Genomic DNA, 51,742 nt, shown 5'->3' with positions numbered 1-51,742 from the left:
CCCGTGCACGACCCACCCGGCAGCGACCCGCTCGTACCGTTGCGCTGCCCACCCTGCTCGCCGCAGCGGTGGAGAAGAACCCGGACGGTACAGCGGTCGAGTTCGGCACCCGGTCGCTCACCTATCGGGAGATCGACTCCCGGTCGTCCAGGCTCGCCCGCCTGCTCATCGAGCGCGGGATCGGCCCAGAGGATTTCGTGGCTCTGGCGCTGACCCGCTCGATCGAATCGGTCATGGCGGTGTGGGCGGTGGCGAAGACCGGTGCGGCATTCGTGCCCATCGATCCCAACTACCCAGCCGCCCGTATCACGCACATGGTCGACGACTCCGGGGTTCGGATGGGTGTCACGGCAACACAGTTCGAGGCGACGATGCCGGCGTCGGTGTCGTGGATCTCCCTCGACTCGCCCGATACCGAGGATGCGCTTCGGGGGCTGTCGGACGATCCCGTCGTAGCCGACGACCGGAGGGCACCGATTCGCCCGTCCACACTCGCGTACGTCATCTACACCTCCGGCTCGACGGGTCTGCCGAAAGGCGTTGCCGTCTCTCACGCCGGACTGGCCCCGTTGAGTTCCACTCAGGTCGAGATCTACGGCTTGGACTCCGATTCGCGCACATTGCATTTCGCCTCACCCAGCTTCGACGCATCCGTGCTCGAGCTACTCATGGCCGTGGGCGCGGGCTCGACGATGGTCATCGCCCCGCCCGGCATCTACGGCGGCTCCGATCTGGCCGAGGTGCTACGCAGCCACCGCGTCACCCATGCGTTCATCACCCCGGCCGCGCTGGCATCGCTCGATCCGGCGGAGGTGCCGGAGATGCGCGTGCTCGCGATCGGCGGCGAGGCATACACCTCGGAGCTGATGTCGAAGTGGGCACCGGGCAGGCGTTTCCACAATGTCTACGGCCCCACCGAAGCCTCGATGGTGTGCAACATTTCCCCTCCGCTGAACGCGGGCGACGCTGTACTGCTCGGGCCGTCGACGCAGGACATGGGATACCACGTTCTCGACGACCGGCTGCGTCAGGTGCCCGCCGGGGTTGCGGGCGAGTTGTACCTGACCGGTGCCGGCCTTGCCCGAGGATACAATCGCCGATTCGCGTTGACCGCAGCGCGATTCGTTGCCAATCCGTATGCCCCCGAAGGGAACTCCGCGCAGAGCCGGCTGTACCGGACCGGCGACCTGGTGCGTTGGCGAGAGACGGCATCCGGACGCGCCATCGAATACCTGGGCCGCAACGACTTCCAGGTCCAGATACGCGGGTTCAGAATCGAGCTCGGTGAGATCGACGCCGTTCTGACGGCGCAGGACGGGGTCGATTTCGCCGTCACCCTCGGGTACCGCAGTCAGACGGGCGCAACCGTTCTCGCGGCCTACGTACTGCCGGTGCCGGGCACCGAACTCGACCTCGACCGCCTGCTCGACGCGACCGGGCGCAGTTTGCCTGCGCACATGGTGCCCTCGGTGATCACAGCAATCGAGTCGATTCCGCTGACTCCCACCGGCAAACTCGACCGAGATGCTTTGCCGGAACCGGTGTTCGAGGCCGCGGAGTTCAGGGCCCCGTCGACCCCCACCGAACGCGTCGTCGCCGAGATCTTCGTCGAGCTGCTCGGAATCGAACGAGTCGGCCTCGGCGACGACTTCTTCGCCCTCGGGGGTAACTCCCTGATCGCCACACAGCTCGCAGCTCGGTTGGGTTCGGCTCTGGGCGTACATGTTCCGGCGCGCTCGGTGTTCGAGTCCTCCACGGTCGAGGCCTTGGCACAGGCCGCCGATTCGGCCGACGGCCAGGTTCGAGCCGCGCTCGACACGTCGAGGGAGCGGCCCGCGCGTATCCCGCTGTCGTCGGCGCAGCAACGAATGTGGTTCCTCAACCGACTCGACACCGAGTCGGCCCTCAACAATGTGCCGGTCGCGCTGCTGCTCCGCGGAGCGCTCGATGTGGACGCGCTGCAGGCCGCCGTGGGGGACGTGGTCGGGCGACACGAATCCTTGCGCACCGTCTACCCCGAAATCGACGGTGTCGGGTACCAACAGGTGCGAGACGAGGCCGAGGCGCACGCCGGGATGGACGCGGTCCGCATCGCTCGCGAGGACACTCTCGCTGCGGTCACAGAGTTCTTCACCCGGGGATTCGACGTCACCATCGAGACCCCGTTTCGGGTTCGGCTGTTCCGCATCACGGACCCGGCCGGCGCAGCACCGGAGTACGTGCTGGCATTCGTGGCCCACCACATCTCGGCGGACGGGCTGTCGATGGCCCCGCTGTCCCGTGATGTCATGACGGCATACCTCGCGCGGCGCAGCGGATCGGCCCCGCACTGGGCACCTCTTCCGGTTCAGTACATCGACTACACATTGTGGCAACTCGACACGCTCGGCTCCGAGTCGGACCCGAAATCTCTCGCCAGCAAGCAGATTCGATACTGGCAGCAGGCACTCGACGGACTGCCCGATCAGTTGGACCTGCCCTCGGACCGTCCGCGCCCACGAGTGGCGTCGGGACGAGGAGCGGTGGTGTCCTTCGAGATCGATCCCGAGCTGCATGCCCGAGTGCTCGAGTGTGCCCGGGCGAACGAGGCGACCCCGTTCATGGTGGTGCACGCCGCGTTGGCCGTCTTGTTGGCGACACTGTCCGGTACGGACGATATCGCCGTGGGAGCGCCGGTCGGTGGCCGCGGCGACGCCCGGCTGGACGATCTGGTGGGGATGTTCGTCAACACGGTGGTACTGCGAACTCGTATCAGCGCGGCCGCCGAGTTCACCGAGGTTCTCGACACGGTACGCACCGGCGACCTCGAAGCCTTCGACAACATCGATGTGCCCTTCGAGCGTCTGGTCGAGGTACTCGACCCGGTGCGTTCGCAGGGACGACACCCGCTGGTGCAGGTTGCCCTGTTCTTCCAGAACTTCTCACTGGGTTCGTTCGAGTTGCCCGATCTCGAGGTCGAGGCGTTCGGCTCCGGCGTGGCATCGGCAAAATTCGACCTGCAGGTCACCTTCACCGAGCGAGGCGACGGTGCGGGTCTGGCCGTCGAGTTGATGTACGCGACGGACCTTTTCGACGAGCTGACGGTGGCGTCGTTCGGTCGACGGTTGGTGAGCGTGCTCGATGCGGTGACCGCACGACCGGATGTGGTGGTCGGTGACATCGACGTTCTCGATTCGACTGAGCGCGAACAGATTTCGTCGCGAGGTGACGGCGAGAACGTGCCTGTCGATCCGGGCGAGGTGTTGCTGGACGGCTTCGATCGCGTGGTGGCCGAAACGCCCGACGCGGTGGCGCTGGTGTTCGGCGAGCAATCGTTGACGTATCGGGAGTTCTCGGACCGGGTGGATGCGACTGCGTCGTTGCTGCAGGAGCACGGTGCCGGGCCCGGTGTTCTGGTGGGGCTCGCGATGCGGAGGTCCGTCGAGTTGGTGGTCGGCATGTATGCCGTGCTGCGAGCCGGTGCGGCGTACGTCCCGGTGGATCCGGATCAGCCGATCGAGCGTAACGACTACATTCTCGGCACGGCGTCGCCGGTTGTCGTCCTGTCGACGGCGCGTGATGAATTCGTCACGGAGACAGTGATTCCGGTTGTCGACATCACCGACCCGCCGGAGCCGTCGGGGTCGGTGCTGTTTCCGCGTGCCTCCGGGGACGACCTGGCGTACGTGTTGTTCACCTCCGGCTCGACCGGTCGGCCGAAGGGTGTGGCGATCGAACATCGGGCGATCGTCAACCAGATGGTCTGGATGGCGCAGGAATACGGTCTCGATGCCTCGGATGTGTACCTGCAGAAGACGGCGACGACGTTCGATGTCTCGCTGTGGGGTTTCTTCCTGCCGCTGCGCACCGGGGGTCGGTTGATCGTGGCGGCCCCGGGCGCGCAGCGAGACGTCGAGGCCGTTGCGGCCGATATCGCCCGTCATGGTGTGACCGTGACGGATTTCGTGCCGTCGATGTTGACGGTGTTTGCCGAATCCGTTGCCGCGCAGTCCGTTTCCATGCTTCGGCATGTCTTCGTGATCGGAGAGGCCCTGCCTGCGCGGACCGTGGGGCTGTGCCGGGCGGTGTCGGATGCGCGGATACACAACCTGTACGGCCCCACGGAGGCCGCAGTGAGCATCACCTACCGCGATGTCACCGAGGACGCCGCGGCCGAGGGCTCGGTGTCCATCGGTGTGCCGGAGTGGAACAGCTCCGTCTACGTTCTGGACTCGCGATTGCATCCGGTACCGGCCGGCGTCCCGGGTGAGCTCTACCTCGCCGGGGCTCAGTTGGCGCGGGGATACGTCGCCCGGCCCGATCTGTCGTCCGAGCGTTTCCTCGCGAACCCCTTCGGTGACGAGGGTTCCCGGATGTACCGGACCGGCGATCTGGTGCGGTGGTCGATGGATCTCGGGCGGCTCGAGTACATCGGTCGCACCGACTTCCAGGTGAAGTTCCGCGGGCAGCGAATCGAGTTGGGGGAGATCGAGACGGCGTTGACGGCGTTGTCGTCGGTGAGTCAGGCCGTTGTGGTGGTCGCGCCGCTGTCGGTGGGGGAGTCGTTGGCGGCGTACCTGGTTCCAGCCGGCGGAGCCGATATCGATGTCGAGACGGTGCGGGCGGAGTTGGGGACGGCGCTGCCGTCGTACATGGTGCCGTCCGCCTTCGTGGTGCTCGATGCGCTACCGCTCAATCCGGCGGGAAAGCTCGATCGTCGTGCGCTACCGGCCCCGGAATTCCAGGCCCGTGAGTTCAGGGCTCCGCAGACACCGGTAGAGGAATCGGTCGCGGCGGTGTTCGCGGACGTGTTGGGCGTCGACCGGGTCGGGCTGGACGACGACTTCTTCGCGTTGGGCGGCAACTCGTTGCTGGCGGTGAAGTTGGTTTCCGAACTCGAGACCGCAGTCGGTGGTGGGGCGATTCCGCTGAACTGGTTGTTCGTCGACGCATCCGTGGCCTCACTCGCCGCGCGGATCGCGGCAGCGACAACGTCTCCGGTCGAGGGCGGCGAATCCAGCGGACTGGAGACGCTGATTCCTCTTCGGATCGGTGGCTCCTCGTCGCCGCTGTTCTGCATCCACCCCATCGTGGGGCTGTCCTGGGCCTTCGGCGGACTGTCGGCATACCTCGGCGAGGATCGTCCGATCTACGGCCTGCAGTCACCCGCCCTCTCCGGTGCCGAACCCCTGCCGGAATCCATCGAGCAGTGGGCTGCGCTGTTCGTGGACAGGATTCGCACCGTGCAGCCCTCCGGCCCCTACCATCTGCTCGGATGGTCGATGGGCGGACTGATCGCGCACGCCATGGCCGTGCAACTGCACCGTGATGGTGAGTCGGTATCGACACTGGCCATGATGGATTCGTTCGTCGCGGGCAACACCGATCACCGCGTGGACCGTCCCGTATCGGCCGGAGAGATGCTCGGCGGCCTGGGCCTCGGAGCAGACTCCGATATCGCCATCGGAGAGCTCACGGTCGATTCCGTGGCCGAACTGTTGGCCTCCATGCCGGCACCGTTCGACGCGATATCGCGCGAACGGGTTGCCGGGATACTCGAGGGGATCACTCGCTCGGCCGAGCTGATCGACTCGTATGTGCCCCAGCCGTTCGTCGGGCCGTCGATTCTCTTCGCGTCTGTCGTCGACGATCCGACGGGAGCCGTTGCAGCGTCATCGTGGAAGGACGCGGTCGACGGGGGCGTCACCGTGGTTCCAGTGCACTCGACGCACTGGCAGATGGCCTCGCAGTCCGCCCTCGCCGAGATCGGGCCCGTGTTGCAGACCGAGTTGGAGCGCTGACCCCTTCGAAGACCACCGGGGCCTGAGGACGCGATGTCCTCAGGCCCCGGTGGCTACCGAAAGCGCATTGTCAGCAGGGTGCCGGTGTTGTCGCCGCGTAATCGGGATCGAGCGCGGACTTGACCATGTACAGCGGCACGGGGTCCATGACCAGACCGATATGCGATGTCGTGGCGGACGGGCACACATCCTGAACCCACACGTTGTGCACCATCGACGGGTCACCGGACCGGAGGAAGGTGTTTCCGGGCGGAGTGGAGACAGTGTCGTTACGCGTCGCGATGACGGTGTACTCCACTCCTGGTTGGACATCTCCGCCGTCGTTGAGGCTCGCCAGCGTGGTGGAGCCGACCAACTGCTGTGCACCGGCCATGTTGTAGGTCAGTGGGGTGAGCGCGTCACCGGGCAGGCCGAGTGAGGTGAGCAGTTCGGAGAGCTGCTGCAATCCTCCGAAGGTGGTTCCGTGGTTGGTGGCACCGAGGGTCACCAGAGTGTGGACCTTGTTGCGAGTGGGATCCTCCGGATCGGTGCCGCCATCGAATTTCATGTACTGGCGCGAGGACGTACCGCCCTGCGAATGACCGACGAGATCGACCTGAGTGGCTCCGGTAGCCGCCAGGACCTCGTCGACGAATCGGCCGATCTGACGTCCCGATTCGGCGATATCGCCCGAACCCCAGATCGTGGTGGCGGGATCGAGCAGAAGCGAGACCCCGCCGTAGTTCGGCGCGAAGACGCAGTACCCTTCGCTCTTCAACTGCGGTGCCAGAATCTTCCACTCGGACGCATCCATCTTGGTTCCGTGCACGAGCACGACCGGGCGGGGGTGTGCGGCGCTGGGTACGCAACCGAAATCGTTGGCACCCTCGAGGGCCGGCGTATCGGAGATGGAGGTGCCGGTGGGCGAGGGTGCAGCTACCGCTGTACCCGCCCCGGTGAAGGACAGGGCACCGGCCACGGCGACGACAACCGCCATGGGCAATACTCTCGTGAACTTCTTCGGCATGGCCTCGTTCTCTTCCGGGGCGTCGGGTACGCCACTCTCGCCTGCATCTGTGCGACTCCGACCGTAACAGTCGGATACACAGCCGTAACAGGCGTGCTGGTCTCGAGTGCCGGTCGAGCAGGGGGTCGACCGGTAAGTGTGGCGGACATCACCAACCGAATGCGCCGTACCTGATACCTGCACGAAGCTCGCCGGCTCGGATGGCGACCGCACGCAGCCAATGCCCCCGCGACATCCCCGTCAGAGACGTCGGCAGCGCGGGATTACGCAGCAGCAATGCCATCCACCAGGAGGCGACCCGTCGCATCCCGAGAGCAGGGCACCCGCGCTGCCGATAGATGCCGCGAAGCTTGGCGAAGCCGTACCCGAGACGAAAGGACTGACGCAGTAGTGGGCGCAACTCCGCTCGAAGCCGATACGCCACCACCGCCTCGGCGCTGAATCCCAGGCTGTAGCCCGCTAGTTGCGCGCGCCAACCGAACTCCACGTCCTGGCTCGCCCTGAAGCGGTTGTCCATCCCGCCGAGATCGCGGTACACCGATGCCCAGCACGCCATGCTCGCGCCGATCGCGAACGGCAGGAAATTGGTGCGGCCCTGCTTCTCCGGCGGCACCGTCGGTGTCCACGACAGCTGCTGTGCACTGTTGAGCGTCTCGGTTTCCACGGCAGTGCCGACGACATCGAAGGACGGGGCCATGTCCAGGAGTGTCCTGAGCCAGTTCGGGTGCACCACGTCGTCGGCGTCGCAGAACGCCAACAGCTCGCCCGACGCCTCGCGCGCTCCGCAGTTGCGTGCATGACCGGCCCCGACGTCGCCCGAAGCATCGATCGATCTGAGCTGCAGCCGTTGCCGTAACGGGTGGTCGAGAACGTACGAGCCGAGGTGTTGGGCTCCTGTGTTGTCAGCCAGCAGTACGTCGAACGGACAATCGGTATCTTGATCGGCCAGCGCCTGCAATTGTGCGTCCAAGTACGGTTCGAGGCCACCGACGGGAATCACCACCGACACAGACGGATGCTCGGGCCGAGCCAGGTCGACCACGAGAACCTCCGATGCAGAAGACGGCCACCGACCATCGTGGGATCAGCCGGACGACGAAGCTTTCTTGTACCCGCGGATTGCGGGGATCAGAAATACCACTGCCATGCCGAGCGACCACGCAAGGGTGTGCAACACCGGCGTCAGAACCGGCCCGCCCATCGCCAGGTTGCGCATCGCGTTGACCGCGACCGACATCGGCTGGGCAGCGACGACCGGTTGGAGCCACGTCGGGTACGCGAGGACGGGTACGAAACCGGCGTTGAAGAACATGAGCAGCGTGGCGAAGATCGACACGACCTCGACCAGCGGTGCGTCCCCGGCGACGGTGGCCAGGAACGTGATCATCACCGCGAACCCGATGCCGAAAACGACCGGAATCACGATCAACAGGATGCCTGCCGAAATCCCCTGGGTGAATCTGAATCCCAACGCCACACCCGCGCAGGTGATGACGATGGTGGTGACGAGTACTCGAACCGCTTCGGCGATCATTCTGCCCAGCAGACCGGCGGCACGGTGCGTGGGAGTGGTCCAGAACCGAGACAACAAACCCGATTTCCGTTCGCCCTTGAGGCCGACCGCACTGACGATGGACCCGAACATGGCCCCGACCAGAGCGATCATCGGGACCTGGCCGTAGATCGCGGGGGATCCGGTGGCTGCGGAAATCGAGTTTCCGAGCACGACTCGGAACATGACCAGCATCAGCGCGGGGTACAGCAACGCTTGAATCATCGTCGACGGATCGCGCATCCATCGCATCAGAAGTCGCTTGGCCTGGATCATGCTGTGAAGCCCGAGCGCACGGATGGAGCCTTCGCGCAGAGCCATGTTCGGTTCGGGAAAGGTCAAGTTGGATACGCGGGGCGTGTTCACCGACGCTTCTGCCATCGTCATCTCGGGCTCGTCATTCCGGTCTCGAGCTCGCCCAGATGGCGAGCGGGACGAAGAACAGGATCAAGCCGGCCACCCAGGCGAGGGACGGCCACAACACCTGGAAGCTGACTCCGCCTTCGGCCATGTCTCGCATCGCGAAGGAGAACTGCGAGATCGGTTGATTGCGGACGAACGGTCGGATGAGTTCTGGAAATCCGCTTTCCGGAACGAACCCGCACGAGGCCATACCGAGAATGAGCTGGGGGAGGGTCAGCACCTGGCTGGTCGCCTCCGGACTCTTCGACAGTGTCCCGATCGCGTCGGCACCGATCGACAACGTGGTGCTGATCAGCATGGCGAGGGTGCAGAACAACACGGCCTGACCGAATCCTGCAGTGAAGCGGAAACCGATGACGTAGCCGAATCCGAGGGCCGATACGAGCGAGACCAGTGAGCGGACGACACCGCTCGAGATTCGCGCCACCAACGGGACACCGCGCACGACGGGCATCGTCTTCAAACGGGAATTCAGCCCGCTCATCGCCTCCGTCGATGCCCGCTGCGCCGCGGAGATAGCGGTGAACGCCATCGCCTGCAACACGATGATCGGCATAAGGAACTGTGCGTAATTGATGCCTTGCAGGCCCATCACGAACTTGAGGGGAAGGTAGAAACCGATGGTGAAGATCAGCGGAGCGATGACCGCGATCAGCAACTCGCCCTTGGTGAGCATCGTCCACAGTGCACGGCCGGTGAGGGCCTGCCACTGGACGAAGCCGGAGGGCCGTGTTCGAGAGCGCCGCTTGGGCTGCTGCTGCGTCGTCGACCCGGTCGCGGCTCGCGGTGCCGTGACGGCGTGCGACTTCGATACCCCTCGCGTCGTGGCCGTCATGAGCTCGAACTCGTCTGCGAATGCCCGGTGAGGGTGAGGAACACGTCGTCGAGCGAGGGCCGACGCAGTGCGATGTCGGCCAGTACGATTCCCGCTGCGTCGACCCGGCGCAGGATCTCGGACAAAGTGGCGGCACCATCGGGAGCCGGAACCGACAGTCGGTCCGACGACGCGGTGATCTCGGCGTGGACGGCCGCGGGAACCATCTCGCCCAGCGCGTCGGCGGCCGCGCGCAGCTGACCGGGATCGAGCGGTACCACCTCGCAGTAGCTGCCGCCGGTCATGGCCTTGAGTTGATCCGACGTGCCCTCCGCGATGACGGTGCCCTTGTCGATGACGATGATGTTGTCGCTGAGGACATCGGCTTCTTCGAGGTACTGCGTCGTCAACAGCACCGTGATGCCCTGCGATTTCAGTGCCTCGACCAACGACCACACCCCTTGCCTGCTGCGAGGGTCGAGACCGGTGGTCGGTTCGTCCAAGAACACCACCTCCGGCCGAACGACCAATCCGCAGGCGATGTCGATGCGGCGACGCATTCCGCCCGAGTAGCCGCGCACCGGACGCTTGCCGGTGTCGGCCAGGTCGAACTCGTCGAGCAGCGCCTTGGCGCGGGACTTGGCGGCCTTCTTGTCCAGACCCATCAGGCGGCCGAACAGTTCGATGTTCTCGCGGCCCGAGAGCGTGTCGTCGAGCGCCGCGTACTGCCCGGTCATCATGATCGAGCGGCGTACTGCCGCCGCCTCGGCGGCGACATCGTGGCCGGCGACGAAGGCGCGGCCGCTGTCGGGTGCGATCAGAGTGGACAGGACCTTCACCGTCGTCGTCTTACCGGCGCCGTTCGGGCCGAGGATGCCCAGAACGGTGCCCCGCTCGGCGGAGAAGCTGATGCCGCGCAGCGCATGCACATCGCCGAAGGACTTGTGTACGTCCTCCACGTGTACTGCTGCGTGCTGAGCTGACGACATCGAATCTCCGAGCTGTTGGGACGAATGGTGGGACCGGACCCCGAGGATCGATGGCCACTACTTGATACCGCAATTCCGCGGAAATGTTACCTGTGAGGCATGGCCGAGTGAGCTCCGCAGTCACCCCCAGTCGATATCGATACTGTCTTCGACATCGAGCTTTCGGCACAGTGAGCGCAATCCGCTGTAGTCCTGCACCAGAGCACGGCGACTGCTGTCCTGCTCTACATCGGCCAGCATCTGTTCGGCTCCGCGCACGCCCTCGAGTTCGAGAATGCGTCCCCAGGTGGAGAAATCGCTGCTCGAGAACGCATCCATGCCGTCGACGAGTCCGTCGAGAAACTTCTGTCGGTCGTTCGATCCGAGGCGTTCGAAGACGATCGCGGCCATGTCGTCGGCGATCGAGGCGTGGCAGTACTCATCGCGGTTGTGCAACTTCACCGTTGCGCGATTGATGGGCTGAATGACGTCGTCGTCCTCGATCAGGTCCAAATAGGATGTGATGGAGATCTCCGCCACTGTCATGAACGCCAGCGAGCTGATCGCAGCCGACCAGGGGTCCTCGCTGGTTGCCTGCGCCGTGCGTTGCCGACGCACAGTGGAGCTGAAGGGCAGGGCGCGCTCCGACAGGGCCCAACCGCGCCCCCGACGGGTAGCCGCGCTCGCGTTGAGGTGCATCAGAGTGTGGTACTGCTCGTCGACCATCGCCTGGGTCACCGCCACGGCGAGGGTATCGCCCATGCCGGTCTCGAAGGCGTCCTGCGCAAGAAGTGCGAAGCCGGGATGTACGACGTGCTGCTCGACGTCCATCACGTTCTTGTTGAAGGCGATCCACCCCCACGCGCGCAGGCGATCCTGTTGCTCGGGGCTGGCACCGGTGAAGGTGTCGTGCTCACCGAAGGGAATCAACGCATCGGGAAAATCCTGTTTCGAGGTATCGAACAGATCGTCCAGCTCGGGCTCGGGCTTCTTCACCGTTGCGCGTTGCGCCCAATTCTTGGCCAATCGTGCGACGACCGCGCTCTCCACGACATCGTCGGAGTCGAACTCCGGCAACGACGGCTGTTCCAACATCGAGTGCCTCGCCTCCGTGTTGTGTCGACCGAGTGTTGTGTCGACCGAGTGTTGTGTCGACCGAGTGTTGTGTCGACCGAGTGTTGTGTCGACCGAGTGTTGTGTCGACCGAGTGTTGTGTCGACCGAGTGCTTTGTCGACCGAGTGCTTTGTCGACCGAGCGTGTGTCGACCGAGTGGGTTTCGGACGAGCGGGGTCACCTGCGAGCGTTGATCTGCTTCGCGTTCGTGTGATTCCTGGTCATCGAACACCACCGCTGCCTCGAACGATACCGAACATCTCCGCGCACACGGCTCGATACCGATCGCCGCTTCCGCCGAGAGCAACCTCTGCCTCGCTCACCAGACGAGCGAACTCCTCCTCGGAGCCGGATTCGACGGTCTCGGTCAGTGCGCGTGCCGATCGGGCCAGAGCGGCTCTGGCCTCGGCGGCATACGGATTGCCTGCCTGAACATCCCAGTAGACCTCGGGTTCGCCGCCTGTGATTCGAGCGAGAACCGCCAGGAGAGTCGTGTGCGGGGGAGGTGCGACGGCATCGATGTCCACGAACGGCAGATCGAGTTCGGCCAGAGCGAGGCCGAACGCGAGGACGCTGGCGTGTGTCAGCGCCTGCGTCGCCGCCGCGAGACGATCGTGGCGTTCTGCGTCCAGCAGGACCACCCGGCCACCCCACCGCGCGATGCTGTCGAGAAAGTCCTGCACCGAGGGGCCGTCGCGATGGACGACTGCGGCCACCGGCCTGCCGGCCATCCCCAGCGACGGTGCGAACATGGGATTGATACCTACTACGTTGCCGCTCCGATTCCTCTCGCCCAGGTGGCGCGCGAAACCGGACTTGACCGACAAGGTCTCCACCAGCAGTGCGTCGGCGCGTACCGCAGACAGGTCCGCAGCGAGCGCAACGGACTCGGGAACTGCCAGAATCACCGTCGCGGCGCGCTGCAGTACCGCTTCCGTCTGCTCGTTCGGTGCAGTGATGTCGCCGATGGTCGCAGCGGAGGTGCCTTCCGGCGAACCGTCGTGTACGTCGACGACCGTCACGGGGATACCGTCCGCACGCACCAGGTCGACCAGTAGGCGGCCCACGGCTCCGGTCCCGCCGACCACCACTACCGAGTCACCGGAATCCGATTGCATCTGCGCGTTCATCGTTCGAGTATGTCAACGGGATGCAGCAGAGACCCAGATCGTGATGTCCGCATGGACCACCTCGACGCCGGCGGTGTCGCGGATCGAGACCGGGACGACGATGTCGAACCCCTCGGTGACGGATTCGAAAACGGGAACCGCGTCGAGTTCGGCCACCGCGCGCAGGGACGTGGTGGCCTTGGTCAGGTAGCGGACGTTCATCGACTTGGGAATCCAACGGTGCGTCGTCGGTACCGTGGCCTCGGCGAGCATGCCCATTGCTACTTCGGCCAGATTGCAGGCAGCGATGGCGTGGAACGTGCCGAGGTGGTTCCGAACTCCGAACCATTTGGGGGCGGTCACTTCGCAGCGACCAGGTTCGAGCGCCACCACCCGCGGAAGCACGGAAGAGAAGTAGGGAACTCGAAGGCACATCCCGACCGAGAACACGATGGAGCCTATTGTGTTGTTCGGTAGCTTCGACCAGGCGCGATAGGTGGCACCGGTGGTGTTCTCGAGAGCAGTCATGGCGCTACCTTACTGCTCGGTAAGATAATGCGAGGGACATCGTCGGACCCCGAGTTGATCTGTCGGGCAGACTGCGGCATACTGGTCGGGTTGCCTGGACACAGGGCGCACTTGCGTGCGGCCTGAAACAGGTGAGTCGGTCGCCAGGCCGACTGAGCACGAACATGAGACCAGCGTTCCACGTGAGCGCGTCCGGTACACCAGCTCGATCGGTGCGGATTTCGATCCATTCGGAAGTGGTTGAAGCGAAAGTTTCAACGCAGAAGAATGAGCGGAATCACGACACGCCCGACCGCGTGGACCGGAGAACCATGACAGATGAAGAGCGGCAACGGATGCAGGCCACGCCTGGGTCGTCAACGTTTTTCACTGTCGTGTGTGCACGAAGACAGTTCGAGTCGGTGGACTTTCACGGCTCGGGGACTGTGCAGACGAGGTGGAGCAGGCCGAACGGCCCGTTCTACGACCAAGCGGCAAGAAAAGGACACTAAGCGTGGCGGGACAAAAGATCCGCATCAGGCTCAAGGCCTACGACCATGAGGCGATCGACGCGTCAGCGCGCAAGATCGTCGAAACGGTCACCCGTACGGGTGCCCGTGTCGTCGGACCGGTGCCGTTGCCGACAGAAAAGAACGTGTACTGCGTCATCCGTTCGCCGCACAAGTACAAGGACTCGCGCGAACATTTCGAGATGCGTACTCACAAGCGGCTCATTGACATCCTCGACCCGACACCGAAGACGGTGGACGCGCTGATGCGCATCGACCTCCCGGCCAGTGTCGACGTCAACATCCAGTGAGCGCGGAGACAACGATGACTGATAACAAGAATCGGCCTGCGACAGGAATTCTGGGCACCAAGCTCGGAATGACCCAGGTCTTCGACGAGAACAACCGCGTCGTTCCCGTGACCGTGATCAAGGCCGGCCCCAACGTGGTCACCCAGATCCGCACCCAGGAACGTGACGGCTACAGCGCCGTCCAGGTCGCATTCGGTGCGATCGACCCGCGCAAGGTGAACAAGCCCACCACCGGCCAGTTCGAGAAGGCAGGTGTCACGCCGCGTCGCCACATCGTGGAGATCCGTGTTGCCGACGCCTCGCAGTTCGAGGTCGGCCAGGAGCTGACCGCTGCAGTGTTCGAGGACGGCGCATACGTCGACGTCACCGGCACCAGCAAGGGCAAGGGCTTCGCCGGAACCATGAAGCGTCACGGCTTCAAGGGTCAGGGTGCGAGCCACGGTGCACAGGCCGTGCACCGTCGTCCCGGATCCATCGGTGGCTGCGCAACCCCCGGTCGCGTGTTCAAGGGAATGCGCATGTCCGGACGTATGGGTGGCGACCGCATCACGACGCAGAACCTCTCGGTCCACAAGGTGGACAGCGAGAACGGTCTGCTGCTGATCAAGGGAGCGATCCCGGGCCGTCGCGGCAACGTCGTGATCGTCAAGTCTGCATTGAAGGGTGGTGCACGGGCATGACCAGCCTCGAGAAGAACACCGAGACCAAGCTGACGCTCGATGTCAAGGAAGCCGGCGGCAAGACCAACGGCACCGTCGATCTCCCCGCGGAGATCTTCGACGCACCGGCGAACATCGCGCTGCTGCACCAGGTCGTCATCGCACAGCTGGCAGCTGCCCGTCAGGGAACCCACGCCACGAAGACTCGTGGCGAGGTCCGCGGCGGCGGCAAGAAGCCGTACCGGCAGAAGGGCACCGGCCGCGCCCGTCAGGGCTCGACCCGCGCTCCTCAGTTCGTCGGCGGTGGCACGGTTCACGGACCGCAGCCGCGCGACTACAGCCAGCGGACCCCCAAGAAGATGAAGGCCGCCGCACTGCGCGGAGCCCTCTCCGACCGGACCCGCAGCGAGCGCTTGCACGTCATCACCGAATTGGTTGCGGGACAGGTTCCGTCCACCAAGGGTGCGAAGACATTCCTCGCCGAGCTCTCGGGCCGCAAGAAGGTCCTGCTCGTCGTCGGCCGCGAGGACATCGCAGCCTGGAAGAGCGTGCAGAACCTGGACGGCGTGCACCCCATCGCACCCGACCAGCTCAACACCTACGACGTGCTCAATGCCGATGATGTCGTCTTCAGCGTGGAAGCGCTGAACACCTTTATCGCTGGGCCTGCAAAGAACGAGGAGGCAAGCAAGTGACCACGATCGCCGATCCCCGCGACATCTTGCTGGCACCGGTCATCTCCGAGAAGTCCTACGGACTGATCGAAGACGGCACCTACACGTTCCTGGTGCACCCGGACTCGAACAAGACGCAGATCAAGATTGCCGTCGAGAAAATCTTCGGCGTCACCGTGACCAGCGTCAACACGATGAACCGTCAGGGCAAGCGTAAGCGGACCCGGTTCGGTTACGGCAAGCGCAAGGACACCAAGCGCGCACTCGTAACGCTCTCCGCCGACAGCAAGCCCATCGAGATCTTCGGAGGTCCGGTCGCGTAAGCGGCTGGGACTCTTCGGATATAGAGGACGAGAAGACTCATGGCAATCCGTAAATACAAGCCGACAACCCCGGGCCGTCGTGGCTCCAGCGTGTCCGATTTCGCTGAGATCACGCGTTCGACCCCAGAGAAGTCGCTGATCCGCCCGCTGCACGGCCGCGGTGGACGTAACGCACACGGTCGTATCACCACCCGGCACAAGGGTGGCGGTCACAAGCGTGCGTACCGTCTCATCGATTTCCGTCGCAACGACAAGGACGGCGTGCCGGCCAAGGTCGCTCACATCGAGTACGACCCCAACCGCACCGCGAACATCGCTCTGCTGCACTTCGCAGACGGCGAGAAGCGCTACATCGTCGCACCCAAGGGCGTCTCCCAGGGTTCGCCGATCGAGCAGGGTGCCAATGCCGACATCAAGCCCGGCAACAACCTGCCCCTGCGCAACATCCCGACGGGTACGACCATCCACGCGGTCGAACTCCGCCCGGGCGGTGGCGCAAAGATGGCCCGCTCCGCTGGAGCGAGCATTCAGCTGCTCGGTAAGGAAGGCCCCTACGCCACGTTGCGTATGCCGTCCGGTGAAATCCGTCGCGTCGACGTGCGCTGCCGCGCAACCGTCGGCGAGGTCGGCAACGCCGAGCAGTCGAACATCAACTGGGGCAAGGCCGGCCGTATGCGCTGGAAGGGCAAGCGCCCGACCGTGCGTGGCGTCGTGATGAACCCGGTCGACCACCCGCACGGTGGCGGCGAGGGCAAGACCTCCGGTGGACGCCACCCGGTCAGCCCCTGGGGACAGCCGGAAGGCCGTACCCGCAAGAACAAGGCGAGCGACAAGCTGATCGTCCGTCGTCGTCGTACCGGCAAGAACAAGCGCTAGGAGGGAGTTCAGAATGCCACGCAGCCTGAAGAAAGGCCCGTTCGTAGACGATCACCTCCTCGCGAAGGTTGACGTCCAGAACGACAAGGGAACCAAGCAGGTCATCAAGACCTGGTCCCGTCGATCGACAATCCTCCCCGACTTCATCGGTCACACTTTCGCCGTCCACGACGGCCGCAAGCATGTGCCGGTGTTCGTGTCCGACTCGATGGTCGGCCACAAGCTCGGAGAGTTCGCACCGACCCGCACGTTCAAGGGTCACATCAAAGACGACCGGAAGGCGAAGAGGCGATGACCAACTTCACCCCCACCGCCAATCCAACTGCCAAGGCCGTAGCGAAGCACGTTCGCGTCACGCCGATGAAGGCACGTCGAGTCGTGGATCTGGTTCGCGGGCGCTCCGTCGAGGACGCGCTCAACATCCTCAAGTTCGCGCCGCAGGCAGCAAGCGAGCCGGTCGCCAAGGTGATCGCCTCCGCAGCGGCCAACGCCGAGAACAACCTGGATCTCGATCCCAGCACGCTGATCGTCGCGACGGCATTCGTCGACGAGGGTGCAACCCTCAAGCGATTCCAGCCGCGTGCTCAGGGCCGGGCATTCCGGATCCGCAAGCGCACCAGCCACATCACGGTGATCGTCGAAAGCCTGCCCAAGACCGGCGGAACGTCTCGTAACCGCCGTAAGGGCCAGGCGTCCAAGGAAGGGGCTCAGTAGTGGGTCAGAAAATCAACCCGCACGGCTTCCGCTTGGGTATCACCACTGACTGGAAGTCGCGTTGGTACGCAGACAAGCAGTACTCGGAGTACGTCAAAGAAGACGTCGCGATCCGCAAGCTCCTCGCCACCGGCATGGAGCGCGCGGGCATCGCGAAGGTCGAGATCGAGCGCACCCGTGACCGTGTTCGCGTGGACATCCACACGGCACGTCCCGGCATCGTCATCGGTCGTCGTGGCGCCGAGGCCGACCGCATTCGCGGCGCTCTCGAGAAGCTGACCGGCAAGCAGGTCCAGCTCAACATCCTCGAGGTCAAGAACGCCGAGTCCGAGGCTCAGCTCGTCGCCCAGGGTGTTGCCGAGCAGCTCAGCAACCGCGTCGCATTCCGTCGCGCGATGCGTAAGGCCATCCAGTCGGCGATGCGTCAGCCGAACGTCAAGGGCATCCGTGTCCAGTGCTCCGGCCGTCTCGGTGGCGCGGAGATGTCTCGCTCGGAGTTCTACCGCGAGGGACGCGTTCCCCTGCACACGCTCCGTGCCGACATCGACTACGGGCTGTACGAGGCCAAGACCACCTTCGGCCGCATCGGTGTGAAGGTATGGATCTACAAGGGCGACATCGTCGGTGGACGGCGTGAACTCGCCGCTGCTGCAGCTCCGGCTGCCGGTGCCGATCGCCCGCGTCGCGAGCGTCCCACGCGCCCGCGTCGTTCCGGTGCTTCGGGCACCACCGCGACCAGCACCGAAGCAGGTCGCGCGGCATCCGCAACCGAGGCTCCTGCCTCGACCGAGCCGAATCAGGAGGGCTGACGCATGTTGATCCCCCGCCGGGTCAAGCACCGCAAGCAGCACCACCCGAAGCGTTCGGGTACCGCCAAGGGCGGAACTCAGGTGACCTTCGGTGACTACGGCATTCAGGCTCTCGAGCCCGCCTACATCACCAACCGTCAGATCGAGTCCGCTCGTATCGCGATCACTCGCCACATCAAGCGTGGCGGCAAGGTCTGGATCAACATCTTCCCGGACCGCCCGCTCACCAAGAAGCCTGCCGAGACCCGCATGGGTTCCGGTAAGGGTTCGCCCGAGTGGTGGATCGCGAACGTCAAGCCGGGTCGCGTGCTCTTCGAGCTGTCGTACCCCGACGAGACCATCGCGCGTGAGGCACTCACTCGCGCAATCCACAAGTTGCCCATCAAGGCACGCATCATCACCAGGGAGGAGCAGTTCTGATGGCTACCGGAACCCCAGCCGCAGAGCTCCGCGAGCTCACCGGTGAAGAGCTGGTCACCAAGCTGCGTGAGTCGAAGGAAGAGCTGTTCAACCTTCGGTTCCAGATGGCTACCGGCCAGTTGGACAACAACCGTCGACTGCGCGTTGTGCGCCACGAAATTGCGCGTGTGTACACGGTGCTCCGTGAACGTGAGCTCGGCTTGGCCTCTGGTCCCTCCGAGGACACAGCAGGTGACGCAGCATGAGCGAGGAAAAAACTGTGACAGAAGAGCGCAACAACCGCAAGGTTCGGATCGGCTACGTCGTATCCGACAAGATGGAGAAGACGATCGTGGTCGAGCTGGAGGACAGGGTCAAGCACCCCCTCTACAGCAAGGTCATTCGTCGCACCACCAAGGTCAAGGCACATGACGAGAAGGGCGACGCCGGCGTAGGCGATCGCGTTCAGCTCATGGAGACCCGTCCGCTGTCCGCCACGAAGCACTGGCGTCTGGTCGAGGTCCTCGAAAAGGCCAAGTAAGCACTCTGTGCTCGAAAACCCACCTCCGGCAACGGGGGTGGGTTTTTCGTCGTGCCCGGTTCTTCGTCGTATCCGGTTCTACGTAGGGGAGTGCAGTCGATGTCCGTGGGACGACCGGCAAGCGTCAGCGTCGTCATCCCCGTCCTGAATGCAGTGCCTACCTTGGGAGCCCAACTCGACGCACTGGAAGGCCAAGACCACGGTGCCGGCTTCGAGGTGATCGTCAGCGACAGCGGATCAACCGATCGACTGCAGGAGTTCCTGCGTGCGCGGACGGCCGCCGGTGGGATTCGCGTGCGATATGTCGATGCGTCCGACTCCGCCGGCGTATCTCACGCACGCAATGTAGGCGCAGCTGCTGCGCACGGCGAGTTCTTGGCATTCTGCGACGCGGACGACATCGTCCGGCCCCAGTGGTTGAGCGCGCTGGTGGCAGCGGCTCCGACCAGCGATCTCGTCAGTGGCTCGTTGGACACATCGCTGGTGAACTCGGCCGCTGCCTACCGTCGACGGCCGATGAATCCGTCGTCGAAGAGTCTCGAGAGCGACTTTCTTCCGTATGCTCCCGGCTGCAACTTCGCGGTGTGGGCGTCGGTGTTCCACGCGGTGCACGGTTTCGACGAGACCCTGATGGCAACAGGTGAGGACCTGGACTTCTCCTGGCGCGTCCAGTTGGCGGGATTTCGATTCGCTCACGCCGAATCGGCCGTCGTCGACTACCGGCTCAGACCTACGTTGCGCGAGTACTGGTCTCAGGTTCGTCGATACGCGGTCGGCGACGTCGAGCTGTACCTCGGCTATCGCGAGTATGGTTTCCGGCGGGCCTCGGTCCGTGCGTTCCTTGCGCATGTGCTGAGGCTGATGGTAACCAATCCTATTGTGCCGCAGAAGCTCTCACGTACCCCATGCGAGCGGTGGTGCGGGGCCGCGGCCGTGGTGGCCGGCCATCTGCAAGGGTCGATCCGGCACCGGACGTTGTTCCTCTGACGGGGGAGTTCACCTGCCCAGCAGGCCCCCCAGTGCGCCGCCGACTCCGGCCTGCTCGCCGCTGCCGCTTCCGCCGACGAGTCCGCCCGGCGGTTGCTCCGAAGGCTGCACGACGACAAATCCTCGGCCGATGAACTCGAGTGTGAAGCGCTCACCGGTGGTGCGACCGATGAGGGTGCCGAGACCGAAGGAATCGTTCTTCTTCACCCGTGTCTGCAGCGAGGACGACCACGCGACCGCAGCCTGCGGGTCTGCGAACGTCGGTTGGTCGACGTCGAGTACGACAGGGATTCCGTCCGTGGTGATGGCAATCCGCCCGCTACCGGAGAACACGCAGTTGAAGAAGCCCGCGTTACCGCCCGCCGCAGCCCCCTGTACTCGTTTGACGTCATAGCTCAGCGAGGACTCGAAGGCCAGGACGTTGGCACCGTTGATCGTCAATCCGTCGGTGCCGTCCAGGTCTATCAGGTGGACGTCCTGCGCCGCATTGGCGAGGAAGAGGTCACCCCTGCCGGACACCTTCATCAGCGGCACACCCTCTCCGGACAGTGCCTGCTTGATCGCTCGGCCGATTCCACCGGAGCCCTGGGCCGCGAACTGAAGGTCGCCCTGGTACGCGACCATCGAACCCGCACGGGCCATGATCTCGCCGCTCAATCCGATTCGGCACATCTTGCTGCCCTGCTTCTGAATCCCCGAGCCGGGCACCTCGGCGTGGGCGGGGGCGAACAGTTCGCTTCTCATGGCCAGAGCTCCTTGGTGCGCAGGTGAATTCACGGTCGAGTCGGTGACGTGCGAGGACGGCGTAGTGGGCGCAGCGGGTTCGTCCGCGTCGATGCTGATTCCGAATGCGGTGGCCAACCCCGCCAATCCGCCCACATACCCCTGCCCGACGGCGCGGATCTTCCATCGATCACCGCGGCGGTAGACCTCGATGCACACGAGCGCCGACTCGTCGCCGAGGCCGTCTGCCGAGTACGAGACCTGAGGCGATGACGCGTCGGAGACGGTGACCGACACCGGTCCCGCAGCTGCGAAGGTCGTCGGTCCGGTGCCGTCGAGGGAGGCAGCGATGACGACGGTGTCGATATCGGGTGGAACGGCCGCCGGGTCCACGCGAACGAGATGACCGGAGGACGCGGGCCGGTAGTCGACGCCTGCACCCTCGGGCTGATTCCAGAAGACCATATCCGCGTCGGATCGGACGCGGCCGTTCGAGGCCAGCAACAGCGCCGAGACATCGACGTGCGTCGAACTGGTCAGTGCGACCGTCAGTGGTCCGGTGGGTGCGGGGCAGTTCTCCCCGCGTGCGAGGGCCTTCACAGAGCACCAGTGTGCCAGGCGTGCCTGCTCGACGAGAATCTGCCGAGCCGTCGAGGTGGGGTTTGAAGGTGTGCGTCAAGGGGTAGTACAGGAACCCAAGCGGGTGATCCTCGGGCTCATTCACTCCTTCTCGAGAAAGGGTGCTCACTATGCAGTGGTGGGGTTGGGTCATTGTGGCCCTCGTGTTGATAATTGCGATCGTGGCAGCAGTGTTGCTGGTTCAATCCCGGCGTCGATCCGGTGGCGTGATCATCGCTACTCGTCGGAGCAACCCGGACCCACACACGAAGTCATGAGCGAACAACTGATGCGGTCGAGTGAGATCGCCAAGCTGCCCGTTGTCACCTTCGCGGGCGAGGACGTCGCTCAGGTCAAGGACATCGTGTACGCCCCGGACGGCGGGGCCGTAGCAGGGTTCACTCTTGCCGGCCGTGGCCTGTTCTCGGGGCCGAAGAAAGAGGTCATGCCGTGGCGGTCGGTGGCCGCGCTCGGATCGGATGCAGTGATGATCCTCAGCGAGGACGCCCTCACCCCACCCGATCAGATGTTCACCTCGACCGAGCAGGACGGCGAGGATGCCGAGCCCGCACCGGAGCGTCGCGGAGATATCCTGGGTTCGACGGTTCTGACGGACACGGGAACGGACCTGGGCACTGTCGTCGACGTGATCATCGAGGTGAGCGGGCGGAACGGCGGACAATGCGATGTGGTCGGCTACGAAATCAAGTCCTCCGAGTCGATGAAGAACAAGGGGGCAACCGTGCTCATCCCGTTGCCGGACACCCTCGCGGCCTCGGGCGAACATCTCATGGTTCCGGCCAGTGCCACCGATTTCGTGCGTGACGACCTGGCAGGGTTCGGCGCGGCCGTCGATGCCTTCCGGGCGCAGCTGAAGGGAACTCGCTGATGTTGTTCTCCGAATCCATCGGTCGCAAGGTAGTGAGCACCTCCACCGCCGATACTGTCGGTGCAGTGGGGGAATTCCTCGTCGATCCGCGAAGTCGCACCGTCGCCGGTGTGCAGATCAAGAAGTGCAAGACCGGTGACGCGCTGACATGGTCCGGTATCTCCTCCTTCGGATCCGACGCAGTGACAGTCGAGTCGGTGGACACCATCGTCGAGATCGACACCGAGGACTCACTGTCCGGACTGCACGGTAAAGCTCACCGCGTGATCGGCAAACGCGCGCTCAGTACTGCCGGAGTCGATCTCGGCACAGTGGACGACGTGGAGTTCGACCCGGAGACAGGTGCGGTCACGTCGGTGATCGTCGATACCGTATCCATCGACGGACACACCCTCACCGGAGTCGGGTCGTACGCCGTCGTCCTCGATCATCGGGATCGCTGACCTACTCACCCATCACCCGTGGTCGGTTGATGCCCGGCGATGAACTCGCCGGGCATCCGGTCACGAACGCGCCAGCGTGATGACCTCTTCCTCGGTGGGTGGACTCTTCGGATGGTAGGACAGGCACAGCGGAGTGGCGGTGCGGCGGAACTCCGCGCCTTCGACCGCTGCATAGAACTGACCGGCAGGTAGTCGCCCGACGTCGGGAACCGACCCGCCCTTGACTCGCGCCATTTCCTGCGCGGCCTCGACCTGGGACGGGCTGTTGAGCAGTCCGTAGAACTGTGTCGAGGCATTTCCTGCGATTCGGTTGTGCAGGCCCTTGGGGGCTTGGGTGGCGAACACCAGGCCCAAACCGTACTTTCGTGCCTGCGACGCCAGAGCGAGCGTGCTGTGCGTCGCTGCGGTCGTCCGGTCCGAGGGCGCGAAGTTCTGCGCTTCGTCCATGACGAACAGCCCACCCAGTGGTCGATCGCCGGCGGGGTTCTTCTTGATCCAGGCGAACAACCCCATCTGAAGTTGATTGACGAAGCTCTGTTTCTGCTCGTCTGTGGTCAGGCCGGCCAGGTTGATCACCGAAACGCGGGCTTTCTTACCGTCGGCAGGGGTCAGCAGGACGGCCGGGTCCACCGGAGTGCCCGCACCGGCGAACATCGGGTCGTTCGCGGCAGCAGCCTTGAGGTTCTCGGCGAGACCTGCGGCGATGCGGACGGCGTCGCGCATCTCACTGGCATCGTCGGGGAACTCCTCGAGCAGATCGACGAAGTCGGCCAAATCGCCGCCCTGAGGCCGTCGACCGAACAGGTCGAGTGCCGATTTCAACACTGCCCGGCCGTGTTTGGCCTTCTGCGACGTACCGAGAACGCCGGCTGCGGGTTCGAGTGAGGCCAGCGCGGACTCGACCGAGGCCTCGAACTCGTCGGCGTCACCGAGCACGCTGACGAAATCGGGAAGCGGCTGAAAGCTGAGTGGGCGACCGGAGGATTTACGCGGCGTCCACACCACGACGTCGGTATCGCGCAGGTATGCGGCAGCTTTGGCTTCGTCGCCCGGCGGCCAGGTCCGCTCGTCCTCGGGCCACGCAGTGCCAAGCCGGGCGAGGTCGTTGTTCACGTCGAGGACGATCGCCGAAACACCTTGCAGTGCACATTCTTCCACCAGTCTGCGGATCAGTACCGTCTTGCCCGAGCCGGATCCTGCGAAGATGGCAGTGTGCTTACGCAGTGCCTCGAGCGGCACTGCGACGTCCGCGCCGGTACTGAGCTCCGAGCCCACCACGATGGCGGGCCTGCGCGGCTGCATCTGCGACGCGGCCGCGCTGGTGGTCTCGGGCTCGATCAGGGCAGTGTCATCGTCGACGACACTCACTGCAGGCAGCACTTCCCCGAACAGTGTCACCTCGTGCGCGGGCTTGCGCGCCAGCAGCCAGGACGTGAGCGCTGGGGAGTTCTCGGTCAGCAGGATCGACAGGGCCGCAAGCGCCCTGCGGTCCTCGTCGGAAAAGGGCACCACCACGCCACCGGCGCGCCGCAACGCAGCAATCGTCTGCTCGGTCTTCGCTCCGTTGGGCCACGGATCGTTTCTGATCAGGATCAGCCGTCGTCGAGGCATGTCGATGTGCAGGCCCGCCGTGGTCACTGCACGCTCGACCCGCGCCAGGGCCGCTCGGGCATTACCCGAGGTCACCGCACGAAAGCACCAGTGCTCTTCGTCGTCGGTATCGGTATCGACAGTGTGACGCAGCCGCGCGTGCAGCGCAGGCTTGCCGCTCGGCGGCGGGTCCTGGGCGAGGCTGTCATCGGAGGATTGATGCTCGTGAATCCACGCCGTCAGACCTGCGGACAGTAGTGCGGGGAAGATCGAGTCCTCGCTGTCCGGTCGCAGCGGAACCGACACATCGACCTGTTCGCGAAGCTGCTTGTAGCGCTCGTCGAGCGCGTCGAGCTCACTGACTCTGGCCGTGGGAAGCTCGGGAGTATCCGCCGGACCGGACTTGTCCGTGAAACTTTCCAGCTCCGACGCGACCCCGGTGTCCAGGCAATGCCGGATGTGCCGGTCGACGGCGATGAGAAGCTGACGCGGAGTGAAGTCCGGGGCCTGCTCGAACGCCTCGGGTGCCACCGGCCACGTCGGGTGCGGCGGAGTGAACCCGGCTTCGAGGAAGCACGCGGCCAGGCGGCGTCCGAGCAGCAGGCGGCCTATGTCCGAGGACGGGATCGGTTTGAGCGTCTGTGTGACTCGGAAGCGGTCCCGCATGGGAGCCACGCCGCGTGCCGCGATCAGCTCCCACGCACTCGACAATGCCGACAGCACCGACGCGGTGCGGGGGAGTGTCTCGCGCAGCGACATCAGGCCGTGGGCGAGCTGCTCGACGACCTTGTCCTCTTGTGCGTCGGCGAACTCCTGATCGGATCCGGTGCGCGACTGAGCGACCAGGGTGTCGATCTGGTCTATCGCAAGAATCGTCGGGCCGGTGATCGCGAGCAGGCGAGAGATGTTCTCGGCGATGCCTTGATGCCCGAGCTCGGCGCGGCGGATGCCCCACGCCGAGAACTCCTCGGGATCGACGTCGTCGATCGATTGCAGATACGCATCGCCCAGGTCCTGCACGACCGCATCCGGGGCGATGGACAGTACCAAGGCGCGCAGCGTGTGCTGTGAGGTCCGGCGGTGTCGCGGGTGGACCTTGTACACCGCGGTGACGAAAGCGTCGAGTGTCTCGGCGTCGATCATCTCCTCGCCCATGATCCGCGCGCGCTGCTCCTCCGACACGTCACCGATCTCGCACAGGCGTCGGAGCAACAGACCGAGCTGACTGTCGGATCCTCGACCGGACGGGCGCATCAAGTCGTCGAGCATCCCCATCAGTGTCGAGCGCCAGAATCCGGCCGCGTCGAGGAGCCGGATCAGGAAGAAGTACCCGCCCTTGCCCTGTACTTCCTCACGCACCTGGCCCAGCAGGTGTGTCTTGCCCGAGCCGGCGGGCCCGCGCACGACCACACCGAGCGGGCTGGCGTCGTCGGACGCATCGGCGTCGTCGTAAGCATTCATGACCTCGTGGAACACCCGCTCGTGCATCCCCGGCACGTGCACGTTCGACTGGGAACGCCATACGTCGTCGGGGGTCGGTGCCCAGCTCAGCCGCACCGATTCGAGAGCATGGATCTGCTCGTTGTCCGTCATCGTCGACTCAACGCCCATCATGATTCGATCGAGAGAAGGTGGTTGTGCTGATTTCCAACGAAGACCGCGGCAGCGCGTTCCTCTTCGGTCAGCGTTTTCTGGTTTTCTTCCGGGATCAGCGAGACGTCCTCGCAGCGCCGCAGTCGCGCGAGGGCGTCGTCGAGTTCGGTCCTGGGGATCTCCGGCAACTGACTTCGTAGCCGGGACAGTCGAACCGTCGAACCGGGTTCGCGAGCGAGCCGCGCGTAGGCAGCGCGAATTGCTGCCTCGATGTCGACGGTCGCGTCGATACCGTCGGTGGGTGCAGCCGAGTTCGCTCGGGGGAAGAACACATCGGCCGGACGAGTGTCGGTGCGATCGAACCACCGGCGCACACCGGCCAACACGGTGAACAGGGCCTTCCCGGCACCAGTCGATCGAGCTGGTGGTTCACCCCCGATGAGTTCGCCGCAGACCCGCCAGCCCTTGTCGGTCAGTTCGAGGGTCATCGGACGCACCGAGGTATTCACCTCGATCAGACCAGCGTTGGTCAACTTGTCGCGAGAAGACTTGGGCAGCTCGGGGCCGAGGGTTCTGAGTGCGGAATTCTTGACCGGACTCGCCTCGGCCATCAGAACCAGCAGTACCGCTGCCTCGGTTCCGTTCAGGTCTTCGGTGGTCATCGAGGATCCCCCTTCGATCGTCTTCTCGATACTGCCTCGCGGATGGTAGCGACCGCGCGGTGCGGGTCGTCGATCACCTGAGCGTTGGTGAACCGCAACACCATGTACCCCTCGGTCTGCAGTCGGTTGTCGCGAACGCGGTCCTCGGCGAAACGCTCGGCGGCACGGTGCTCGTTGCCGTCGATCTCCACGATCACTCTCTCGGTGCGCCACAGTACGTCCACAGTGAACGGCCGGCCGAGCTCGCCGAGTCTGATCGATCGATTGTGCTCTCGCCCGGCGGCCCACTCGTGCACGTCGAGTGCTCGGTACAGCCGCTTCTCCGGATCGCTGGCCGGGTGTGGGTGCCCCGCGATCGGCGGGTAGCTCAGCGGCCGGAAGCGTTCCAGAACGGTATCGACACCTTGTGGAACGGCGGGTGCGCGCACCCGTACCGAGGGGAATCTGTCCATCCCCGACGCCCCGGCTCCCGTCGGCCACACCGCCATCTCGCCGTGGCTGCACAGCCACTCGGCGGCAGTCCCCGCTACCGCGACGTCGACGTCTGTGGGCAACACCAACACCAGCGCGGTTGTGGTGCGCTGCGAGGCCGCGGCCAGTACGCGCGCCGATCCGGCGGCCCGGGTTTCCACGGTGAATGCGTCCCGGCGCACCGGACGCTGCGCAATGCACGACTCGGCGAGAGAACCGACATAGGGGCCGAAGTGGGCAGTGTCTGCGGCGAGCCGAACCGCGGCCGCGCGGGCAGCGCGCCTGTCCAGAGTCGATGCGCCGCCGTGATGATCGAACTCGGTGAGCCAGAGCGGAACCGAGGCCACTGCCGCACTCTCGAGTTCGGCGACTATCGCCTCGACGAGGTCTACGGTCCGGGTGGCGGATGCGGGATCGACTGTGTAGAAGTTGATCGCCGGAGCATCGGCAGGCAGGGGATCGACGGAATCGGCGAGCTCGCGGGCGGACGCCCCGTGTATTCGGGCGACTCGATCCAGGGGCAGCCCGGACCACCATCGGTCGACATCGGTCGTCGTCGACGTCGACGGCACGCCTTGCTGATCCGAAGGATGATCCATCCCTGAAACCGTACCGAGAGTTCGGGGCTGGACGGCAACAGCGCAGCTCGGGCCGATCGCGATTTGGATCCGCATGACCCGTTCCCCTACACTTGACCGGTTGCCTGTGGCAGCGGTGTGTCTTCGTGCGCCCGTGCCCGGCAGCCGACCGCGCGTGTCGGGACGGAAATCCGGCACGTACGTACATCCAGGTCAAGGAGAAGTGAGTGATTCAGCAGGAGTCGCGAGTACGCGTCGCTGATAACACGGGCGCGAAGGAAATCCTTTGCATCCGCGTTCTCGGTGGCTCGTCACGTCGCTACGCCGGAATCGGCGACATCATCGTAGCTACGGTGAAGGACGCCATCCCCGGTGGAAACATCAAGAAGGGTGAGGTCGTCAAGGCCGTCATCGTCCGCACCGTCAAGGAGCGTCGTCGTCCGGATGGCTCGTACATCCGCTTCGACGAGAACGCTGCGGTGCTGATCAAGCCGGACAACGATCCCCGTGGAACCCGCATCTTCGGCCCGGTCGGCCGTGAGCTGCGTGAGAAGAAGTTCATGAAGATCGTCTCGCTCGCCCCGGAGGTGCTGTAAATGAAGGTGCACAAGGGCGACACCGTTCTCGTGATCGCAGGCAAGGACAAGGGTGCCAAGGGCAAGGTCATTCAGGCCTACCCCGCTGACTCCAAGGTTCTGGTCGAGGGTGTGAACCGCATCAAGAAGCACACCGCGGTCTCCGCCAACCAGCGCGGCGCATCCTCGGGCGGCATCGTCACCCAGGAAGCCCCGATCCACGTATCGAACGTCGCAGTGGTCGACTCGGACGGAAACCCCACTCGCGTGGGCTACCGGACCGACGAGGAAACCGGCAAGCGCGTTCGTGTTTCCCGGAAGAACGGGAAGGACATCTGAGATGACTACCACCGAAAACATCGCGGGCGCACAGCCCCGCCTCAAGGCGCGCTACCGCGCCGAGATCAAAGACGCCCTGAACACCGAATTTGCATACGAGAACGTCATGCAGATCCCCGGTGTCGTCAAGGTCGTCGTCAACATGGGTGTCGGCGACGCCGCCCGTGACGCCAAGCTGATCAACGGTGCAGTTGCCGACCTCGCTGCCATCACCGGCCAGAAGCCGGAGATCCGCAAGGCCCGCAAGTCCATCGCGCAGTTCAAGCTGCGCGAGGGAATGCCCATCGGCGCACGCGTCACCCTCCGTGGCGACCGCATGTGGGAGTTCCTCGACCGTCTGGTCTCCATTGCCCTTCCCCGAATCAGGGACTTCCGCGGCCTCTCGGGCACGCAGTTCGACGGCAACGGAAACTACACGTTCGGCCTCAACGAGCAGTCGATGTTCCACGAGATCGATGTGGACAAGATCGACCGTCCGCGCGGCATGGACATCACCGTAGTAACCACCGCAACCAACAACGAAGAAGGCCGCGCGCTGCTCAAGCACCTCGGCTTCCCGTTCAAGGAGAACTGAGTCCATGGCGAAGAAGGCACTGGTCAACAAGGCCAACAAGAAGCCGAAGTTCGCGGTGCGCGCATACACTCGCTGCAACCGCTGCGGCCGTCCCCATTCCGTGTTCCGCAAGTTCGGCCTCTGCCGTATCTGCGTGCGCGAGATGGCACACGCCGGAGAGCTTCCCGGAGTTCACAAGAGCTCCTGGTGATCTGAAGCCTGCGGGCTTCACCACACCATGAACAATGGGCGTGGGTTCCTTTCGAGGAGCCCACGCCCATTTTTCGTCGTTGTCTCGCTCGCGAGTCTCACACGGACCACGACCGGCTTCGTAGATTCAGCGAGCACACCAGATGCTCCGCCGCATGCTGATCGCCGCTGTTCACCATCAGCAGCAGGCCCCGCTCGGACATCGCCGCCGCAAGCGCGGCAACGGGAACGGTTCGACAGCCCGGCGGCATCGTACGGCTACCCAGTTCCCGATAGGTATCGCCGATCGCGGCCGTGTCCTCGGCCGCGTCGAAACCCCAGATGGTCACGAAATGACCTACGTTCCAATCGAATTCGGTCAGTCCGCCGGTGTGAACGTTGGCCAGCACACCGAAGCGGAATCGCGCGTCGGCGAGGCGGGTCAGCAGCAGTGACACCTCCGATGCACCCGGCTGCGCGATCGAAACGACGAGGACGCGGTTCCCGGTCGCAGCTTCGATGCCCGCCGCCAGACCCGCTGCGCTCGTCCCCGCCGCTTCGATGGACTCTGACGTCGACAGCGCATCCCACCCATCGGTGATCCTCGGAGAACCGGGAGGGCGAGCGGCGTGGAACTCACCCGGCCAGATCGTCGAGCCCGACGCGACCGCGATGGCCGTGATGTCGGGAATGTCGTCGTCGAGAACGGCCGCCAGCGCGACCGAAGCCGAGAACGGTCCACAGAGTTGATCCGGTTGTGGCAGGGCATGCTCGAGGGCAGACAGCAGTGCTGTTGCTCCGGTGAAGCGGTGCAGCATGTCAGTAGATCCAGCGCAGCGATTCGAGCAGTTCGTCCTCGGTGTGACCGGCCGCCCACGCGGCGTCGGCGTCGCGGCAGGCGACGAACGCGCCGAGAAGGTCCGAGCCCAACACGTCCGCGACCAGTGCGGAGGACAACAGGTTCTCGCGCTGCTGGTCGTGGGTGGTGGCCAACGGGGAGATACCGGCGGCCTCGCGACGCGCATCGTCCCAACCGCCCACGTCCTCCTGGACGGGTCGCGGCAACGGTGCCGCATCTGCCACCCCCGACAGGCCGGCCGCGATCGTCACCGCCAGCGCCAGATACGGGTTCGCGGACGCATCGCAGGCCTTCAACTCGACATTGGTGTGCTCCGAGCCGAGAAGAGGGGTGGCCGGCACCAGTCGTACCGCTGCCTCGCGGTTTTCGACGCCCCAGAACCCGAAGGCCCCCGCCCAGTAGCCGGGTCGACGACGCAGCAGCGAGCCCGAACTCGGTGCCGTGACGGCGACCAGACCGGGCAGCTCGCGCACCAGACCGGCAATGTACGACCGCCCGGTCTCGGACAAGCCGTGTTCTCCGTCGCCGGTGAGGGCGTTGTGACCGTCGCGAACGAGCGAGGTGTGCAGGTGCCAACCATTGCCGGCATTGCTCGACGACGGTAGGGGAGCGAAGCTGGCCCGCAATCCCCGTGCTCGTGCCGCTGCGTGGATGGTTTGCCTGGCCAGCACCTGTGCATCGGCTGCGGCAAGGGGATCGAGCGGGCTGAGCGCGATCTCGAGCTGGGAACCGCCGTACTCGGCATGGATCTGACCGATACCGAGACCGTTCCGGGACAGGTCTCGGAGCAGTTGCACAACGAATTCGTCGACATCGCGCATCGCGTTGGCGGAGTACGCCGGCCCTCGATGAGCGGGCAGCCCGTCGGATTCGCGGGTGAGCGCACATTCGATCTCGAATCCGGCCCGCACCTCGAAGCCCGCGTCGGCTGCGCGCCTCACCTGACGCTCGAGTACGGCTCGCTGATCGTAGGGCCACGCCGAGCCGTCGGCCGAGACTTGCCGGCCGTGCGCCCAGGCCAAACCGGGCTGCCCGGCGAGGGGGACCACACTCGACGTGGTGTCGATCACCGGGATCAACCGCACATCGCCGGACGGCGTCGCGAGTCCACCGTGGGCGAAGGTGATCCCGTCGTGCGAATCGAACACCGCGAACACCGAGGTGATGCCGACCCCGCGACGTGCGGCGGCGGCCAGTTCTGCGGTCGGCACGGTGCGGGAACGCACGACGCCGTTGTTGTCGACCCAGCCGATGGTCACCCCGACGATGTTGTCGTCCCGCAGAGTGTGAGTCAGGTGTGCGAGATCAACTGGCTGCGAGTCCGTCATGAGCCGACGTTAGCGAAGAAGTGACTCTCGGGGTGTCCGACTGGACCAGAGCTACCGCACAATGGTAGGGCGATTTGGTCTTCGGGTGCGCGATGCCTACACTAGAGCGGTTGCCCGGGCTTCGTCGTGCCTGCACGCGAGTCCTTGCAATACACAATGCAACCTCGAGTACTCCGTACGTCAGCATTGAACATGCGGAAGCTCGTAACACCTGGCAGTGCAGCGATGCACTGCTTGGAGCGCAACCCCTGACCGGCAACAGTCGGTCAGGACATGTTCACTTCGCTGTAGGCCCACGATGTGACGAGCCAGGCCCGTTGGTTTCCACGAAACTCACAGGCACCAGCCCGCGCGTGCTGCATGGGAACCGCTGCGAGAAAGGTGCACAGGTCACACCATGACGATGACCGATCCAATTGCAGACTTCTTGACCCGTCTGCGCAACGCCAACTCGGCGTACCACGACGAGGTGAAGCTTCCCCACTCGAAGCTCAAGGCGAACATCGCCGAGATCCTCAAGCGCGAGGGCTACATCTCCGATTACCGCACGGAAGACGCCGAGGTGGGCAAGACCCTCATCGTCGATCTGAAGTACGGCCCGAGCCGTGAGCGCAGCCTCGCCGGCGTGCGACGCGTCTCCAAGCCCGGTCTCCGGGTCTACGCAAAATCCACCAATCTGCCCAAGGTTCTCGGCGGCCTGGGCGTGGCGATCATCTCCACGTCCACCGGTTTGCTCACGGAGCGTCAGGCGGCCAAGCAGGGTGTGGGCGGAGAAGTCCTCGCCTACGTCTGGTAGGGAGGCCACCACCATGTCACGTATTGGAAAGCTGCCAGTAGCAGTTCCCGCTGGCGTCGATATCACCATCGACGGCCAGAACGTTGCGGTCAAGGGCCCCAAGGGTGCCCTGAGCCTGACGGTTGCCGAGCCCATCCAGATCGCGCGCGCCGACGACGGCTCCATTGCCGTCACCCGGCCCGACGACGAGCGTAAGAGCCGCTCGCTGCACGGTCTCTCGCGCACTCTCGTCGCGAACCTCATCACCGGTGTCACCAACGGTTACACCACCAAGATGGAGATTCACGGTGTCGGTTACCGCGTCGTACTCAAGGGCAAGGACCTCGAGTTCGCACTCGGTTACAGCCATCCCGTGCTGATCGAAGCACCGGAAGGCATCACGTTCACGGTCGAGTCGCCCACGCGATTCACCGTTGTCGGCATCGACAAGCAGAAGGTCGGTCAGATCTCGGCCAACATTCGTCGTCTGCGGCGTCCCGACCCGTACAAGGGCAAGGGCATCCGCTACGAGGGTGAAGTGATCCGCCGCAAGGTCGGAAAGACGGGTAAGTGATATGAGCCAGCAAACAGCAGACAAGGCGAACGTCGTCAAGCGCACTCCGCGTGGCACCGACGTCTCGACGAAGCGTCGCCTGTCGAAGGCACGTCGCCACTTCCGCCTTCGCAAGAAGATCTCCGGTACCCCCGAGCGTCCCCGTTTGGTCGTCAACCGGTCCTCGCGTCACATCCACGTCCAGTTGATCGACGATCTCGCGGGCCACACGCTTGCCAGCGCGTCGAGCATCGAGGCAGACGTGCGTGCACTCGACGGAGACAAGAAGGCCGTCAGCACGAAGGTCGGCGAGCTCATCGCTGCCCGTGCCAAGGCTGCCGGTATCGAAGCGGTCGTGTTCGACCGTGGCGGAAACAGCTACAGCGGCCGCATCGCGGCTCTGGCAGACGCGGCTCGCGAAGGCGGGTTGACGTTCTGATGATGACAATGACTGACAACGGAAGGACAGCCTGATGCCGGGACGTCAACGGCGTGACGGCGGAAGCGGCCCCGCCGGACAGAACAGTGGCCCCAACGCAGGTGGCGACAACAACCAGCGCGGCGACAACCGCGGTGGCGGTCGTGACCGTCGTGACAACGGCCGTGGCGGCAACGCTGCGGACAAGTCGAACTTCATCGAGAAGGTCGTCACGATCAACCGTGTCTCCAAGGTGGTCAAGGGTGGTCGACGCTTCAGCTTCACCGCCCTCGTCATCGTCGGTGACGGCAACGGATTGGTCGGCGTCGGCTACGGCAAGGCCAAGGAAGTTCCCGCGGCCATCCAGAAGGGTGTCGAGGAGGCTCGCAAGAGCTTCTTCCGCGTCCCGATGATCGCCGGCACCATCACGCACCCCGTCCAGGGCGAGGCCGCTGCAGGCGTCGTCATGTTGCGTCCGGCCAGTGCCGGTACCGGTGTGATCGCCGGTGGCGCGGTGCGCGCGGTGCTCGAATGCGCCGGTGTCCACGACGTGCTGTCGAAGTCGCTCGGTAGCGACAACGCCATCAACGTCGTGCACGCAACCGTCGCAGCCCTCAAGGGTCTGCAGCGTCCCGAGGAAGTTGCGGCTCGCCGCGGCCTGACCCTCGAAGAGGTTGCACCCGCCGGAATGCTGCGCGCACGCGCACAGGCAGGAGCGGTGAAGTAATGGCTCAGCTGAAGGTCACCCAGATCAAGAGCACCATCGGCCAGAAGGCGAACCAGCGTGACAGCCTGCGTACTCTCGGGCTCAAGGGCATCCGCCAGACGGTCGTCCGCGAGGACAACCCGCAGAACCGCGGACTGGTCAACACGGTGCGCCACCTCGTAACTGTTGAGGAGGTCTAACCATGACCATCAAACTGCACCACCTGCGCCCCGCAGCCGGATCCAAGTCGTCGAAGATTCGCGTCGGCCGCGGTGAAGGTGGCAAGCGTGGCAAGACCGCAGGTCGCGGTACCAAGGGAACCGGCGCACGCAAGAACGTGCCGGCCCGCTTCGAGGGTGGACAGATGCCGCTCCAGATGCGGCTCCCGAAGCTCAAGGGCTTCACCAACCGCAACCGTGTCGTGTTCCAGGTCGTGAACCTGCGCGATATCGAGCGTCTGTTCCCCGAGGGTGGTCAGATCGGTATCCCCGAGCTGGTCGCCAAGGGAGCTGTTCGCAAGAACGAGCTCGTCAAGGTTCTCGGAGACGGAAACCTCACCGTGAAGGTCGATATCTCGGCCAACAAGTTCACGGGCTCCGCCAAGGAAAAGATCGCCGCTGCCGGCGGTTCTGCTACCGAGGTATGAGCACCGCTTCGGTGCACTGATCGGTAGTGCGCCGGACATCCGTTCGTGACGATGGCCGCAGCCACAGCTCTCGCAGCTGAGCTGCGGCCATCGTTGCCTACGCGGTGCGCCCCGCAGCGCGACCGAACGGGCAGGGGCCAACACTGACCGTCGGGTGGTTCGCGGCGCACTGTTAGAGTTCTAGAGTTCACAGAAGTTCGTATCGATGCGGGCGATGAATGTCGCCAGCAGTCCATGCTCGTGAGGCTCATGGGAGTACACGCTCCCTGCGAAGCGCTCGCGGCGTCAACGCAGTCGTGCCAGGAGGATCTTTGCTTTCCGCCTTCGTGTCGGCCCTCAGGACTCCTGACCTGAGACGGAAGATCCTCTTCACGCTCGGTCTGGTGGCCCTGTATCGCTTCGGTGCCACCTTGCCGTCGCCGGGTGTCGATTACGCCAATGTCCGAGCATGCATCGACCAGGTCTCCGGTGGAGATTCGGCAGGCATCTACTCGTTGATCAACCTGTTCTCCGGTGGAGCGCTCCTTCAGCTGTCGGTGTTCGCGATCGGCATCATGCCGTACATCACCGCCAGCATCATCGTGCAGCTGCTCACCGTCGTCATCCCGAAGTTCGAGGAACTCCGCAAGGAGGGACAGTCGGGACAGGCCAAGATGACGCAGTACACGCGCTATCTGTCGATCGCGCTGGCCATCCTGCAGGCGACCGGCCTGGTGGCCCTCGCTTCGCGCGGACAGCTTCTGCAGGGATGCCAACAGGACATCATTGCCGACCAATCCATCTTCGGTCTCGTCATCATCGTCCTGGTCATGACAGCAGGCGCAGCGATCGTCATGTGGTTCGGCGAGGTCATCACCGAACGCGGTGTCGGCAACGGAATGTCGCTGCTGATCTTCGCCGGAATCGCCTCGCGCATTCCGTCCGAGGGCAACTCGATCCTCGAGAGCCGTGGTGGCCTGGTGTTCGGGTTCGTCTGCTTCGCAGCGTTCCTCATCATCACCGGCGTCGTGTTCGTCGAGCAGGGCCAGCGCAGAATTCCCGTCCAGTACGCAAAGCGCATGGTCGGTCGAAAGATGTACGGCGGCTCCTCGACGTACCTGCCGCTCAAGGTCAACCAGGCGGGCGTCATCCCGGTGATCTTCGCGTCCTCACTGCTGTACCTGCCGAATCTGATCGCGCAGCTCACCTCGGCCAATACAGCCGCAAATCCGAGTTGGTGGCAGCGCATCATCAACGAGTATCTGGTGAACCCCGCCAACCCGGTGTACATCGCCATCTTCTTCGGTCTGATCGTCTTCTTCACGTACTTCTACGTGGCGATCACGTTCAATCCCGAAGAGCGGGCCGACGAGATGAAGAAATTCGGCGGGTTCATCCCCGGGATTCGTCCCGGCAAGCCGACTGCGGATTACCTCAACTACGTCCTCAGTCGCATCACGCTCCCCGGCTCGATCTACCTGGGCACGATTGCCGTGCTCCCGAACCTGTTCCTCGACATCGGCAGTTCGGGTGGCGGCGGGAATCTTCCGTTCGGTGGTACGGCCGTGCTGATCATGGTCAGTGTCGGACTCGATACCGTGAAGCAGATCGAAAGCCAGCTCATGCAGCGCAACTACGAAGGGTTCCTCAAGTGAGACTTGTCCTGCTCGGTCCCCCCGGTGCCGGCAAAGGCACCCAGGCAGTGCTCCTGTCCGAGAAGCTGGGCGTGCCCCACATCTCCACCGGAGATCTGTTTCGTGCGAATATCGGCGAGAAGACCCCGCTCGGATTGGAAGCGAAGAAATACCTCGATGCCGGCGATCTGGTGCCGAGCGAGCTGACCGTCGATATGGTCCGCAGTCGTCTCGCCGAGCCCGACGCCGTCAACGGCTTTCTGCTCGACGGGTTTCCGCGTTCGGTCGGCCAGGCCGAGGCGCTGGTGGGCATCCTGTCCGATCTGAACACCAAGCTCGACGCCGTGCTCTCGTTCGTCGTGGACGAGGACGTCGTTGTCGACCGCATGCTCGCGCGCGGACGTGAGGACGACAAAGAGGACGTCATTCGCAACCGGCTCAAGGTGTACCGAGACGAGACCGCTCCGCTGCTCGACTACTACGCCGGGCAGCTCGTCACGGTCGACGCCATCGGCGAGGTGGAAGAAGTCAACGCACGCGCGCTCGAAGCCATCGAGAACCACGGTAAGTAAATGGCATTCGGCCGTAAACGCAAGGTCGTACCGTTCCGCAGTGCAGGCGAGCTCGATGCCATGGCCGCGGCCGGTGCGGTCGTCGGTGCTGCGCTGGTGGCCGTTCGAGAAGCCGCTGTTCCCGGGGTATCGACGCTCGAACTCGACCGGGTGGCCGAGGCGGTCATTCGGGACGCCGGCGCCGTGCCCTCGTTCCTGGGCTACCACGGCTTCACCGGCAGCATCTGCTCCTCGGTCAACGATCGTGTAGTGCACGGCATCCCGTCGGCCGACGAGTTGTTGGTGGCCGGAGATCTGGTGTCCATCGATTGTGGAGCAGTGCTCGACGGTTGGCACGGCGACTCCGCGTGGACCTTCGGCGTCGGCGACATCATCGAGGCCGATTCGATGCTGAGCGAGGCCACGAGGCTGTCGATGGAAGCAGGCATCGCCGCGATGCTTCCCGGCAACCGCCTCACGGACGTCTCGCACGCCATCGAAACCGGAACACACGCGGCGGAGCAGGCGCACGGCCGCAAGTACGGAATCGTCGACGGTTACGGCGGTCATGGCATCGGTCGGGAAATGCACATGGAACCGTTCCTGGCGAACGAGGGTGCACCGGGCAAGGGCCCGGAGTTGGTGGTCGGGTCGACACTGGCGATCGAACCGATGCTGACGCTCGGCACCTACGAGACCGACACCCTCGACGACGGCTGGACCGTGGTGACCACGGACGGGTCGAGATCCGCGCACTGGGAACACACGGTCGCCGTGACCGAAGACGGTCCCCGAATCCTGACTCTTCGCCCTCGCTAGCGCTACCAGGCGCTCGCCAGAGCTACCAGGTCAACGAGCCGTACCGGTGGCCACCACGGATGATGCCGAGGTGGGCTGCCGTCGAACGTAGCCACAGTCGCGTCGGCATCTTCGTCAGCGCGGTCGGCAGCAGCGGATTGCGGAGTCCCAGTACGAGCAGTGCGAGTGCGCTGGTGCGGATGCGGAACGGCGGGCATCCGGCACCTCGGTACATGCCGCGAACATGGGCCGATCCGTATCCCAGTGCTCCTGCTTGCCGCCAGTTGTCCCGGTAGCCGGTACGCAGCCGGTAGTGCACCAACGGCTCGGCTATGAAGTGCAGTCGCAGGCCCGCTTGTTGTGCGCGCCAGGAGAATTCCATGTCCTCGCCGGCGTGAACGAATTCCAGCATCCCGCCGAGATCTCGGTAGGTCGATGCACGGCACGCCATACTCGCCCCGATCACGAACGGCCGAAAGGCAGACTTTCCCTGCTGCGACGGTGGCGCGAACGGAACTGCGGCGCGCGCGGTGTCGGAATTGAGTGCTTCGGTGCTCAGGCCGGTCCCCGCGAGATCGCACAGCTCGAGCTCGGCAGTCAGACGCCGCAGCCACGTCGGGTGTACGACGTCGTCGGCGTCGCAGAAGGCCAGAATGGGAGCGTCGGCGGCATCGGCCCCACGATTGCGAGCGAACGACGCCCCGATGTGTTGGGAGGCGTCGACGTACGTCAGGTCGAGGGCGGTACGAAGCGGATGGCTCTCGATATGTGCTCGAAGTCCGTCCGTCGATCCGTTGTCGCTGATGATGACGGTGAACCGGTGCAGATAGTCCTGCGCCGCGAGGGCTCGCAGTTGGTGGTCGAGTACGGCTTTCGAGTTGTGTACCGGGATGATCACCGACACGGTCGCAGTGTCGTCGGGCAAGTTCGAGCTCAAGAAGTACCTCGTGGCGTCGGACATCACAGAGCGCACGCCGACTGTGAAGCTTGTGAAGAAGCTGCGCTCACCGTAGCGCGAAGACCTGAACCCACGAAATTGCGGCCGCGCCGAGAACCACGCACAGCGCATTTGGCCTGGTGTGCATTTGCCGGTAACATAGATCGACGGTGCGCCCTGCGCGCCGGATGTTCGCGTGCCTCGAGGGGCCCGCGAGTTCTTCCGGTGTCACCCGGCCCGAGAATTCGGATCGGTGGGTGCGCATCACGGTAACGGAAACAGATGCAATCAACCAGGTGTGAGAGCCAGGATCGCGGAGGATATGGCCAAGAAAGACGGTGCTATCGAGGTCGAGGGCCGAGTTGTCGAACCGCTGCCCAATGCGATGTTCCGCATTGAGCTCGAAAACGGCCACAAGGTACTCGCTCACATCAGCGGAAAGATGCGTCAGCACTACATCCGCATCCTTCCCGAGGATCGCGTCGTCGTGGAGCTCTCGCCCTACGACCTCACGCGTGGACGCATCGTTTACCGCTACAAGTAAGAGCTTCCCCGGCCACGTCCGGTCGGGGGGAACCATGCTGGGAACCACTGCACGCAGTGGTGCCGAGCTACACACAGGAGATCAACGACGTGAAGGTTCAGCCGAGCGTCAAGAAGATCTGCGAAAAGTGCAAGGTGATTCGTCGTAACGGACGCGTCATGGTGATCTGCGACAACCTGCGTCACAAGCAGCGTCAGGGATAACCACCGAGCATTTCGCACGTCGGCTTGGCAACAGCTAGAAGATGACCTCCCAGCACCAACCGCGACAGACGCGTTGCGGCAGACCCCCGGCACGGAGGCCGGGGCCCCACTGAGTTTGTTGAAAGACGCTTCACGCCCCAGTGGCGAGAAGGACACAGGGGACGGACTGGGAGCAGACCTCCGGACAAGAAAAGGAAATGCCACATGGCACGTCTCGCAGGTGTGGATCTGCCGCGCGAAAAGCGCATGGAGATCGCACTGACTTACATCTACGGCGTCGGCCGTACCCGCTCCAAGGAAATCCTCGCAGCAACGGGCGTCAGCCCCGACCTGCGGAGCAAGGATCTCGGCGACGACGATCTGCGCAAGCTCAGCGATTACATCAACGAGTCCCTCAAGGTCGAGGGCGACCTGCGCCGCGAGGTTCAGGCCGACATCCGCCGCAAGATCGAAATCGGCTGCTACCAGGGTCTTCGCCACCGTCGTGGTCTGCCCGTTCGTGGGCAGCGCACCAAGACCAATGCGCGTACCCGTAAGGGACCCAAGCGCACCATTGCCGGCAAGAAGAAGGCGAAGTAATGCCCCCCAAAGCACGCGGTACCGGTCCGAAGAAGGCGCAGAAGACGCGTCGCAGGGACAAGAAGAACGTCCCGCACGGATCTGCGCACATCAAGAGCACATTCAACAACACGATCGTGTCGATCACCGACCCCGCCGGAAACGTCATCTCGTGGGCTTCCTCGGGACACGTGGGCTTCAAGGGCTCGCGCAAGTCGACTCCGTTCGCCGCACAGCTTGCAGCCGAGAACGCTGCACGCAAGGCACAGGAGCACGGCGTCAAGAAGGTCGACGTGTTCGTCAAGGGTCCCGGCTCCGGCCGTGAGACCGCTATCCGCTCGCTTCAGGCTGCTGGCCTCGAGGTCGGCACCATCTCCGATGTCACCCCTCAGCCGCACAACGGCTGCCGTCCGCCCAAGCGGCGTCGGGTCTAGCGGGAAGGAAAGGTTTAGAAAATGGCACGTTATACCGGTCCTATCACCCGCAAGTCGCGTCGTCTGCGCGTCGACCTCGTCGGAGGCGACCAGGCGTTCGAGCGTCGTCCGTACCCGCCCGGCCAGCACGGTCGCGCGCGGATCAAGGAGAGCGAGTACCTGCTCCAGCTGCAGGAGAAGCAGAAGGCTCGCTTCACCTACGGCGTCATGGAGAAGCAGTTCCGTCTGTACTACAAGGAAGCCAACAAGACCGTCGGCAAGACCGGCGAGAACTTGCTGACGATCCTCGAGAGCCGCCTCGACAACGTCATCTACCGTGCCGGACTGGCACGCACGCGTCGTCAGGCCCGTCAGCTGGTCACGCACGGTCACTTCCTGGTGAACAACAAGCGCGTGGACATCCCCAGCTACCGCGTCTCGCAGTACGACATCATCGACGTCCGCGAGAAGTCCGCGCAGACACTGCCGATCCAGATCGCCCGCGAGAGCTACGGCGACCGCCCCGTCGCCCCGTGGCTGCAGGTCGTTCCCAACCGTCTTCGCATCCTGGTGCACAGGTTGCCGGAGCGCGCACAGATCGACGTGCCGCTCCAGGAGCAGCTCATCGTCGAGTACTACTCGAAGTAAGGCGCGGTACGCAGGTGGGTCTCCCCGCGAGACTCACCTGCGTCTTCGCCTCCACACGTGGGCGTCAAATAGCGGACGCCCGTACAGGAGGAACACAGAATGCTCATTTCACAGCGCCCGACGCTGACCGAAGAGGTCATCGCCGACAACCGCTCGAAATTCGTCATCGAGCCGCTCGAGCCCGGCTTCGGTTACACACTCGGCAACTCGCTCCGCCGCACCCTGCTGTCGTCGATTCCCGGCGCTGCTGTCACCAGCATCCGCATCGACGGCGTCCTCCACGAATTCACCACCGTTCCGGGAGTCAAGGAAGATGTCACCGACATCATCCTGAACCTCAAGGGCCTCGTGGTCAGTTCCGAAGAGGACGAACCGGTCACCATGTACGTCCGCAAGCAGGGCCCCGGCGCTGTCACCGCAGGCGACATCGTTCCCCCGGCCGGCGTGACGGTGAACAACCCTGATCTGCACATCGCGACCCTGAACGACAAGGGCAAGTTGGAGATCGAGCTCGTCGTCGAGCGCGGTCGCGGCTACGTCCCCGCCGTTCAGAACAAGGCCTCGGGTGCCGAGATCGGCCGTATCCCGGTCGACTCGATCTACTCGCCCGTGCTCAAGGTCACGTACAAGGTGGAGGCCACCCGCGTCGAACAGCGCACCGACTTCGATCGGCTCGTTCTCGACGTGGAGACCAAGAATTCCATCACCGCGCGGGACGCGCTCGCTTCGGCGGGCAAGACCCTGGTTGAGCTCTTCGGCCTCGCCCGTGAGCTGAACGTCGAAGCAGAAGGCATCGAGATCGGACCCTCGCCCGCCGAGGCCGATCACATCGCTTCCTTCGGACTCCCCATCGAGGATCTGGACCTCACCGTCCGGTCCTACAACTGCCTCAAGCGCGAGGGTGTTCACACCGTCGGCGAGCTGGTTGGTCGTACCGAGTCCGATCTGCTCGACATCCGTAACTTCGGGCAGAAGTCCATCGACGAGGTGAAGGTCAAGCTGCATTCGCTCGGCCTCTCCCTCAAGGACAGCCCCGCGTCGTTCGATCCGAGCACCGTGCCTGGCTACGATGCCACCACGGGCACGTGGAGTGACACCGACGCCGGCTCCTTCGGCGACACCGAAGGTGCCGAGCAGGACTACGCCGAGACAGAACAGCTGTAATCAGCTCGCTGGAGCTCTTACTAGGAGATTCATCATGCCCAAGCCCACCAAGGGCCGCCGTCTCGGCGGGTCGGCGTCGCACCAGAAGGCCATCCTGGCCAACCTGGCGACGTCACTCTTCGAGCACGGCCGCATCACCACCACCGAGTCGAAGGCCAAGCGCCTCCGTCCGCACGCCGAGAAGCTCGTCACCCACGCCAAAAAGGGTGATCTGGCGCATCGTCGTGAGGTTCTCAAGACCATCAACAACAAAGATGTCGTGCACAAGCTCTTCGCCGAGATCGGGCCTTTCTTCGCCGATCGCGACGGTGGCTACACGCGCATCATCAAGACCGTCCCCCGCAAGGGTGACAACTCGCCGATGGCCATCATCGAGCTCGTCAACGAGCAGACGGTGTCCAACGAAGCCGATCGCGCACGCCGCGTGAAGGCTTCGAAGGCTGCTCCCGCCGCAACCGAGGCTCCGGCCGAGGATGCGTCCGACGAGAACGTCGTCGAGGCTGTCGAAGCCGACGCGGCCGACTCCGAGGTAGCCAACGCCGACGCAGTCATCGATGGCATCGAGGACAACGACGCACACGCGTCGGACGCGCCCGAGGCCGAGGAAGCAAAGAAGGACTAGTCCTTTTGTCTTCCGCGCACGATCGAAGCGGGCCCGCCATTCCCCCCGGGGAAGGCGGGCCCGCTTTGTCGGTACCCACCCGGTACCGCCTCGACATCTCCTACGACGGCACCCACTTCTCCGGATGGGCTCGCCAGCCGGGAATCCGTACCGTCTGCGGCGTACTCGAGGAAGCCTTCTCGACCGTGCTGCGGCAACCGATCGAGCTGACGGTCGCAGGCCGAACCGACGCAGGAGTGCATGCAACAGGTCAGGTTGCCCACTTCGATGCCGTCGAGGTTCCCGCCGATCATCAGCGACTCGTCCGGCGCATGGCCCGCTTTCTGCCGACCGATGTTCGCGTGCGGGCGATCAGCGCCGTCTCCCGCGATTTCGATGCACGGTTCTCGGCGTTCCGCAGACATTACGAGTATCGATTCAGCACAGCGCTCTACGGGGTGGACCCGCTCGACGTTGCCGGAGTCGTTTCCTGGCCCAGGCCCATCGATCTGGACGCAGTGCGGGAGGCATCGGCCGCCCTGATCGGACTGCACGATTTCGCGGCGTTCTGCAAGAGGCGAGACGGTGCCACCACCGTACGAGAACTGCAGCGGTTCGACTGGGAGCGCGACGGTGATCGTGTCACCGCGTTCGTCAGTGCCGACGCATTCTGTTGGTCGATGGTGCGCAGCCTCGTCGGTGCCATGCAGGCAGTCGGTGAGGGCCGACGGACACCCGAATGGGCGCGGTCGCTTCTGACGCGGCGAGAACGATCCAGCGAGGTGACGGTGGCCCCTGCACACGGATTGGCGCTGGTTGGAGTGGACTATCCACCGGCCGAGATGCTCGCAGCGCGAAATGCCGCCACGAGAGAGATGCGCTCGGCGATCGCGGGCGACGGGTGCTGCGGGGGAGAGGGCTGATCATCCGACACCGACTAGTGTCGAACGATGCAGCCGATACAGCTTGCGGTCGTCGTCGGTAGTGTCCGCGCCGGCCGCGTCGGACCGATCGTCGCGGAGTGGGTTCGCGGCATCGCCGCCGAGCGGAACACCCTCGAGGTGGTCGAGGTGGACCTGGCCGAGTTCGAGTTGCCGAACACGCTGATCCCGAGCGACGACACCGAGAGATTCACGCGGGCAATCGGTGCCTGCGACGCCTTCGTATTCGTCACACCCGAGTACAACCACGGCGTTCCTGGATCGCTGAAGACCGCACTGGACACGGTGAAATTCGAATGGCGAGCAAAGCCGGTGGGGTTCGTCTCCTACGGAGGACTCGGCGGCGGAGTCCGCGCTACCGAACAGCTGCGCCAGATCACCGCCGAGCTGCACATGGTCTCGGTTCGAGACAGCGTGTCGCTGCACAGGGTGCGCAAGAGGTTCGATTCGGCAGGCGGGATCGATGACGCAGCAGCGGTCGATGCACTGGGGCGTTTGCTGGACCAGATCGAATGGTGGGCCGATGCAGTGACCGGAGCTCGACAGCACGCCGAGTACCCGGGCTGAGAGCACCGATCAGGCACGCACCGCAGGCCGCAGACTCCGCGGACGACCGATGAACGCTGTCTCCTGGGGGATCGTCACCAGAGTCAGTTCGATGTCGATCGGCCCCGAGCGGACCTGAATTCGATCACCCGAGGCGTGCGGCTGGACGATCGACAGATCTGCCTCCTGGCGCTGCCGGCCACGCTCGGACCGGTCCGATCCGGGCTCGTGCTCGGCCAACGACATCCGGGTCACCCCGGAACCGCGTTGTGGCTCGAGCGGCATCGACCCGTGCGCGAAGTCGTCCAGGATCACGTCGAACGATCCGCGAGGCGGTGTCGCGTCGGTGTGCACCGACAAGCGGTCGGGGGCATTGATCGCGTCGACGAGCGATCGCCATGCGTGCGGGCGATCGGTTCGAACGACAACCCTCGCCCCGATGGCGATGGCACGAAAGAGTATTTGCTGGGCGAGATAGAGCTCCCCGGCGATCCGAACCCGAGAGACACCGGAACCGAACACGCGCACCGCCACACCGTGCCCACCGGCATCGGATCCCAGCAGCTGGCCGCAGCCACTGACCGGCAGCCTCAGCTCGTCGAGCACAGCGGTCTCGACGGTTCGCGTGGGCGAGAGCGACGTCAGCGACGGAACCGCGAGCGGTAGTTGCGCGAAGATGCCGTCGCGCTGGCTTCCGCCCATCGATGTCACTCCGCGGATCCTGGGTTTTGCAACCGGCTCACGGGCTGCAAACCGGCACGACGCACGGACGCGGAGCTCGCCGTCGGCGCGTCCGGGTTCGAGATGAAACGCGATGCCGGTGCCGAGGGACGGCGTCGCCCACAGGGTGGCAATCTCCTCGGCAGTGATTGCGCTGCAATCGATTCCGAAACCGACACTGGAGACTCCCGGCAAAGGTGCCGCGGACCATGTCTGAGTGAGGTCGCTGATACCTACCCCCCGGCACAGGTGCGCCACGGCCGCGTGGAGTTCGGAGCTCGTGGACAGTCGTGAGGACACGCCGTGGGTCTGGAGGGCACGGCGGACGCGTGTGGTCGCGACGACGGCTGTTCGCGCTGCCCCTGCCCGGCCGTGTCCCCGGCGCGCGATTGCTCGGGCGTTCGCCCGCAGGTCCACTGTGACCGAGATCCAGACCCTCCGCAGCGCCACAGCAGGGAGGGGACCGATGAGTTCCTCGTACACCTGGGTGGCTGCCGAGCCCGACTCGCTACGAAAGCCGAGAGCGAGGACGTCGATGGAACACACCTCGATATCGTGCTGATGCATGCTCGACGCGAGTGCGTCGACGGGCAGTGTGTACTGCGTATCGGCACTCGACCTACCCAAGACAGTGCTCGAATGTCGAGGCGGACTGATTTCGAGGGTGCAGGTGACCGTGTTGCGGTGCCAATGGACACCGACCGGGGCACCGTTCGTGTCGGTGTACTCGGTGGTGACGCCCACCTCGGGACTGCGATTCGTGAGGAACCGCCGCCAGACTCGACACCAGTCGAAGACCGGTTTACGGCGAACGGTCACGAACGGCAGGAGCGCCACCACGATAGCGCCGAGCAGCGCCCACACGGGCCGCACCGATGCTGCAAGCAACGCAAGACCTGTTGCCACGGCAGCGATCTCGGCCGCGAGCACGCGACGTACCGTCGGCGCTACGAAAGGCACGGCCTCTCGCCCACCCGCCACCGAATACGAACGTGCCATCGAACCCTCCCCCCGAAGGTCGCACTACCCATCGACCGTCTCCGACGCGGTCGCCTGGGTATGCGGACGAACTGTACTGTGTCGCGTGACCCGAATGGGGATCGGGTCTGCACAATCCTGGGGAGGAACTGTGGCGTCCACGCCGACAACGAAGTGGCAGGTTGGCGGGTACCGCTTTCTCGTTCGCCGAATGGAACACGCGCTGATCCGGCGCGATGCGCGCATGCTGCACGATCCGATGAGATCGCAGTCGAGGGCACTATTGGTGGGCGTCGTCATCGCATGCATCGGTTTGGCGGGGTGCGCCGCACTGGCCCTGTTTCGACCCCAGGACAAGATCGGCGACGCAGCTATCGTGGTCGGCAAGGATTCGGCCGCGATGTTCGTGAAGGTGGACGAGGTTTTCCACCCGGTGCTCAATCTCGCGTCGGCCCGGCTGGTGGTCGGTGCACCCGACAATCCGGTGACGGTCGACGACTCGGAGATCGCGTCGCGGCCGCGCGGGGCGCTGGTGGGTATTCCCGGAGCCCCGTCGGCACTCGCGTACGACGGCAACGGTCGAGCCCAACCGTGGACCGTATGCGACACCGTCGATCCGATCGCCGGTGTGACCTCGACGACAGTCGTGGCAGGTAGTCCTCATTACGGTGACGGTGCCGCTCCGCTGACCGAATCCGAAGCCTTGCTGTGGACATCGAACGACACGGCGTACCTGGTGCACGAGGGCACCAAATCGCCCGTCGATCTGGCCGACAGGGCAGTGGTGCGCGCACTCGGACTCGAGGACGCCGTCCCGTCCCCGGTGAGTGCCGGACTGCTCAATGCGGTGCCCACGGCACCTGCTGTCGCGGCACCGTTCATTGCCCGAGCCGGTGAGATTCCGCCGTTCCCCTTCGAAGGTCGAACAATAGGTTCGGTCGTCCAGGTCGCCGGGCGCGACGTGCAGTACTACGTCGTACTCGAAGACGGTATCCAGGCGATCAACGAAACTGCGGCGCTGCTCATCAAGTTCACCGATTCACAGGGCAGTCCGGATATCGCAGCGGTCAATCCCGACGTTCTCCGGGCTGCACCCAAGACCTCGGCCGGGGTTGCGGTGTCGACTTTCCCGGCCACCACCCCCGTCATCGTGGACACCGGCGAGCGTCCCGTCTCGTGCCTGACCTGGGAGCCGCTCGAGGTCGCCGACGGCGGACCGTCCGCTCGACTCGTCGAGTCCGCGGGGCGCGGGCTACCGCTCGAACCCGGCGCACACCCGGTCGTGCTGGCTCAAGCCGATGGGGGCGCAGACGCCGTGGATCAGGTCTATCTGCCGCCCGGGAGCGGCGGGTACGTCCGCAGCACCGGAATCTCCACGTCGAGCACTCGCCAGGACAGCCTCTTCTTCGTCGCCGATACCGGGGTCCGATACGGAGTCGACAACACAGAGGCGGCGTCGGCACTGGGATTCGGACCACCCGCACCAGCGCCGTGGCAGATACTCCGACTGCTCGGTAGCGGCCCCACCCTCGGTCGAGGCCAAGCCCTCACGATGCACGACGGAGTCGCACCCGACCCGCAGGCCGCGTCCCTCCCGCCGAAGTAGCGTGGCTCAGTCGCGCACGGCCCGCCTGCGCAACGGTATCGACAGCGCAAGGCCGAGCGCCAAAGCGACCGCCACCAGCACCGAACCGGTCACCGCCACAGTTCGAGGGCGATGATCCGGCGCAGGCGGTGGCAACGGCGGACTCATGGCAACACTGTCCGTGACTGCCGGTGGGGGAGCAGAACTCACGAGATCGGTCACCGCAGCGAGCGGATCGACGATCCCGTGACCGACGAGCGGGTTCCATCCTTCGGCAGGTGCGTGCGCCGTTCGTTCGATCCGGTCCACCACCTCGAGCGCCGACAGATCCGGGCGACGGGCCCGAACGAGGGCCGCGACTGCAGCCACCAGCGGTGCCGCAAAACTCGTCCCGGTCAACGGGATCACGCCGTCGCGACCCCGAGTACCGTTCGCGAACCCGTTGCCCGAGGACGACAACGAGATCATGTTCGACCCCGGAGCGGCGACATCGACCCACGGACCGGCCAAGCTGAACGAGGACGGGGTGCCGTCGGCTTCCACCGAGCCGACCGTCAGCACATCGTCGAACCATGCCGGGGTCGCGATGGTCGCGAACGCAGCCCATGGGTCCGCATCGGGCCGGAGGGGATCGACCATCGGGTTCTGGGTCTGACAGGCGGCGCTGCCGAGATTGCCGGCAGCGGCGACTACGACGACGTTCTTTTCGCGAACCGCATAGTGCACCGCAGCACCGAGTGGGCCGTCGGCCACACCGTTGCCCGCGGGCACGCAGGCCACCTCGGAGATGTTGATCACCGATGCCCCCGCATCGACCGCGGTCCTGATCGCCATGGCCATGGTACGAACGTTGCCGTACCCCGCAGCGTTCTCCGGCTCGGCTTCCTTCTCTTCCTCGCTCCGGTTGTCCACGATCTGAAAAACATTGCTGGACTGCCGAATCGAAAGAATGCGGGCATCGGGCGCGCCACCGGCGAATCCGCTGCCCGGTACGGTCTGGGCGGCGATCAGACCAGCGACCATGGTGCCGTGCGCATCACAGTCGAACGACCCGTCCCCGTCACTGACATAGTCGCCACCAGGGATCAGACCCGGAAGACGCGGATGAGCTGTGACTCCGGTATCGATGACGGCAACCACCTGACCGGCCCCGCGAGTGATCGGCCAGACCGACGCGAAGTCCAGTGCCTTCGATGCAGTCGGTACTTCCGGCGAGTCGGTTGTCTCCGCAGGAAGCGCGCATGCATTCCTCTGCTCCGTCGGCTCGAGTGGGGCGGGCGCGCTCGCGGCAGGCAACTGGGCAGGATCGACCAGTGGACGTTCGGCATGTGCAGGCGAGATGGAGAAAGCGGCATCGACGAACAGCGCACATGCAGTGAGCGCCGCAACGGCGAGCGATCGCTGCCGACGCGGAGTCACAGACCGCGGACGGCGCTGTACAGGCCGCACACCCACACGGCAATCGGAATGACCATGGCGATGACGGCGTACTCGAGCAACTCGGCAGATCTTCGCATCACCGGCGAGTACGTGCGGGTAGGGACGAACGCTCCGAAGACCGAGGCCGTCACCGCTCCGGCCACTGCTGCGCCGAAGAATGCGAGAGTGTGCTGAGGCAGTGCAAGCATGGCACCGACAAGCAGCGACAGCAGGATCGTCGTACCGCCCGCGACAAGCGGAACAGCTTGTGCCACAACAGCATATGTCCGTCCGCGAAGGAGTAGAACGAGCGCACACAGCGCCGCCAGAGCAACTGCGGGCCACCGAACGCCGCCGTCGATACCGGTCGCCGCGGCGACGAGAACTCCTGCCACAACCGCGACGGTGAACGACACCAGAAGTCCGGTCAGGTAACTACGTGCCCTGGCCGCCGCCCCCTGCAGATCGTCGAACGAGATCGCGTCGAGCTCGGCCTCTTCGACGGTATCCAACGGCGCACCAGCGGTGGGAACCGGTGGAAGCGGCAACTTCGCCTGCATCATCGACACACGTGCGGACATCGCGATGCCGGCGAGACCACACAGAGCCGCAACAGCGCCGATCGAGGCCGGAGACACCGTGGTGAACAACGTGGCGACCGCGGCGAGGAACGTCGCAAGTGCCAGCACGATCGCGGCCGTGAACAGCGCGAAACCCGTCCCCCCGATACGCAGCGACAACAGGGCGACAGCACCGGCCATCGCCGAACCCAGCATCAACTGCGCCGCACCGAACTGCCCAGGCACCAGCAGCGTTCCACCGGTGAACACCAGCACCACCGCACATCCACCGAACAGCACCGAGACGGCATCCTGTCGATACACCCGCGCCAGAATCATCCCCGCTATCGCGAACAGAATCGACACGGTGACAGCCGCGACACCTTCGACGAGATTGCCGAGATTGTCGGCCCCGGCGCGGATCGGCCCACGCAGGACGATCCCGCAGGCCAGTGCCACCATCGCGCCGGTGACGACCGAACCCACAGTGCGGGCCGTGTGCGCAGTCCAGTGCGGAACATCGTCACTACCCGCCCTGGCAACGGAATACATCAGGTCGTCGAACAGTGGAGCCGGCGCAGGCCGCTCGGCGATACCCAACACGAGCAACTCACCATCTCGCACGGACGACTCGGCCAAGGTCGCAGTCGGCGCCAGTGGGGGAAACCCGATCCGGGCAAGCGTCCACGCGACCGGTAGCCCTGCCTGATCGGAATTCACCCCGGACGAGTCGCCCGGTGGTTCCGCGGGCTCCACAGTCCCCCCGGGTCGTTCCGCTGCTCTGCTGGGTCGTTCCGCAGGCTCCACAGCTCCTCGGGGTCGTTCCGCAGGCTCCACTCCGGCCAGCATGTCGACGATTCCGGGAACCAGGAGCGAGACCGGAACGTCCACGGGAAGCGCGATGTCCACCTGGGTGGACCTGGCCAACACCGTCACCCGACAGACCTCCTGCGCGAAGATCGCGTGCGTGCCCTGCGCGCGGCGGTTGGCGTCTGCTGCGATGGTCGACGGCGCAATGCCGGCCGATGGACGGCTCTCGGCGCGTGTCATCAAAGATCCCCCCGGATGCGTGCTGTTCGCGTGCGATGCCCGCCCCAATGGGCATCTGCGTGCACACCTTACGACATCCTCAGGACACGCAATCGTCCGTCACGCGCACCTCCGCCCGCACGCGCTCAGGCCGGAACCAAGTCGCTCACCTGTGCCAGCAGCTCGAAAGATCGCAGCCATGCCGCGCGGTCGGAGACTCCGGACGCCACGATCAGCTCGTCGGCACCAGTGCGCTCGGCAAAGCGATCGAGATACTCCTTCACCATGTCCGGTGTACCGACGGCGGAGTACTTGGTCATGTTCGCGATCTGCTGGCCCGCCGGCGCTTGAAGGACCATGTCGGCTTCCTCGTCGGTGAACGTGCGGCCGCGTCCGAGCAGCAAGCTCACCCGGCTGCGTTTGGTGCGCAGGAACTGCGCCTGTGCCTCGGCAACCGAGTCGGCGGCGATCACGTTGACCCCCACGATCAGATGAGGCTCCGCCAGTTGCGCCGACGGTCGAAAGTCACGACGGTAGATCTCGACGGCCTGTTCGAGGGCATCCGGCGCGAAATGCGAGGCGAAGGCGTACGGCAACCCGAGCGCAGCGGCGAGTTGAGCGCCGAACAACGACGACCCCAGGATGTAGAGCGGCACCTCGGTACCGGCCCCGGGCGTTGCACTCACCCCCGGTACCAGCGATTCCGACGACAGGTAGCCCTGCAACTCCTGCACGTCCTGCGGAAAGCGGTCCGCGGATGTGGGGTCGCGGCGCATTGCCCGCATCGTCACCTGGTCGCTTCCGGGGGCGCGACCCAAACCCAGATCGATCCGTCCCGGGTGCAGCGTCGCCAACGTGCCGAACTGCTCCGCGATCGTCAGGGGCGCGTGGTTGGGCAGCATGACGCCGCCGGACCCCAACCGGATTTTCTCGGTATGGGCAGCTACGTGCGCAATCAGCACCGACGTGGCAGACGACGCGATCGTCTTCATGTTGTGGTGCTCGGCGTACCAGATTCGGCGGTAGCCCCAGTTCTCTGCGTGCTGAGCGAGTGCGACGCTCGCGTCGAAGCTGTCGCGGACTGTTTCGCCCTCGCCCACGTGAGCGAGATCGAGGATGGACAGGGGTACAGGCACGGTGGGGGCCAACCTTTCGTTCGACGAGCACGCGGCCGAGGAGCCACATTCCTGTGCAACGGCGCCGGCGGGTGTTCTATTTCTCGTCGACGAGCGCGTGCGCAACCGGACCGAGCGCGCCCGAGGAGATGTATGGACCACTCGGTCTCCGATGCGTTAGCCTGTCGTCCACGTGGCCTCGGGGGGAGGTCGCCGCGAGGCAGTTGTGGGGGCGC

The 51,742-nt window shown here is 64.7% G+C and carries 58 protein-coding genes; 39 read left to right on the top strand and 19 right to left on the bottom strand.

Translation table 11 applies throughout. The annotated features are described in order from the left end of the window. Positions 1-68: 68 nt before the first annotated feature. On the top strand, positions 69-5,780 hold the full coding sequence (locus J1M87_RS21850; RefSeq protein ID WP_307830899.1) for a non-ribosomal peptide synthetase: 5,712 nt from the start codon (positions 69-71) through the stop codon (positions 5,778-5,780). Positions 5,781-5,850: 70 nt separating this feature from the next. Here the strand turns inward: J1M87_RS21850 and J1M87_RS21845 are convergent, their stop codons facing one another. From J1M87_RS21845 to J1M87_RS21810, 8 genes are all read right to left on the bottom strand, one after another. Then, entirely contained in the window at positions 5,851-6,756 is a 906-nt protein-coding gene (locus J1M87_RS21845) for a triacylglycerol lipase (RefSeq protein ID WP_241257313.1), read from the bottom strand. Between the two features lie 178 nt (positions 6,757-6,934). Continuing rightward, positions 6,935-7,828, bottom strand: coding sequence for a glycosyltransferase family 2 protein (locus J1M87_RS21840; protein WP_206491883.1), 894 nt, complete (start codon positions 7,826-7,828; stop codon positions 6,935-6,937). 42 nt (positions 7,829-7,870) lie between these two features. Further along, complete coding sequence (locus tag J1M87_RS21835) at positions 7,871-8,725, bottom strand: ABC transporter permease (RefSeq protein WP_206491882.1); 855 nt, start codon at positions 8,723-8,725, stop codon at positions 7,871-7,873. A 10-nt stretch (positions 8,726-8,735) separates the two neighbouring features. Beyond that, on the bottom strand, positions 8,736-9,596 hold the full coding sequence (locus J1M87_RS21830) for an ABC transporter permease (protein WP_206491881.1): 861 nt from the start codon (positions 9,594-9,596) through the stop codon (positions 8,736-8,738). Continuing rightward, positions 9,593-10,564: an ATP-binding cassette domain-containing protein gene (locus J1M87_RS21825; protein WP_206491880.1), complete on the bottom strand. Its 972-nt coding sequence runs from the start codon at positions 10,562-10,564 to the stop codon at positions 9,593-9,595. The genes J1M87_RS21830 and J1M87_RS21825 overlap by 4 nt, the downstream gene beginning before the upstream one ends. A gap of 120 nt (positions 10,565-10,684) precedes the next feature. After that, entirely contained in the window at positions 10,685-11,638 is a 954-nt protein-coding gene (locus J1M87_RS21820) for a diiron oxygenase (RefSeq protein ID WP_206491879.1), read from the bottom strand. Between the two features lie 240 nt (positions 11,639-11,878). Continuing rightward, positions 11,879-12,787, bottom strand: coding sequence for a prephenate dehydrogenase dimerization domain-containing protein (locus tag J1M87_RS21815; protein WP_241257312.1), 909 nt, complete (start codon positions 12,785-12,787; stop codon positions 11,879-11,881). A 12-nt stretch (positions 12,788-12,799) separates the two neighbouring features. Beyond that, positions 12,800-13,294, bottom strand: a complete 495-nt coding sequence (locus tag J1M87_RS21810; protein ID WP_206491878.1) for a hotdog fold domain-containing protein — start codon at positions 13,292-13,294, stop codon at positions 12,800-12,802. A 493-nt stretch (positions 13,295-13,787) separates the two neighbouring features. On the opposite strand from J1M87_RS21810, the gene rpsJ reads away from it, so the two are divergent. The 12 genes from rpsJ to J1M87_RS21750 all read left to right on the top strand — a co-directional run bounded on the left by rpsJ (position 13,788) and on the right by J1M87_RS21750 (position 20,075). After that, a complete protein-coding gene (gene rpsJ / locus J1M87_RS21805; protein WP_003938093.1) occupies positions 13,788-14,093 on the top strand; it encodes a 30S ribosomal protein S10 in 306 nt (101 codons plus the stop codon). Positions 14,094-14,107: 14 nt separating this feature from the next. Next, on the top strand, positions 14,108-14,773 hold the full coding sequence (rplC, locus tag J1M87_RS21800) for a 50S ribosomal protein L3 (RefSeq protein WP_206491877.1): 666 nt from the start codon (positions 14,108-14,110) through the stop codon (positions 14,771-14,773). Then, a complete protein-coding gene (gene rplD, locus J1M87_RS21795; protein ID WP_206491876.1) occupies positions 14,770-15,447 on the top strand; it encodes a 50S ribosomal protein L4 in 678 nt (225 codons plus the stop codon). The genes rplC and rplD overlap by 4 nt, the downstream gene beginning before the upstream one ends. Continuing rightward, a complete protein-coding gene (gene rplW / locus J1M87_RS21790) occupies positions 15,444-15,749 on the top strand; it encodes a 50S ribosomal protein L23 (protein ID WP_206491875.1) in 306 nt (101 codons plus the stop codon). The genes rplD and rplW overlap by 4 nt, the downstream gene beginning before the upstream one ends. 39 nt (positions 15,750-15,788) lie before the next feature. Further along, positions 15,789-16,625: a 50S ribosomal protein L2 gene (rplB, locus tag J1M87_RS21785; protein ID WP_206491874.1), complete on the top strand. Its 837-nt coding sequence runs from the start codon at positions 15,789-15,791 to the stop codon at positions 16,623-16,625. Between the two features lie 13 nt (positions 16,626-16,638). Then, positions 16,639-16,920 (top strand): 30S ribosomal protein S19, encoded by a 282-nt coding sequence (rpsS, locus tag J1M87_RS21780; RefSeq protein ID WP_008718309.1) that lies wholly within the window; start codon positions 16,639-16,641, stop codon positions 16,918-16,920. After that, positions 16,917-17,339 (top strand): 50S ribosomal protein L22, encoded by a 423-nt coding sequence (rplV, locus tag J1M87_RS21775; protein WP_037188319.1) that lies wholly within the window; start codon positions 16,917-16,919, stop codon positions 17,337-17,339. Before rpsS ends, rplV begins: the two co-directional genes overlap by 4 nt. Continuing rightward, complete coding sequence (gene rpsC / locus J1M87_RS21770; protein WP_206491873.1) at positions 17,339-18,148, top strand: 30S ribosomal protein S3; 810 nt, start codon at positions 17,339-17,341, stop codon at positions 18,146-18,148. The genes rplV and rpsC overlap by 1 nt, the downstream gene beginning before the upstream one ends. 3 nt (positions 18,149-18,151) lie before the next feature. Continuing rightward, positions 18,152-18,568: a 50S ribosomal protein L16 gene (gene rplP / locus J1M87_RS21765; protein WP_206491872.1), complete on the top strand. Its 417-nt coding sequence runs from the start codon at positions 18,152-18,154 to the stop codon at positions 18,566-18,568. After that, complete coding sequence (rpmC, locus tag J1M87_RS21760) at positions 18,568-18,813, top strand: 50S ribosomal protein L29 (RefSeq protein ID WP_008718301.1); 246 nt, start codon at positions 18,568-18,570, stop codon at positions 18,811-18,813. Before rplP ends, rpmC begins: the two co-directional genes overlap by 1 nt. After that, entirely contained in the window at positions 18,810-19,088 is a 279-nt protein-coding gene (gene rpsQ / locus J1M87_RS21755; protein WP_068380845.1) for a 30S ribosomal protein S17, read from the top strand. Before rpmC ends, rpsQ begins: the two co-directional genes overlap by 4 nt. 99 nt (positions 19,089-19,187) lie before the next feature. Continuing rightward, entirely contained in the window at positions 19,188-20,075 is an 888-nt protein-coding gene (locus J1M87_RS21750) for a glycosyltransferase family 2 protein (RefSeq protein ID WP_206491871.1), read from the top strand. Positions 20,076-20,084: 9 nt separating this feature from the next. Here the strand turns inward: J1M87_RS21750 and J1M87_RS21745 are convergent, their stop codons facing one another. After that, the gene (locus J1M87_RS21745) at positions 20,085-21,398 is read right to left on the bottom strand and encodes an AIM24 family protein (RefSeq protein ID WP_206491870.1); all 1,314 of its coding nucleotides are present in this window, start codon (positions 21,396-21,398) and stop codon (positions 20,085-20,087) included. A 292-nt stretch (positions 21,399-21,690) separates the two neighbouring features. Between J1M87_RS21745 and J1M87_RS21740 the strand changes: the two genes are divergently transcribed. Further along, the gene (locus tag J1M87_RS21740) at positions 21,691-22,305 is read left to right on the top strand and encodes a PRC-barrel domain-containing protein (protein ID WP_206491869.1); all 615 of its coding nucleotides are present in this window, start codon (positions 21,691-21,693) and stop codon (positions 22,303-22,305) included. After that, the gene (locus J1M87_RS21735) at positions 22,305-22,748 is read left to right on the top strand and encodes a PRC-barrel domain-containing protein (protein ID WP_206491868.1); all 444 of its coding nucleotides are present in this window, start codon (positions 22,305-22,307) and stop codon (positions 22,746-22,748) included. The genes J1M87_RS21740 and J1M87_RS21735 overlap by 1 nt, the downstream gene beginning before the upstream one ends. A 60-nt stretch (positions 22,749-22,808) precedes the next feature. On the opposite strand, the gene J1M87_RS21730 is transcribed toward J1M87_RS21735, so the two are convergent. The 3 genes from J1M87_RS21730 to J1M87_RS21720 are packed head-to-tail and all read right to left on the bottom strand — an operon-like array spanning position 22,809 to position 27,663. Beyond that, complete coding sequence (locus J1M87_RS21730) at positions 22,809-25,931, bottom strand: ATP-binding protein (protein ID WP_206491867.1); 3,123 nt, start codon at positions 25,929-25,931, stop codon at positions 22,809-22,811. A 17-nt stretch (positions 25,932-25,948) separates the two neighbouring features. Then, positions 25,949-26,593 carry a hypothetical protein gene (locus J1M87_RS21725; protein WP_206491866.1) on the bottom strand — a complete coding sequence of 215 codons (645 nt, stop codon included), beginning with the start codon at positions 26,591-26,593 and terminating at the stop codon, positions 25,949-25,951. Then, complete coding sequence (locus J1M87_RS21720) at positions 26,590-27,663, bottom strand: endonuclease domain-containing protein (RefSeq protein ID WP_206491865.1); 1,074 nt, start codon at positions 27,661-27,663, stop codon at positions 26,590-26,592. The genes J1M87_RS21725 and J1M87_RS21720 overlap by 4 nt, the downstream gene beginning before the upstream one ends. Positions 27,664-27,869: 206 nt before the next feature. On the opposite strand from J1M87_RS21720, the gene rplN reads away from it, so the two are divergent. From rplN to J1M87_RS21700, 4 genes are read left to right on the top strand one after another with little or no spacing between them, the layout of a single operon-like run. Continuing rightward, complete coding sequence (gene rplN / locus J1M87_RS21715) at positions 27,870-28,238, top strand: 50S ribosomal protein L14 (protein ID WP_008718280.1); 369 nt, start codon at positions 27,870-27,872, stop codon at positions 28,236-28,238. Next, positions 28,239-28,556: a 50S ribosomal protein L24 gene (gene rplX, locus J1M87_RS21710; protein ID WP_032397537.1), complete on the top strand. Its 318-nt coding sequence runs from the start codon at positions 28,239-28,241 to the stop codon at positions 28,554-28,556. 1 nt (position 28,557) lies between these two features. Next, the gene (gene rplE / locus J1M87_RS21705) at positions 28,558-29,130 is read left to right on the top strand and encodes a 50S ribosomal protein L5 (RefSeq protein ID WP_206491864.1); all 573 of its coding nucleotides are present in this window, start codon (positions 28,558-28,560) and stop codon (positions 29,128-29,130) included. A gap of 4 nt (positions 29,131-29,134) precedes the next feature. Beyond that, positions 29,135-29,320, top strand: a complete 186-nt coding sequence (locus J1M87_RS21700) for a type Z 30S ribosomal protein S14 (protein WP_206491863.1) — start codon at positions 29,135-29,137, stop codon at positions 29,318-29,320. A 97-nt stretch (positions 29,321-29,417) separates the two neighbouring features. Here the strand turns inward: J1M87_RS21700 and J1M87_RS21695 are convergent, their stop codons facing one another. Further along, a complete protein-coding gene (locus J1M87_RS21695; RefSeq protein ID WP_206491862.1) occupies positions 29,418-30,116 on the bottom strand; it encodes a hypothetical protein in 699 nt (232 codons plus the stop codon). Between the two features lies 1 nt (position 30,117). After that, the gene (locus J1M87_RS21690; protein ID WP_206491861.1) at positions 30,118-31,485 is read right to left on the bottom strand and encodes a glutamine synthetase family protein; all 1,368 of its coding nucleotides are present in this window, start codon (positions 31,483-31,485) and stop codon (positions 30,118-30,120) included. A gap of 397 nt (positions 31,486-31,882) precedes the next feature. Between J1M87_RS21690 and rpsH the strand changes: the two genes are divergently transcribed. The 9 genes from rpsH (at position 31,883) to map (ending at position 37,566) form a co-directional block, all read left to right on the top strand. Continuing rightward, complete coding sequence (gene rpsH, locus J1M87_RS21685) at positions 31,883-32,281, top strand: 30S ribosomal protein S8 (RefSeq protein WP_008718266.1); 399 nt, start codon at positions 31,883-31,885, stop codon at positions 32,279-32,281. A gap of 13 nt (positions 32,282-32,294) precedes the next feature. After that, a complete protein-coding gene (rplF, locus tag J1M87_RS21680) occupies positions 32,295-32,834 on the top strand; it encodes a 50S ribosomal protein L6 (protein WP_206491860.1) in 540 nt (179 codons plus the stop codon). A gap of 1 nt (position 32,835) precedes the next feature. Continuing rightward, positions 32,836-33,252: a 50S ribosomal protein L18 gene (gene rplR / locus J1M87_RS21675; RefSeq protein WP_241257311.1), complete on the top strand. Its 417-nt coding sequence runs from the start codon at positions 32,836-32,838 to the stop codon at positions 33,250-33,252. A gap of 34 nt (positions 33,253-33,286) precedes the next feature. Continuing rightward, positions 33,287-33,958, top strand: coding sequence for a 30S ribosomal protein S5 (gene rpsE / locus J1M87_RS21670; RefSeq protein WP_206491859.1), 672 nt, complete (start codon positions 33,287-33,289; stop codon positions 33,956-33,958). Then, on the top strand, positions 33,958-34,137 hold the full coding sequence (gene rpmD, locus J1M87_RS21665) for a 50S ribosomal protein L30 (RefSeq protein ID WP_008718256.1): 180 nt from the start codon (positions 33,958-33,960) through the stop codon (positions 34,135-34,137). Before rpsE ends, rpmD begins: the two co-directional genes overlap by 1 nt. 2 nt (positions 34,138-34,139) lie before the next feature. Then, a complete protein-coding gene (rplO, locus tag J1M87_RS21660) occupies positions 34,140-34,583 on the top strand; it encodes a 50S ribosomal protein L15 (protein ID WP_206491858.1) in 444 nt (147 codons plus the stop codon). Positions 34,584-34,894: 311 nt separating this feature from the next. Then, positions 34,895-36,217: a preprotein translocase subunit SecY gene (gene secY, locus J1M87_RS21655; RefSeq protein WP_206491857.1), complete on the top strand. Its 1,323-nt coding sequence runs from the start codon at positions 34,895-34,897 to the stop codon at positions 36,215-36,217. Further along, complete coding sequence (locus J1M87_RS21650) at positions 36,214-36,768, top strand: adenylate kinase (RefSeq protein WP_206491856.1); 555 nt, start codon at positions 36,214-36,216, stop codon at positions 36,766-36,768. The genes secY and J1M87_RS21650 overlap by 4 nt, the downstream gene beginning before the upstream one ends. Then, positions 36,769-37,566: a type I methionyl aminopeptidase gene (gene map, locus J1M87_RS21645; protein ID WP_206491855.1), complete on the top strand. Its 798-nt coding sequence runs from the start codon at positions 36,769-36,771 to the stop codon at positions 37,564-37,566. 22 nt (positions 37,567-37,588) lie between these two features. On the opposite strand, the gene J1M87_RS21640 is transcribed toward map, so the two are convergent. After that, on the bottom strand, positions 37,589-38,449 hold the full coding sequence (locus J1M87_RS21640; RefSeq protein ID WP_206491854.1) for a glycosyltransferase family 2 protein: 861 nt from the start codon (positions 38,447-38,449) through the stop codon (positions 37,589-37,591). On the opposite strand from J1M87_RS21640, the gene J1M87_RS29095 reads away from it, so the two are divergent. From J1M87_RS29095 to J1M87_RS21595, 10 genes are all read left to right on the top strand, one after another. Then, positions 38,436-38,558 (top strand): hypothetical protein, encoded by a 123-nt coding sequence (locus J1M87_RS29095; protein WP_274611043.1) that lies wholly within the window; start codon positions 38,436-38,438, stop codon positions 38,556-38,558. The two genes, J1M87_RS21640 and J1M87_RS29095, sit on opposite strands and share 14 nt — an antisense overlap. A 246-nt stretch (positions 38,559-38,804) precedes the next feature. Further along, entirely contained in the window at positions 38,805-39,026 is a 222-nt protein-coding gene (infA, locus tag J1M87_RS21635; protein WP_005140011.1) for a translation initiation factor IF-1, read from the top strand. A gap of 89 nt (positions 39,027-39,115) precedes the next feature. Then, entirely contained in the window at positions 39,116-39,229 is a 114-nt protein-coding gene (gene rpmJ / locus J1M87_RS21630; RefSeq protein ID WP_025347279.1) for a 50S ribosomal protein L36, read from the top strand. A 204-nt stretch (positions 39,230-39,433) separates the two neighbouring features. Beyond that, complete coding sequence (gene rpsM, locus J1M87_RS21625) at positions 39,434-39,808, top strand: 30S ribosomal protein S13 (protein WP_027496330.1); 375 nt, start codon at positions 39,434-39,436, stop codon at positions 39,806-39,808. Next, the gene (gene rpsK, locus J1M87_RS21620; RefSeq protein WP_027496331.1) at positions 39,808-40,221 is read left to right on the top strand and encodes a 30S ribosomal protein S11; all 414 of its coding nucleotides are present in this window, start codon (positions 39,808-39,810) and stop codon (positions 40,219-40,221) included. Before rpsM ends, rpsK begins: the two co-directional genes overlap by 1 nt. A 21-nt stretch (positions 40,222-40,242) precedes the next feature. After that, positions 40,243-40,848 (top strand): 30S ribosomal protein S4, encoded by a 606-nt coding sequence (gene rpsD / locus J1M87_RS21615; RefSeq protein WP_206491853.1) that lies wholly within the window; start codon positions 40,243-40,245, stop codon positions 40,846-40,848. Positions 40,849-40,947: 99 nt separating this feature from the next. Further along, positions 40,948-42,012, top strand: a complete 1,065-nt coding sequence (locus tag J1M87_RS21610; RefSeq protein ID WP_027496332.1) for a DNA-directed RNA polymerase subunit alpha — start codon at positions 40,948-40,950, stop codon at positions 42,010-42,012. 34 nt (positions 42,013-42,046) lie between these two features. Continuing rightward, the gene (gene rplQ, locus J1M87_RS21605; protein WP_206491852.1) at positions 42,047-42,634 is read left to right on the top strand and encodes a 50S ribosomal protein L17; all 588 of its coding nucleotides are present in this window, start codon (positions 42,047-42,049) and stop codon (positions 42,632-42,634) included. Positions 42,635-42,639: 5 nt separating this feature from the next. Further along, entirely contained in the window at positions 42,640-43,536 is an 897-nt protein-coding gene (gene truA, locus J1M87_RS21600; protein WP_206491851.1) for a tRNA pseudouridine(38-40) synthase TruA, read from the top strand. A 27-nt stretch (positions 43,537-43,563) separates the two neighbouring features. Further along, on the top strand, positions 43,564-44,121 hold the full coding sequence (locus J1M87_RS21595; protein ID WP_206491850.1) for an NADPH-dependent FMN reductase: 558 nt from the start codon (positions 43,564-43,566) through the stop codon (positions 44,119-44,121). A 9-nt stretch (positions 44,122-44,130) separates the two neighbouring features. Here J1M87_RS21595 and eccE read toward each other — a convergent pair whose 3' ends face one another. Further along, positions 44,131-45,819 (bottom strand): type VII secretion protein EccE, encoded by a 1,689-nt coding sequence (eccE, locus tag J1M87_RS21590; protein WP_206491849.1) that lies wholly within the window; start codon positions 45,817-45,819, stop codon positions 44,131-44,133. 130 nt (positions 45,820-45,949) lie between these two features. Here eccE and eccB point away from each other — a divergent pair, with 130 nt between their 5' ends. Continuing rightward, a complete protein-coding gene (gene eccB, locus J1M87_RS21585; RefSeq protein WP_206491848.1) occupies positions 45,950-47,404 on the top strand; it encodes a type VII secretion protein EccB in 1,455 nt (484 codons plus the stop codon). A gap of 6 nt (positions 47,405-47,410) precedes the next feature. On the opposite strand, the gene mycP is transcribed toward eccB, so the two are convergent. The 3 genes from mycP to J1M87_RS21570 all read right to left on the bottom strand — a co-directional run bounded on the left by mycP (position 47,411) and on the right by J1M87_RS21570 (position 51,527). Next, complete coding sequence (gene mycP, locus J1M87_RS21580; RefSeq protein WP_206491968.1) at positions 47,411-48,748, bottom strand: type VII secretion-associated serine protease mycosin; 1,338 nt, start codon at positions 48,746-48,748, stop codon at positions 47,411-47,413. A 50-nt stretch (positions 48,749-48,798) separates the two neighbouring features. After that, positions 48,799-50,412, bottom strand: coding sequence for a type VII secretion integral membrane protein EccD (gene eccD / locus J1M87_RS21575; RefSeq protein WP_206491847.1), 1,614 nt, complete (start codon positions 50,410-50,412; stop codon positions 48,799-48,801). A gap of 125 nt (positions 50,413-50,537) precedes the next feature. Next, positions 50,538-51,527, bottom strand: coding sequence for an LLM class flavin-dependent oxidoreductase (locus J1M87_RS21570; protein WP_206491846.1), 990 nt, complete (start codon positions 51,525-51,527; stop codon positions 50,538-50,540). Positions 51,528-51,742 lie beyond the last annotated feature (215 nt).

This window comes from Rhodococcus sp. KRD162, assembly GCF_017168335.1.
Lineage (GTDB): Bacteria > Actinomycetota > Actinomycetes > Mycobacteriales > Mycobacteriaceae > Rhodococcoides.
The sequence above is the reverse complement of the archived record's forward strand: the minus strand, read 5'-3'. Positions and strand labels throughout refer to the sequence as shown.

Coding starts and splice junctions, on each gene's coding strand:
- J1M87_RS21845 (WP_241257313.1), bottom strand. CDS start 6,756: ATGGCGGTTGTCGTCGCCGTGGCCGGTGCCCTGTCCTTCACCGGGGCG.
- J1M87_RS21835 (WP_206491882.1), bottom strand. CDS start 8,725: ATGACGATGGCAGAAGCGTCGGTGAACACGCCCCGCGTATCCAACTTG.
- J1M87_RS21830 (WP_206491881.1), bottom strand. CDS start 9,596: ATGACGGCCACGACGCGAGGGGTATCGAAGTCGCACGCCGTCACGGCA.
- J1M87_RS21825 (WP_206491880.1), bottom strand. CDS start 10,564: ATGTCGTCAGCTCAGCACGCAGCAGTACACGTGGAGGACGTACACAAG.
- J1M87_RS21820 (WP_206491879.1), bottom strand. CDS start 11,638: ATGTTGGAACAGCCGTCGTTGCCGGAGTTCGACTCCGACGATGTCGTG.
- J1M87_RS21815 (WP_241257312.1), bottom strand. CDS start 12,787: ATGAACGCGCAGATGCAATCGGATTCCGGTGACTCGGTAGTGGTGGTC.
- J1M87_RS21810 (WP_206491878.1), bottom strand. CDS start 13,294: ATGACTGCTCTCGAGAACACCACCGGTGCCACCTATCGCGCCTGGTCG.
- rplC (WP_206491877.1), top strand. CDS start 14,108: ATGACTGATAACAAGAATCGGCCTGCGACAGGAATTCTGGGCACCAAG.
- rplD (WP_206491876.1), top strand. CDS start 14,770: ATGACCAGCCTCGAGAAGAACACCGAGACCAAGCTGACGCTCGATGTC.
- rplB (WP_206491874.1), top strand. CDS start 15,789: ATGGCAATCCGTAAATACAAGCCGACAACCCCGGGCCGTCGTGGCTCC.
- rpsS (WP_008718309.1), top strand. CDS start 16,639: ATGCCACGCAGCCTGAAGAAAGGCCCGTTCGTAGACGATCACCTCCTC.
- rplV (WP_037188319.1), top strand. CDS start 16,917: ATGACCAACTTCACCCCCACCGCCAATCCAACTGCCAAGGCCGTAGCG.
- rplP (WP_206491872.1), top strand. CDS start 18,152: ATGTTGATCCCCCGCCGGGTCAAGCACCGCAAGCAGCACCACCCGAAG.
- rpmC (WP_008718301.1), top strand. CDS start 18,568: ATGGCTACCGGAACCCCAGCCGCAGAGCTCCGCGAGCTCACCGGTGAA.
- rpsQ (WP_068380845.1), top strand. CDS start 18,810: ATGAGCGAGGAAAAAACTGTGACAGAAGAGCGCAACAACCGCAAGGTT.
- J1M87_RS21750 (WP_206491871.1), top strand. CDS start 19,188: ATGTCCGTGGGACGACCGGCAAGCGTCAGCGTCGTCATCCCCGTCCTG.
- J1M87_RS21740 (WP_206491869.1), top strand. CDS start 21,691: ATGAGCGAACAACTGATGCGGTCGAGTGAGATCGCCAAGCTGCCCGTT.
- J1M87_RS21735 (WP_206491868.1), top strand. CDS start 22,305: ATGTTGTTCTCCGAATCCATCGGTCGCAAGGTAGTGAGCACCTCCACC.
- J1M87_RS21730 (WP_206491867.1), bottom strand. CDS start 25,931: ATGACGGACAACGAGCAGATCCATGCTCTCGAATCGGTGCGGCTGAGC.
- J1M87_RS21725 (WP_206491866.1), bottom strand. CDS start 26,593: ATGACCACCGAAGACCTGAACGGAACCGAGGCAGCGGTACTGCTGGTT.
- J1M87_RS21720 (WP_206491865.1), bottom strand. CDS start 27,663: ATGGATCATCCTTCGGATCAGCAAGGCGTGCCGTCGACGTCGACGACG.
- rplX (WP_032397537.1), top strand. CDS start 28,239: ATGAAGGTGCACAAGGGCGACACCGTTCTCGTGATCGCAGGCAAGGAC.
- rplE (WP_206491864.1), top strand. CDS start 28,558: ATGACTACCACCGAAAACATCGCGGGCGCACAGCCCCGCCTCAAGGCG.
- J1M87_RS21700 (WP_206491863.1), top strand. CDS start 29,135: ATGGCGAAGAAGGCACTGGTCAACAAGGCCAACAAGAAGCCGAAGTTC.
- J1M87_RS21695 (WP_206491862.1), bottom strand. CDS start 30,116: ATGCTGCACCGCTTCACCGGAGCAACAGCACTGCTGTCTGCCCTCGAG.
- J1M87_RS21690 (WP_206491861.1), bottom strand. CDS start 31,485: ATGACGGACTCGCAGCCAGTTGATCTCGCACACCTGACTCACACTCTG.
- rpsH (WP_008718266.1), top strand. CDS start 31,883: ATGACGATGACCGATCCAATTGCAGACTTCTTGACCCGTCTGCGCAAC.
- rplF (WP_206491860.1), top strand. CDS start 32,295: ATGTCACGTATTGGAAAGCTGCCAGTAGCAGTTCCCGCTGGCGTCGAT.
- rplR (WP_241257311.1), top strand. CDS start 32,836: ATGAGCCAGCAAACAGCAGACAAGGCGAACGTCGTCAAGCGCACTCCG.
- rpsE (WP_206491859.1), top strand. CDS start 33,287: ATGCCGGGACGTCAACGGCGTGACGGCGGAAGCGGCCCCGCCGGACAG.
- rpmD (WP_008718256.1), top strand. CDS start 33,958: ATGGCTCAGCTGAAGGTCACCCAGATCAAGAGCACCATCGGCCAGAAG.
- rplO (WP_206491858.1), top strand. CDS start 34,140: ATGACCATCAAACTGCACCACCTGCGCCCCGCAGCCGGATCCAAGTCG.
- map (WP_206491855.1), top strand. CDS start 36,769: ATGGCATTCGGCCGTAAACGCAAGGTCGTACCGTTCCGCAGTGCAGGC.
- J1M87_RS29095 (WP_274611043.1), top strand. CDS start 38,436: ATGATCACCGACACGGTCGCAGTGTCGTCGGGCAAGTTCGAGCTCAAG.
- infA (WP_005140011.1), top strand. CDS start 38,805: ATGGCCAAGAAAGACGGTGCTATCGAGGTCGAGGGCCGAGTTGTCGAA.
- rpsM (WP_027496330.1), top strand. CDS start 39,434: ATGGCACGTCTCGCAGGTGTGGATCTGCCGCGCGAAAAGCGCATGGAG.
- rpsK (WP_027496331.1), top strand. CDS start 39,808: ATGCCCCCCAAAGCACGCGGTACCGGTCCGAAGAAGGCGCAGAAGACG.
- rpsD (WP_206491853.1), top strand. CDS start 40,243: ATGGCACGTTATACCGGTCCTATCACCCGCAAGTCGCGTCGTCTGCGC.
- J1M87_RS21610 (WP_027496332.1), top strand. CDS start 40,948: ATGCTCATTTCACAGCGCCCGACGCTGACCGAAGAGGTCATCGCCGAC.
- rplQ (WP_206491852.1), top strand. CDS start 42,047: ATGCCCAAGCCCACCAAGGGCCGCCGTCTCGGCGGGTCGGCGTCGCAC.
- J1M87_RS21595 (WP_206491850.1), top strand. CDS start 43,564: ATGCAGCCGATACAGCTTGCGGTCGTCGTCGGTAGTGTCCGCGCCGGC.
- eccE (WP_206491849.1), bottom strand. CDS start 45,819: ATGGCACGTTCGTATTCGGTGGCGGGTGGGCGAGAGGCCGTGCCTTTC.
- eccD (WP_206491847.1), bottom strand. CDS start 50,412: ATGACACGCGCCGAGAGCCGTCCATCGGCCGGCATTGCGCCGTCGACC.